Genomic DNA, 57,012 nt, shown 5'->3' on the forward strand with positions numbered 1-57,012 from the left:
CAGCTTCTACTCCTGGACCGGCTTTTATCTCGGCGCGCAAGGCGGCTATTCCTGGGGTTCGGACAAGATCAGGCAGCTCTCCGCCACCGGGCTGGGCTATGCCGGCGCCTTCCGTGATACGCCCGGAAGCGCGCTCGGCGGCGGGCAGGCCGGCTTGAATGTCCAGTTCGACTCGATCGTGCTCGGCCTCGAAGGCGATCTCGAAGCCTTGCAGGAGCGCGGCAGCTTCGGTCTCGGACGCAGCCAGCGCGAATGGCAGGCCTCGCTGCGCGGCCGCATCGGCTACGCCTTCGACACCGTGATGATCTACGGCACGGGCGGCGCGGCCTTCACCGAATTCAATCTCCGGTCCTACGATCCCATCTCCGGCCTCGGCGGCAGCACGCAGGTTTCCAGGGCTGGCTGGACGCTCGGCGGCGGCGTCAACTACGCCTTGACCAGCAACCTCATCCTGGGCGCGGAATACCGCTACACCGATTACGGCAAGTTCGACCCCGCTGCCCGGAACACCGCGCTGGGCCTCGCCGGCGAGCAGGAGGCGAAGACGCACACCGTGCGGGCGAGCCTCGCCTACAAATTCTGAGCGGATGCTGGCGGCGGTTCTGCGCGCCAGTCCCCGTCATTGCGAGCGAAGCGAAGCAATCCAGCTTCAGGCGCACTCCTGGATTGCTTCGCTTCGCTCGCAATGACGATGGGAACGGGCCAGAAGCGCTCTAGAAACCCGTACGCTGCCTAATCGCGGCGGCGAGCGTGCCGTCGTCGAGATAGTCGAGCTCGCCGCCGACCGGCACGCCATGGGCGAGCTTGGTCACCTTGACCGGCAGATGGGCCAGAAGGTCGGTGACGAAATGCGCCGTGGTCTGGCCGTCGACCGTGGCGTTGAGCGCCAGGATGATTTCCTTGACCGCCGGATCGGAGGCGCGCGCCACCAGCGCCTCGAGCGTCAGATGCTCGGGCCTGACGCCGTCCAGCGCCGACAGGATCCCGCCGAGCACATGGTAACGCCCCTGGACCGCGCCCGAGCGCTCCAGCGCCCAGAGATCGGCGATATCGGCGACCACCACGATCTGCCCGTCGTCGCGGCGCGGGTCGCGGCAGAGCGAGCATGGGTCGGAGGTGTCGATATTGCCGCAGCTCGAGCAGACGACGATGCGCTCGCGGGCGACCGCCATGGCTTCCGAGAGCGGGCCGAGCAATTGCTCGCGCTTCTTGACGAGATGCAGCGCCGCGCGCCGGGCCGAACGCGGCCCCAGCCCCGGCAATTTGGCCAGGAGCTGGATCAGGCGCTCGATTTCGGGGCCGGCGATGGCGCGGGACATGGGGGGCCTTGAGGCTCGCGTCATGGTCGGCCTTGAGCCGACCAACTCTTCATCCAGAGGCATTCCTGCACGAGATGCTCGGGTCAAGCCCGAGCATGACGGCGGAAACTCAGAACAGCTTCATGCCGGGCGGGATCGGCAGGCCCTTGGTGATCTCGGCCATGCGCTCCTGCATCACCCGCTCGGAGCGGTTGCGCGCATCGCTGCAGGCGGCGACGATCAGGTCTTCCAGGATCTCGCGCTCATCGGCGAGCATCAAGGCGGGGTCGATCTTCACCGCCTTGACCGCGCCCTTGGCCGTCATGGTGACGCTCACCATGCCGCCGCCGGCCGCGCCCTCGACTTCGATCGTGTCGAGCTCGGCCTGAACATCGGCCATCTTCTGCTGCATCTGCTGTGCCTGCTTCATCAGGCCCATCATGTCGCGCATGGTCGCTTCTCCCGTAGTCCCTGACTGCCTCTGGAAACCGGATACTGGAAAATCAGAAATCGATGCCGTCGAAATCCGGCTCGCTATCGTCGAAGAGCGGCTCGGCCTCAGGCAGATAATCATCCTCGGAGGACGTCGCGGCAGCTGTTTCGGAGGCGGCGGCGCGCGGATCGCGGACATCGACGATGCGCGCGCCCGGAAAGCGCTCGAGCACCGCCCTGACCGCCGGATGCGAGGCCGCGTCGCTCTCGCGCCGGTCCTTCTCGGCCTCGGCCTGCTCGCGCAGGGTCGCGCCGCCCTCGGCGGTGACGACTGCCACCATCCAGGTCTGGCCGGTCCATTCCTTGAGCTTGCGCGAAAGATCGGTGGCAAGCGTGCGCGATGCGCCCGAGGTCACCGAGAACTCGATCCGGCCCGGCTCGAAGCGCACCGGGCGGACATCGCGCTCCAGCGCGATCTTGAGCGTGATGTCGCGATGCTGCGAGGCGAGCGCCACGACATCCTCCAGCGAAGCCACCTGCACGAGCGGCTGGGCCATGGCGCGCGGGGCGGCCACGGCAGCCGGCATCGGGTTGGCGCTGGCGAGCACCGGCCGCGCGGCCAGCGCCGTGTTGCCGCCGCCCGAGGGCGGGCGCGGCGTGGAGGAGGGCGCGCCATTGCCGCCCGACATGGCTCCGGAGCCGTCGCGCAGCATCCGCAGGGCTTCATCCGGCGTCGGCAGGTCGGCGGCATGGGCGAGGCGCACCAGCACCATCTCGGCCGCCATCACCGGCCTGTCGGCCTGCTTCACCTCGCTGATGCCCTTGAGCAGCAATTGCCAGGTTCGGGCCAGCACGCGGATCGACAGGCGCTGGGCGAAATCGCCGCCGCGCAGGCGCTCGGCCTGGTTCAGCGTGTTGTCCTTCAGCGCTTCGGGCACGAGCTTGAGGCGCGTCACCAGATGGGTGAATTCGGCGAGATCGGTCAGCACCACGACCGGATCGGCGCCGGCGTCATACTGCGCCCGAAGTTCGCCGAGCGCGGCGGCGATGTCGCCCTTCATCACCACCTCGAACAGGTCGATGATGCGAGCCCGGTCGGCGAGGCCGAGCATGGAGCGGACATCGTCGAGCATGATCGCGCCCGCCGCATGGGCGATGGCCTGATCGAGGATCGAGAGCGAATCGCGCACCGAGCCCTCGGCCGCGCGCGCAATCGCCGCCAGCGCCTCGTCATCGGCCTCGACACCTTCGGCCTTGCAGATGCCCGAGAGGTGCGACACCAGCAGGCTCGCATCGACGCGGCGCAGGTCGAAGCGCTGGCAGCGCGACAGCACGGTCACTGGAACCTTACGGATCTCGGTCGTCGCGAAGATGAAGCGCGCATGCGGCGGCGGCTCCTCCAGCGTCTTCAGGAAGGCGTTGAAGGCACCGGCCGAGAGCATGTGCACCTCGTCGATGATGTAGACCTTGTAACGGGCCGAGACCGGCGCGTAGCGCACCGCGTCGTTGATCTGGCGAACATTGTCGACGCCGTTATTGGAGGCGGCGTCGATCTCCATCACATCGATATGCCGGCCCTCGATGATGTCCTTGCAGTGGATGCCGAAACGGGTGAGGTCGGTCGTGGGCGCGCCGCCGCCATCCTCGGTCTGGTAGTTCAGCGCGCGCGCCAGAATGCGGGCGGTCGTGGTCTTGCCGACGCCGCGCACGCCGGTCAGCATCCAGGCCTGGGGAATGCGGCCGGCGCTGAAGGCGTTGGTGAGCGTGCGCACCATTGCGTCCTGGCCGATCAGGTCGCCGAAATGGGCGGGGCGGTATTTGCGGGCCAGCACGCGGTAAGGCGTCGGCGCGGCCGGAGCAGGCGCCGGCTCGAAGCCGGCAAAGCCAGGTTCGTCTGAGAAGGCGGCGTCGGTCTCGTCGGTCATCAGACTGCTTTCGCCAATCGCGAGGCGACGGTCAACGCTTAGTGACGGTCAAGGCCTGGTCTTGTCGCGGATGGCCTGAAGGGCGTCGCACATGTCGCAATCGCGCCGCCAGGCCGCATGCCGATCGCGCGCATGAGGTGGGAGGCTGGACGAAGACCCGTTCGGTCTCGTTAGGGCTGCTTCCTTCCGGACCTGACCCGGTTGGCGAGTGAGACGTCCCTCGCCAACCTCCCGGGCGCTATATCGGGGATGTCGCGCCCGAGCGCAAGCCTGCCCGTCGCTGTTCTCGGCTCAAGCCGGCCTGGGGCTATTGACCGCGTGCCCTTCGCCAAGGACGAAGGGTCGCAGGCCGGCGCGTTCGAACCGGGCATGCGGCCGGGCATTCGGCATTGACTTGGACGGAGCCATCCGCCATAAGCCCGCCACTTGCGCAGCCTTGTAGGCGGCGCAGAACCTTTTGCATGACAGGCTCGCATGGTCACGCTTCCCGAGGGAAGCCGCGACTGCCGGGCTGACAAGGCCCCGGAGACGGATCGTGAAGAGAACTTATCAACCCAGCAAGCTGGTTCGCAAGCGCCGCCACGGCTACCGCGCCCGCATGGCGACTGCCGGCGGCCGCAAGGTCATCGCAGCCCGCCGCGCCCACGGCCGCAAGAAGCTTTCGGCCTGAGCTGCCGGCGCGTGAGCCTCGCGCGCCTTCTTGTCTGGAAGACTGGCCAATCGCCATGCGCCTCGCCCGTCTGACCCAACGCAAGCAATTCCTGGCGGCGGCCGAGCACGGCCGCCGTTTTCGTTCGTCGGTGCTCACGGTGCAGGTGCGCGACGCTGCCGAGGAGGCGGGCCGCGATGGCTTGCGCCTCGGGCTGACCGCCTCACGCAAGGTCGGCAACGCCGTCAAGCGCAACCGTATCCGCCGCCGCCTGCGTGCCGCCGCCGCGCTCGCGCTCGGCGCCCAGGCCGGGCGGCCCTGCGATGTCGTGATCATCGCGCGCACTGAAACGCTGAGCGCCGGCTTCGAGGCCCTGGTCGCCGATCTCTCGATCGCGCTCGACCGTGCCCGGCCGGCCAGGCCCCGTCCGGCCAAATCCCCTGCGGCCAAGCCCATTGCGGCCACCGGCCGCAAGCCCCCGCAAGACACGCAGCGCGCGCCCGATAGCGGCAGCGCGCCGGCCAAACCTTAAGCCCCGTCGGGCGTCAGCGAGATTTGTTTCCGATCATGATGAAAGAAGACAACCGCAACCTGCTTCTGGCGATCGCGCTCTCCGTGGTCGTGCTGCTCGGCTGGCAGTTCTTCTACGGCGTGCCGCAGATGGAGAAGCAGAAGCAGGTCGCCCAGCAGAACCAGCAGGCGCAATCCACGCCGGCCGGCTCGCCCGCCACGACGCCTGCCCCCTCGACCGTGCCCGGCCAGCCTGCCGGTACGGCCGCTCCGGGCGCTGTCCCCGCGACACTGGCCTCCGAGACCCGTGAGCAGGCGCTCGCCCGCAGCCCGCGCGTCCGCATCGAGACGGCCAAGATCGCCGGTTCGATCGCGCTCACCGGCGCGCGCATCGACGACGTCTCGCTCAAGGCCTATCGCGAGACGGTCGATCCCAACAGCGCCATCATCGTGCTGCTCTCGCCGCTCGGCGGGCCCAACGCCTATTATTCCGATTTCGGCTGGGTGGCCGCTCCCGGCACCGCCGTGTCGCTGCCCAACGCCACGACCCTGTGGACCGCCGATGGGCAGGTGCTGCGGTCCGGCACGCCGCTGACGCTGTCCTGGGACAATGGCCAGGGGCTGCTGTTCAAGCGTGTCATCACCATCGACGACAACGCCATGTTCACGATCAACGATCAGGTCGAGAACAAGGGCGGCGCGCCCGTCTCGCTTTTCCCCTATGGCCAGGTCGTGCGCCAGGGCAAGCCGGTGACGCTGGGCTACTACGTCCTGCATGAGGGCCTGATCGGCAATCTCGGCGAGCAGGGCCTGCAGGAATACACCTACGACAAGATCGACAAGGAGCCGCTGCTCTCGCCCGGCGCCAACGGCAAGGTCTGGAAGGACGCCGTCGGCGGCTTCGTCGGCATCACCGACAAATATTGGGCCGCAGCGGTCGCCCCCGATCAGACGCGCAAATATGAGGGCCGCTATTCCTCGGTCCAGACCGGGTCGCAGCGCACTTATCAGGCCGATTTTCTCGGCGAGGCCGTCACCGTCGCGCCGGGCGCGAGCGCGGCGAGCCAGGCGCATCTCTTCGCCGGAGCCAAGGAAGTCGCGGCGATCGATGGCTATGAGAAGAACCTCGGCATCAAGCGTTTCGAATTGCTGATCGACTGGGGCTGGTTCTACTTCATCACCAAGCCGATGTTTTTCGTGATGGACTGGATCTACAAGCATGTCGGCAATTTCGGCATCGCGATCCTGGGCGTCACGCTGCTGCTGAAGGGCCTGTTCTTCCCGCTCGCCAGCAAATCCTACGCCTCGATGGCGAAGATGAAGGCCGTGCAGCCGGAAATGGTCGCGATCCGCGAGCGCTATGCGGACGACAAGATGAAGCAGCAGCAGGCGCTGATGGAGCTGTACAAGACGCAGAAGATCAACCCGATCGCCGGCTGCTGGCCGGTGCTGCTGCAGATCCCGGTGTTCTTCGCGCTCTACAAGATCCTGTTCATTACCATCGAGATGCGGCATGCGCCGTTCTTCGGCTGGATCAAGGATCTGGCCGCGCCGGATCCGACCTCGATCGTCAACCTGTTCGGACTCCTGCCCTTCGCCTCGCCGGCCTTCCTGCATATCGGCGCCTGGCCGATCTTCATGGGCATCACGATGTTCATCCAGATGAAGATGAACCCGGAGCCGCCGGACCCGGTGCAGAAGATGATGTTCACCTGGATGCCGGTGTTCTTCACCTTCCTGCTCGGCTCGTTCCCGGCCGGCCTGGTGATCTATTGGAGCTGGAACAACCTGCTCTCGGTGACCCAGCAGGGCTACATCATGAAAAAGAACGGCGCCAAGATCGAGCTGTTCGACAACATCAAGGGCCTGTTCGGCAAGAAGCCACCGGCGGCGGCCACCACTGCGGTCGCGGCTCCCGCCAAGCCGGCCAACAGCAACAAGAAGTAAGGCGGCGACCACTCCGCCACCGCTCCAGATACCGTCATCCCGGTCGACCTACGGCCTCCGGGATGACGAGGAGGTCGCGATGCCCCTCCCCGATCCCCTGACCCGCCATCCCATTCCCGGCTGGAAAGGCACGGCCTTTCTCAAGGCGATCGTCGACAATCCGCTGATCGAGGTCGGCGACTACAGCTATTACGACGACTCGCGCGGGCCCGAGCATTTCGTCGCGCGCTGCGTGCGCTATCACTTCGACTTCATCGGCGACCGCTTGATCATCGGCAAATTCGTCGCCATCGCCCAGGCCGCGCAATTCATCATGAACGGCGCCAACCATCCGATGGGCGGCTTCTCGACCTTTCCCTTCGGCATGTTCGGCTTCGAGAACGCGCCCGACTATAGCCGTGAAAACACCGGCTTTCGCGGCGACACGCGTATCGGCAACGATGTCTGGATCGGCCGCGAGGCCGTGATCATGCCCGGCGTCACCATCGGTGACGGCGCCATCATCGGCACGCGGGCGCAGGTCGCGCGCGACGTGCCGCCCTATGCCGTCGTCGTCGGCAATCCCGGACGCGTCGTGAAGATGCGCTTTGAGCCCGAGATCGCGGCGCAGCTGCTCGCAATCCGCTGGTGGGACTGGGAAGCAGATAAGATCGCGCGCAACATCGGCGTGATCGCGTCGGCGGACATCGACGCGCTGCGCGCCGCCGTGTAGGCAGAGACGATGACGACAAGCCTGACCACGCCTTATGGCGACGACGAGATCGAAAACGCGCGCAAGCTGTTCGAGGGCCCCTGGGACTTCGTCTGGGCCTCGACCCATGTCGACGACCTGCCGCCCATGGTCGGCCAGGAGATCGCCTTCGCCGGGCGCTCCAATGTCGGCAAGTCGAGCCTAATCAACGCGGTCACCCGCCGCAACGCGCTGGCGCGGACCTCGCATACGCCCGGGCGCACCCAGCAGCTCAATTTCTTCCGCCAGGTCGGCGCCGATGAGCGCCTGACCATCGTCGACATGCCAGGCTATGGCTATGCCGCCGTCGGCCGGGCCAAGGTCGCGGCCTGGACCAATCTGATCCATGAATATCTGCGCGGGCGCTCCAACCTGATGCGCGTCTATGTCCTGATCGACGCCCGGCACGGCATCAAGGATGTCGACGGCGCGGTGCTGGAAACGCTCGACAAGGCCGCCGTCTCCTACCAGGTCGTGCTGACCAAGGGCGACGCGCTCAAGAAAGCCGATCAGCAGTTCATGATCGAGGCGACCTATGACGAGATCAAGCGCCGCCCGGCCGCCTTCCCCGAGGTGCTGCTGACCTCCAGCGAGAGCGGTCTCGGCATCCCGGAATTGCGGGCGGCCGTGGGGCGCGTGCTGGCGGAGCGCGAGTGAGCGGCGCTCACGACCGGCAACCGGATCTATAGATACGGCAGTCGAAAGCCTGGTTCGATGCGCGGTGAGCGGAAAGGCCTGGACGATGAGAGGATCGCGACCGACCCGCCTGCCTGCCCCTTTCCTCAAAAGGGTCTGGCTGGACGAGGAGAAGGTCGCCGATCCCTCGCTTTATCCGTTCTGCCTGCCTTTTCTGGCGCGGGGTTTCGAGCTCGGCTTCGACCGCGCGATCACGATCATCGTTGGTGAGAACGGGACCGGGAAGTCCACTCTTCTGGAGGGGATCGCGGCACTGGCGGGTTATGATGAGGCAGGTGGCGGCAAGGGCTATCGTCCGGTCGATCATTCCATTGCGATCGAGGCGATGGGCGGCGCGCTCGGCCCGGCCTTGCGAGCGAGCTGGCTGCCGAAGATCACGAATGGCTGGTTTTTCCGGGCCGAGAGCTTCTTTTCGGTGGCCCGCTATCTGGACGAGGCCGCGATCGGCTCTGGGCCGCCGCCGGACTTTCTGTCTCATTCCCATGGCGAGGGCTTTCTGCGCTTCTTCGAGGAGCGCTGCGTGCGGCAGGGCTTCTTCATCTTCGACGAGCCGGAATCCGCGCTGTCGCCGGCACGCCAGATGACATTCCTCAAGCTGCTACAGCGGATCGAGCGGGCGGGGCATACGCAGGTGATCATGGCCACCCATTCCCCCATGTTGATGGCGTTTCCCGGCGCGCGCCTGCTCGGCTTGTCGAAATACGGGCTGGAACCCATCGCACTTGAGGACACCGCCCATTTCCGGATCATGCGCGAGTTCTGTGCCGACCCGGCCGGCTTCGTCGAACTCGCGATCGAGGACTGAGATGACCGCCACAAAGATCCATCTCATCCTCGCCGCCCTGATGGGCCTTGCCGGCGTCGCCTTGCTGGCGGCGGCAGCTCATGTCACCGGCACGCAGAATGTTGGGACCGCTGGGCAGATCCTGCTCTTCCACGCCCCTGCCGTGATCGGCGCGACCGCGGCCCGCAAGGCTGGTTTCCTGACCGATTTCGTGGCGCGGCTGGCGGTCTCGGCGCTGATCCTGGGTGCGGCCCTGTTCGCGGCCGACCTGACGCGGCGAGGCTTTTTCAACGAGGGTCTGTTCCCGCGCGCCGCGCCCATCGGCGGCTGGTTCATGCTCGGTGGCTGGCTCGGGCTGGCCGTGGCCGCAGCACTTGCGCCACGCAACTGAGACCGTCGAAAACCGGTTTCCACTTTTCGGCATGATGCTCTAGAAGGCGCACCGGCGCGGCTGTCTTGCGCGCGCTCGCGGAGCCTGTTCGATGATCAACCCCGCCCTTCTGACACCGTCGCAATCGGCCGACCTGCTGGTCGTCGCACTGCCGCATATGCAGCGCTACGACCAAGAGGTCGTGGTGATCAAATATGGCGGAAACGCCATGGGCGACGCTGCCACGGCGGAGGATTTCGCCGAGGACATCGTGCTGCTCGAGCAGTCGGGCGTGAAGCCCGTGGTCTGCCATGGCGGCGGGCCGCAGATCGCGCGCATGCTGACCAAGCTCGGCATCAAGTCGGAATTCAAGCAGGGCCTGCGCGTCACCGACCAGGCGACGGTCGAGATCGTCGAGATGGTCCTGGCCGGCTCGGTCAACAAGGAGATCGTCGGCTACATCTCGCGCGAGGGCGGCAAGGCGATCGGGTTGTGCGGCAAGGACGGCAACATGGTCACCGCCCGCAAGGTGACGCGCACCATCGTCGATCCGGATTCGAAGATCGAGGAGGTCCTTGATCTCGGCTTCGTCGGCGAGCCCGACAAGGTCGACACCACGGTGCTCGACGCCGTGCTGAAGGCCGAGCTCATCCCGGTGCTCGCGCCGGTCTGCTCGGCAGCCGACGGCCAGACCTACAATGTCAACGCCGACACCTTCGCGGGCGCGATCGCGGGCGCGCTCAACGCCAAGCGCCTGCTGCTCCTGACCGACGTGCCCGGCGTCCTGAACAAGGACAAGCAGCTCATCCCGGAGCTGACGGTCGAGGAATGCCGCAGGCTGATCGCCGACGGCACGATCTCGGGCGGCATGATCCCGAAGATCGAGACCTGCATCTACGCGCTGGAAAAGGGCGTCGAGGCGGTCGTCATCCTCGACGGCAAGGTGCCGCATGCGGCGCTGATCGAGCTCTTCACCGATACCGGCTCGGGCACGATCATCCGGCGGTAATCCGCACCTCTCCATCCGTCATTGCGAGGAGCATGGCGACGAAGCAATCCAGGGCCGCAGCGCGCAGCCAGCTGGATTGCTCCGCTGCGCTCGCAATGACGGCGTGGAGCCTGCCCCGTGCTTAAACCTTAGCAGAGGACTTGCATGTCAGGCTGGGCGCTCCACATTCCTGAGTCCCCATGAACACGCACGCCTCACCTCCCGCCTCCGTGCCGCCGCTGCCCGCGGAGGCCTTCGCGCATGTCGACCACTGGGTCTTCGACCTCGACAACACGCTGTATTCGCATGAAGCGAAGGTCTGGCCGCAGGTCAACGAGCGCATCACGCTGTTCCTGCTCGAACTCTTCGGCCTCGATGGCCTCTCGTCGCATGCGCTGCGCCGCTACTATTACGAGCGCTACGGCACGACCCTGAAGGGGCTGATGGAGGAGCATGACGTCGATCCCGACGACTTCCTCGATTTCGCCCACCAGATCGATTTGACGCTGCTCGATCCCGATCCGGCGCTGGGGGATGCGATCGCGGCCCTGCCCGGGCGCAAGCTGATCCTGACCAACGGCTCGCGCGGCCATGCCGAGAACGTCGCCGGTAAGCTCGGCATCCTGCATCATTTCGAGGACATCTTCGATATCGTCCAGGCCGGCTTCCTGCCCAAGCCCGAGCGGGCGACCTATGAGAACTTCCTCGCCAAGCATGCGGTCGATCCCGGGCGGGCCGCGATGTTCGAGGATATCGAGAAGAACCTCGTCGTTCCCAGCGCGCTGGGCATGAAGACCGTGCTGATCATTCCGCGCACGCCCGACCCCTTCCGCGAGGTCTGGGAGCAGGCCGCAATCGAGGCCGGACATGTGCACTATGTCACGGACGACCTGACCCGCTTCCTTGCGCCGCTCGGGCGAGCGGGCGGCGCGGCAGGCCAAGGCGCCTGAGCCTGGACCGAAACGGCTTCTAGAGCGTTTTCGAGCGAAGTGGATACCGGTTCGCGTGAAGAAAACGCGTTAAAGCAATGCTCTACCGGAAGCGCAGGTTCTCGCGCGACAGCTGGTCGATGCTGCTGCAGCCCATCAGCTTCATCCCGCGCTCGATTTCGGTGCGCATCGCGCCAAGCGCGCGCTCGACGCCCGGCTGGCCTGCCGCGGCCAGCGGATAGAGATAATAGCGCCCGAGGCCGACGGCCTTGGCACCGAGCGACAGCGCCTTCAGCACATGCGTGCCGCGCTGCACGCCGCCATCCATGATCACGTCGATCCGATCCCCGACCGCATCGACGATCTCGGCGAGCTGGTCGAAGGCCGCCCGCGAGCCGTCGAGCTGGCGCCCGCCATGGTTCGAGAGGACGATGCCGGTGCAGCCGATATCGACGGCCCTCCTGGCGTCGGCGACCGACATCACGCCCTTCAGGCAGAACTGCCCCGACCAGAGCTTGACCATCTCCGCGACATCGTCCCAGCTCATCGTCGGGTCGAGCATCTCGGTGAAATAGCGGCTGATCGACATGGCGCCCCCGCCCATGTCGACATGGGCGTCGAGCTGCGGCAGCCTGAAGCGCTCATGCGTCAGATAGTTCAGGGCCCAGCTCGGCTTCAGCGCAAACTGCAGCATGCCGGCAAGCGTCAGCTTGAACGGAATCGAGAAGCCGGTGCGCAGATCGCGCTCGCGGTTGCCGCCCGTAATGCTGTCGACGGTCAGCATCATCACCTCGACCCCGGCGTCCCTGGCGCGCTGCATCATGGCGCGGTTCAGGCCGCGATCCCTGTGGAAGTAGAACTGGTAGACCTGCGGCGTGTCGTGACGCTTGCGCAGCTCCTCGAGGCTGGTCGTCCCCAGGGAGGACACGCCGAACATGGTGCCGTATTTCGCGGCCGCCGCCGCGACGGCGCGCTCGCCCTCATGGTGGAACAGGCGTTGCAGCGCCGTCGGCGAGCAATAGACCGGCATCGCCAGCTTCTGGCCCATGACGGTGACCGACATATCGACTTGCCCGACGCCGCGCAGGACGTTGGGAACCAGATCGCAACGTTCGAAGCTCTCACTGTTTCGGCGGTGGGTTACCTCATCATCGGCTGCGCCGTCGATATAGTCGAAGATCGGCCCCGGCAGTCGCCGCTTCGCCATCGCCCGGAAATCGTGGAAATTGTGGCAGTCGCCCAGGCGCATCGCTTTTGTCTCGAAGTCGGATTGTCTGCTGAGGAGAGGTCGCGACCTTGGCCGAGATTTCCAGGCTTGGCCAGCCGGCAGCCTGCGGCGGCCGGGCGAATGCCTTTGGAGAAAAATCGTTGCGACAACGCCTCTGTGGAGGCAGATCGTTCGTCTTTACGGACCAGTTTTGATCTGTTATCGCTTTCGTCCGTTATAACGAACGAGGCAGTGATCATGACCGGACAAGACAAGGGGGCAACCCTGCACCCCGAAACGCGGCTGGTCCATGCCGGCACCTTGCGCTCGCAATTCGGCGAGACCTCCGAGGCGCTGTTCCTGACGCAAGGCCATGTCTATGACAGCGCCGAGCAGTGCGAGGCGCGGTTCCTGAACAAGGATCCGGGCTTCCAATATGCCCGCTTCTCCAACCCGACCGTGACCATGCTGGAGCAGCGCATGGCCGCGTTCGAGGGCGCCGAGGCCTGCCGCGCGACCGCGACCGGCATGGCCGCCGTCACCGCGGCGGTGATGGGGCTGGTGCGCGCCGGCGACCATGTCGTGGCGGCACAGGCGCTGTTCGGCTCCTGTCGCTATGTCGTCGAGGAGCATCTGCCGCGTTACGGCGTCGCCTCGACGCTGGTGAACGGGCCCGACATCGAGGCCTGGCGCAAGGCGGTCAGGCCCAACACCAAGGTGTTCTTCCTCGAGAGCCCCTCCAATCCGACGCTGGAAGTGATCGACATCGCGGCGGTGGCCGCGATCGCTAGGGAAGTCGGCGCCAGGCTCATCGTCGACAACGTCTTCGCGACGCCGCTCTTCCAGCGGCCGCTGGAGCTGGGCGCGGACATCGTGGTCTATTCCGCCACCAAGCACATCGACGGCCAGGGACGCTGTCTCGGCGGGCTGCTGCTCGCTTCCGAAGAGCTCATCCAGACCGAGATCCAGACCTATCTGCGCCAGACCGGCCCGGCGATGTCGCCCTTCAATGCCTGGGTGATGCTGAAGGCGCTGGAGACCTTGCCGCTGCGCGTGCAGCGGCAGGCGCAGAGCGCATCGATCATCGCCGACTGGCTGGCAGGCCAGGAGAAGCTGTCCAAGGTCATCTTCCCCGGCCACAAGAACCATCCCCAGGCTGCGACCATCGCCAAGCAGATGAGCGGCCCCTCGACGCTGATCGCCTTCGAGGTCGCCAGCGGCAAGGATGCGGCCTTCCGCCTGCTCAACGCGATGAAGCTGATCCGCATCTCCAACAATCTCGGCGACGCCAAGAGCCTGATCGTCCATCCGGCCACCACGACGCATCAGCGCTTCACGCCCGAGGTGCGGGCGTCGATGGGCGTGACCGATGGGATGATCCGGCTCTCGATCGGGCTCGAACATCCCGACGACCTGATCGCGGATATCAAGCAGGCGCTGGCGACGGTCTGAAAACCGCAGTCATCCCGTGTCTGCGCCGCGGCATGAAATGCCGCGGCGCAGACACGGGACCGTCATCAGGAATAGGCGTCCTACGATCCCGCATCTGCGCAGCAGCACTGCGTGCTGCGGCGCGTGCGGGATGACACGCCTCACGCCGCGCGCTTCAACCCGACCTGGCCCCAGATCGCGGTGAGCGCGCCGACGAGATGGTCGATATCGGCGTCGGAATGCATCGGCGAGGGCGTGATGCGCAGGCGCTCCGTGCCGCGCGGCACGGTCGGATAATTGATCGGCTGGACATAGATGTCGAAGCGCTCGAGCAATTCGTCGCTGATCCGCTTGCACAGCACGGCATCGCCGACCATCACCGGCACGATATGGCTGGGATTGGGCAGATGCGGGATGCCCGCAATGTCGAGCCGGGCGCGGACGGCGGCGACGCGCTCCTGCTGGCCCTGACGCTCGGCCTGGCTGCGCTTGAGGTGGCGGATCGAGGCCAGCGCACCGGCAGCCAAGGCCGGCGGCAATGAGGTCGAGAAGATGAAGCCCGAGGCGAAGCTGCGGATGAAGTCGCAGGTCGCGGTGGAAGCGGCGATATAGCCGCCCATGATGCCGAAGCCCTTGGCAAGCGTGCCCTCGATCACGGTCAGGCGATGGCTCAAGCCCTCGCGCTCGCTGACGCCGCCGCCGCGCGGGCCGTAGAGCCCGACCGCGTGGACCTCGTCGATATAGGTCATGGCGCCGAACTCGTCGGCAATGTCGCAGAACGCCGCGATCGGCGCGATGTCGCCATCCATCGAATAGACCGACTCGAAGGCGATCAGCTTGGGCCGGCCAGGGTCGATCGTCTTCAGCTTGCGGCGCAGATCCTCGGGATCGTTATGGGCGAAGACGTGCTTCTCGGCGCGCGAATGGCGGATGCCCTCGATCATCGAGGCGTGGTTCAGCGCGTCCGTCAGCACGACGCAGCCGGGCAGGCGGGATGCGAGCGTCGAGAGCGAAGCCCAGTTCGACATATAGCCGGAGTTGAACAGCAGGGCTGATTCCTTGCCGTGCAGGTCGGCAAGCTCGCGCTCCAGCAGCACATGATGGTGATTGGTGCCGGCGATGTTGCGCGTACCGCCGGCGCCGGCGCCGCAGCCATCGAGCGCGCCATGCATCGCGGCGAGCACATCGGGATGCTGGCCCATGCCGAGATAGTCGTTCGAGCACCAGACGGTGACGTCGCGCGGGCCCTTCGCGCCGTGATAGGTCGCGCGCGGAAAATGCCCGGCATGGCGTTCGAGATCGGCGAAGACCCGGTAGCGGCCTTCCCTGTGGAGCCCATCGAGCTCCGCGCGGAAGAAGTTCTCGTAGTCCATCGCAAGCCTCCTGACGGCCTACCTCCTACGCAAACCGGCGCAAGCGGGAAATGGCACGCGGTGTCGCGGGGGAAATGCCCCCAGCGCGCCTCAAGCCTCCCGGCGCGCGAGATCCAGCAACGTCTCCAATAGCACGCGGATCGCGATACCGGCATCGGCCTCGGTCATGTTCTCCAGCGGCGAGTGGCTGATGCCCTTCTCGTTGCGAACGAACAGCATCGCAGCCGGGCAGAGTTTCGCCATCGTCATGGCGTCATGGCCGGCCCCCGATGGCAACCGCCGTGCGCTCAGATTGGCGCCCGTGCGGGCAATGCCTGCCGCGAAAGCCTCCTGCAGGGCCTCATCCATCGGCACGGCCTCGGCCTTGGCGTAGGGCGTCAACGCCATCGTCACGCCCCGGCGCGCCGCGATCTCGGCGAAGCGGGCGCGGATATCGGCTTCCACCAGCGCGAGCGTCTCGTTCGAGGGGCTGCGGAAATCGATCGTGAAATCGACGGCTCCGGGCACGACATTGGTGGCGCCCGGGTCGGGCCGCAGCGCGCCGACCGTGCCGACCGCCTGGTCATGGGCCGCCGCGATCGCCTCCAGCGCCAGCACCATCTCGGCGCTGGCGGCGAGCGCGTCCTTGCGCAGGCTCATCGGCACCGTGCCGGCATGGCCGGCCTCGCCGGTGACGCGGATGCGTGCGCGGCTCTGCGCGTTGATCGCGGTGACGATGCCGACCGCCTCGTTCTCGGCTTCCAGCACCGGGCCCTGCTCGATATGGACCTCGAGATAGGCCTTCACTGCGCCGGGCTTGCGCGCGAGCTTGGCGATGGCGGAGGGATCGCCGCCGAAGGCGACGAGCGCGTCGGCAAGCCGCGTCCCATCGGAATCGCGCGCCTCGAGCGAGGCCGGATCATGATCGCCGGCGAGCGCCGAGGAGGTCGAGAGATGGGTGGGGAAGCGGACATTCTCCTCGTCGCCGAAGGCCACGACCTCGAGCGCGAAGGGCAGGACGATGCCTGCATCCCGCAAGGCCTGCGCCGCCAGGATGCCGGCGACGACGCCGAGATTGCCGTCGAAGCGCCCGCCATCCTTCACCGTGTCGATATGCGAGCCGATCATCACCGCCGGCAGGCCGGGCGTCGCGCCCTCGCGGCGGCCCTGCACGGAGCCGGCAGCATCGATGAAGGCGGTCAGGCCGGCCACCTCCATGGCGCCCTTGGTCCACTCCGCCGCCTGCCTGTGGGCCGGCGAGAGATAAAGCCGCGTCAGCTTGCCCGGCTCGTCGGTGAAACGGTTGAGGCCGGCAAGCGCAGCAAAGGCGCGGGCGCCGAGTACCGCGGCGGAGGGAAGCATCTGAGTCATGGCACCGAGCTTAGTAAGTCGCCCGCCCGCCCGAAAGGTCGAAAACGCCGCCGGTGGTGAAGCTGTTCTCGGCCGAGGCGAGGAAGGCGACCATGGCGGCGACTTCATCGGGCAGCAGGAAGCGCCCGCGCGGGATCTTGGCGAGCATGTAGCCGATATGCTCCTCGCTCATCTGGTCGAAGATGCGGGTGCGGGCGGCGGCCGGGGTGATGCAGTTCACCGCGATGTCCTGCGTCGCCAGTTCCTTGCCGAGCGACTTCGTCAGCGCGATCACCGCCGCCTTCGAAGCGGAGTAGGCCGAGGCGTTGGGATTGCCTTCCTTGCCGGCGATCGAGGCGACCAGGACGAGGCGGCCGTAATTGCGCTTGATCATCCCTGGGATCACCGCCTGGCAGCAATGCAGCGTGCCGTCGACATTGAGGCGCATGACGCGGGCCCATTCCTCCAGCGGGTATTCCCAGGTCTTGAGATTGGGGCCGGCGATGCCGGCACTGGTGACGAGGATGTCGACGCTGCCATGCCTGGCCTCCAGCGCGTCGCTCGCCGCCTTCACGGCGGCCGCATCCGTCACGTCGATGGCGAGGCCCGTCGCCTCGCCGCCGATCTCGGCCGCGGCCTTGCGCGCGAGATCGCCGTCGAGATCCCAGATCGCGACCTTGGCGCCGCTGGCGGCGAAACGCTCGGCGACGGCGCGGCCGATGCCCTGGGCTCCGCCGGTGACGATGGCGACGCGGTTGCTTAAATCGATTTGATTCATCTTCGGCCCCTGGCTCGGTGGTGCCGCAACCTAGAGCAGGATGCGAAAAACTGGGAACCGGTTTTTCACATCCTGCTCGTGCATGATCGCCGAGGCTGTGAACCCGTCCCAGCGCAAGGCGCCGCCTGCCGGAGGCGCGGGTTTGGCTGGAGCAGAGGCAAGCCAGGAACGCGCCGTTACCCGGGGCACATTAAAACGCGATGCCAAACGATAGATTTCAGTAACCATATCGGTAATCGTCGAGCTGGCAGGCGGCCGTGCCAAAATGAAGCGTGCGCTCCGGAAAGGGCAGGTTACTCAACGCCAAGTTGTAATTGCGCGAGCGACGTCTCGACAACGTGCCGGATCGAAACAGACCTTCGATTTAGGGAGCTTTTCGATTAACCCGGTAGCTACAATTGCAGGAAGAAGCCGTTCACCCTCCCGTTTGGTTCAACTTGACCCCTCGCCCCTATCGGCGCTGACGTAAGCTCCAGTTCAATCGAGCAAGACGTAAACCCGTGGTCGCCACTCTATCCCTCGATCTTGCGACCCAAGCGGACGCTCCGGCCAAGCCGGGCTTCGCCACGCGCGATATTGGCGGCGTCGGGATCGCGGTGCTGACGCGCACTGAGGCGCTTGCTGAAGTCAGCGACGCGATGGCCAATCGGCGGCATCTCAAGCTCGCCTTCTGCAACGCCCATCTCGTCAACCTGGCGGCGCATGACCAGGCGCTGCGCCGGGAGCTTGCGGGCTTCCTGGTCCTTGCAGATGGGATCGGCGTCGATCTCGGCGGCTGGCTGCTGCATGGCGCCTCGTTCCCGGCCAATCTCAACGGCACGGACTTCATCCCCGGCCTGCTCGCGACGGAAAAGCGGCGGCTGCGCGTCGCCCTGCTCGGCGGACGCCCCGGCGTCGCCGCCCGCGCCTCCGTGCGCCTGTCCCTGCAATATCCCGAGCATCGCTTCAGCGTGCTCAGCCACGGCTATTTTGCTCCCGGCGAGGAGGCCGCGCTGCTGGCGAAACTGGAGGCCACGCCGCCCGATCTGCTTCTGGTCGCCTTCGGCAATCCACGGCAGGAACGCTGGATCTCGCAGAAGCTCGGGCCGCAGCATTGTTCGGCCGCGGCTGGCGTCGGTGCCCTGTTCGATTTCCTGGCCGGCGAGGTTTCGCGCGCACCCGAGGTGTTCCGCCAATTGAGGCTGGAATGGCTCTTCCGACTCTGGCTGGAACCCAGCCGGCTCTGGCGCCGTTACGTGCTCGGCAATCCGGTCTTTGTCCTGCGCATGCTGCGCGCCCGGTTGTTCGGTCGTCGATCCACGCGATGAAACCGAGCTACGCCATCGCCACGCCGAGCTATGCCGGCGACATCGAGCGCTGCCGGCTGCTCTGCGCCAGCATCGACCGCTTCGTCACCGGTCACGCGATGCATTACCTGCTGGTCGAGGACAAGGACGTCGCGCTGTTCAAGCCGCTGGCGGGCCCGCGCCGGCAGGTGATTGCCGAATCCGCGCTGTTACCATCCTGGCTCAAATCCCGGCCCGATCCGCTCGCGCTCGGCCGGCGGCGGATCTGGACCGGTTTTCGCGCGCTGCGGCGCGGTGTCCCGCCCTTGCGCGGCTGGCACGCTCAGCAATTGCGGAAATTCGCCCTGCCGCTGGTCAGCGGTGAAGACGTGATCCTCTTCGCCGATTCCGACATGCTGTTCCTGCGGCCGTTCGATGTGGCCCATCTCGGCAAGGACCAGGCAGTCCGGCTCTATGTGAAGCCCGCCGGCATCACCGCGGAGATGAGCGAGCATGTCGCCTGGTGCGAGATGGCGGCGCGGCTGCTCGGATTGCCCCAGCCGACGATGCCCAGCCCCGACTACATCAACAATCTGGTGAGCTGGCGCAGCGACAATGTCCGGGCGCTGCTGGCGCGTATCGAGCAGATCAACGGTCGCGACTGGGTCAGCGCGATCGCCTCCCAGCGGCAATTCTCCGAATACATGATCTATGGCTACTTCGTGGAGCGCGTGCTCGGCCTCGAGGCCGCGGGCCACACCCCGGACGGCTTTGAACTCTGCAAGGTCTATTGGGGTGGCGATGCCGGCGGGCTTGCGAGCCTGCGCTCCTTCGAGGATGTCCTCGACGAGGGTCAGGTTGCGGTCGGCGTGCAATCCTTCATCGGCCAGCCGGTCGAGCGATTGAAGGCGCTGTTCGAGGCGCAGTAGCCAGCAGCCGGTAGGTCACGGCCGCCGACAGGATGTAGACCAGCCCGAAGACGGCGTTGAGCCAGAGCGCCCAGGCATCGCCGGCGGAAAAGCGCGTCATCACCCAGGAGACCAGCGCGGCTTTCAGCGCCGTAACCGCGCAGAGCAGCGCGATGCGCGAGCCGGTGAGCTCCCGAGCATAGAGCAATTCGGCATGGTATTCGACGAGATTGCGGAAGGCGGGCACCAGCAGCATCGGCAGGAAGAGATAGGCCGCCTCCGAGACGTTGCGGCCGAGCGCTCCGGGAAACGGCTTCAACAGCAGGATGATGGCGGCAAGACCCGCGACCGAGATCAGCGCGATGCCGAACTCGATCAGCGCCCGCCGCCCGAGCCCGCCGCCAAGGCCGCGCTCCTGCATGATCTTCTGCACCAGCATCTGGTTGAAGCTGCGCACCGGCATCGCGGTCAGATCGACGACGCGCATCGCGATGGCGTAGAGCCCGGCCGTGCGCTCTCCGGCGAGCGCCAGCACCAGGAGCTTGTCCAGCTCGGCCTGGACATAGAAGACGATCTCGGCGGCGCTGGCGTAGAGCGCGTCGGCCATGCGGCGCGGATAAAGCCGATGCGCAAGGCGCCAGCGCAGTTTCGGCAGGAAGAATGCGAGCGCGAGCAGCGCCGTCGCCAGCGTCGCGGCGAGATAGGCCCAGGCCCAGATGGCGAGGCTGGCATGGCCGTAAAGATAGAACAGGATGGCGGCCAGCGTCCGCAGCGACGAGCCGACAATGACGAGCAGCGCCGCCTCGCGGAAGCGCCGCAGCCCGTTATTGACGATGGCGACGACCTCGACCAGCCGCCAGCCGACGATTTCGGCGCCGATGATCAGGGCGAAGGGCAGGAGCGCGAGCCGGTCGGCGAACAGGGCCGCGTAGACGCCTGCCGCAGCCAGCAGGATGACCGGGACGGAGAGGCAGGCAAGCCCGGCGAAGCCGGCGAGATAGGCCCCGAGCAATCGCGGCTTGACGGTGGCGACGCGATAGACCGGCGAGACGAATCCGAAGGCCAGCAAGCGCGACAGGATCAGGCCGCTGGCGGAGGCGGTCGCGAACAAACCGAATTCGCCGAGAGTCAACGTATTCGCAACGATGAGGAAGTAGACAAGGGAGATGACGAGCCGACCTGCCGAGCCGCTCAGGATCGTGAGGTAGGTCAAGATGGTGGAGCGGTCAGGCGACATGGAACCCGTTGAAGCAGCGATGGCTGGCTCGGCTCGTGCCTGCGCTTTGCCGAATCTCCCGTCTTCCTTAGCCGAGAGGCGTTGAGCGACCCTAAACGAAACGGAACTGTGCCGCGCGATGAACGAGCCCGCCCCGCCCCGATATGACGCGCCCTTGACGCGGCGCGACGCGCTGCTCGCCGGCGCCGGGTTGGTCGCGGCCGGGCTCACGGCTTCGCGCGCCGCGGCGCAGCGCGCGCCAATTCCGTTCGGTTCGGCGGCGCAGATCGAGACCTTTCGCGAGGACCCGCTCTATCGCGACGCCTTGAAGCGCTATTGCGACGTGATCGTGCCGATGAACGACCTGAAATGGGAGGCGCTGCGGCACGACCGGTCGAGGTTCGACTTCTCGGGCGCCGACGAGCTCGTCGCCTTCGCGCAGGGCAACGGCCAGGCCCTGCGCGGCCATGCCCTGCTCTGGGGCGAGGCCTTGCCGCCCTGGGCCAAGGCGATGACCAGCCGCGCCGAGGCGGAGCGCGAATTGATCCGTCATATCGAGGTGGTGGTCGACCGCTATAAGGGCCGGATCGCGACCTGGGATGTGGTCAACGAGGTGATCAAGTTCGAACCGACGCCGGGCGAACCCATGCGCGACACGATCTGGCAGCGCCTGCTCGGCCCCGAGCATGTCGAGATCGCCTTCCGCACCGCCGCGCGCGTCGACCCCAAGGCGCGCCTCGTGCTCAACGACTTCAATTTCGAGGAACCCAACGCCGGCGTCGTCGCGCGCCGGCAGATCGCGCTCGATCTCGTCCGCCGGCTCAAGGACAAGGGCATTCCCATCCACGGCATCGGCATGCAGGCGCATCTCTATGCCGAGAATCCGATCGACACCCACGGCCTGCAGCTCTTCGTCGAGGCGCTCGGCAAGCTCGAGGTCGATGTCGAGGTCACCGAGCTTGATGTGATCGACTGGAAGCTGCCGGCCGACGCCGCGACGCGCGACCGCGCCGCCGCCAGCCTGGTCTCGACCTATCTCAACGCCGTCACCACGGCTCGCCCGCCCAGGGCGATCGTGACCTGGGGGCTGAGCGACCGCTATTCCTGGATTCACGAGACCTTTCCGCGGCGGGACACGGCGAAGGCGCGGCCCTTGCCGCTGGACGCCGACTACAAGCCGAAACTGATGATGAACGTGCTCAACCGCTATCGACGGAGCGCGGGTTGATGCCTGGCCGGATGCATGCCTGCGGAGCGGCGATCAGCGCCGTCGACGCTCAGGCAGGAATGACAGAGTGAAGCGTGGTATAATGTTCACCACCACCGAAACGGCAGCGGAAGAGCCGGTCGAAAAGCGGCCGGAGCGCCGCAAGCAGACGCAGGCCCCGGCTGCGGGCACGCCCGACGCGCTCGCGCGCCTGACCGATCCGGCCTGGCTCGCCGCCACGCTCTGGAACCGCAAGGGGCTGATCATCCTCTCGGCGCTGCTGGGCCTCGTTCTCGCCGGGCTGGCGAGCCTGATGCTGCCGCCGAAATACATCTCGACGGCGCAGCTCTTCATCGACCCGCGCGACCTGCGCGTGCTCCAGAACGAGGTCTCGCCGAACGCCGTCAGCGGGGATCCGACCTCGATCACCGGCTATCTCGAAAGCCAGGCGCGCGTCATCGCCTCGGACAGCATCAAATCGCGCGTCGTCGAGAGCGAAGGGCTCGACAAGGATCCCGAATTCGGCGGCGAGGCCAGCAAGTCCGGGCTGATGCGCATCCTGTCCGAGTTTCTGCCGAGCAGCGGCGCACCGGCGCATGAAGGCATGCTCTACGCGCTGGCGGCGCTCGACAAGAGCGTCGCCGTCCGGCGCGGCGAGCGCACCTTCGTCATCGACATCTCCGTGACGTCCAAGGAGGCCGCGAAGGCCGCGCGCATCGCCAATGCCTTGGCCAACGCCTATCTCGACGACCAGGCCTCGGTCAGGGCCGATGCCGCGCAGCGCGCCACCGGTGCCCTCACCGGCCGCCTGGAGGAATTGCGCAACCGCCTGCGTACCGCCGAGGACAAGGCGGAGAAATACAAGGAAGCCAACAACATCGTCGGCTTCGGCGGCAAATCGATGACCGAGGAGCAGCTCGCGCTGAACAACGCCCAGCTTGTGGCGCTGCGCACGCGGGCAACCGAGGCCAAGGCGAAATATGATCAGACGCTGGCAACACGCGCCGCCAGCATCGAGGCCGGCGCGGTGCCCGAGGCGGTGGCCTCCAACACCATGACGGCGCTGCGCTCGCAGCTCGGCGCGGCACTGAACAAGGAGGCCGATCTGCTCGCCTCCCTGGGCGCACGCCACCCGGCGCTCGCCTCGGCGCAGGCGCAGGTGCGCGATGCGCGCCGGCAGATCGCAGAGGAGCTCGCCCGCATCGGCCGCGCCGCCAAGGTCGAGTACGACCGCGCCGTCGAAGCCGAGCGCCAGATCTCCCAGCGGGTCGACCAGCTGACCAAGACGCAATATGCCGCGAGCCGCGCCTCGGTCGAGCTGCGCGAGCTCGAGCGCGAGGTCGAATCCTCCCGCGTCGTCTACGACGCCTTCCTGCGGCGCGCGCGCGAAACCGGCGAGCTCGCCGGCATCGACACCACCAATGCCCGTATCATCAGCCAGGCCATGCCGCCGCTGGAGAAGAGCGGCATCACGCGGCGGACCATCGCGATGCTCGGCGGCATCGGCGGCGGCGGCGTGGGCGCCATGCTCGCGATCGGACTGGCTCTGATGGCCGGCGGCCCGCTTCCGGCTCCCGCCGCGCAGCCCGCGGCCGGGTTCAGCCTCTGGCGGCGCCGGACGCGCCTGCCGGCGCAGGCAGAGCCGGATGCGCCTGCCGTCGAAGCAAGCCCGCCCGAAGATCTCGCTCCCGCTCCTGTTCCGGACACGATTCCGGCCGCGCCAGCCCCCCAGCCCGCCGGCGCGAAGACGGGCTGGCGGCGCTTCACCACCATCCAGGGCGGGCAGGCCGAGCGCCTTCCCGAGATCGTCCAGGCAACTGCGGCTCCCTTGCTCGCCACGCTGCCGGCCGTCAGGCACCGGCGCTGGCGACGCAATGAGGACGAGCCGCGCTCGGTCTTCCAGTCCAAGGCGCATCTCGTGGATGTGCTCGACAAGCCCAACGCCGCCTTCGCCAAGGCGATCAGGACAGCCGGGATGGCGCTGGCCAAGGAGGGCGCCCCCAGTGCCAGGCGCCGCGTCCTGGTGCTCGGGCTGCGCTCCAATGCCGGCGCCTCGACGCTGGCGCTCAATCTCGCGCTCGATGCGGCGCAGGAGGGCCTGCCTGCACTGCTGGTCGATGCCGGCCTCGGCGAGAACAGCCTGACCAAGGTGTTCGCGGGGGAGGCGCAAACCGGCCTTCATGAGATCGCGACGGGGGCGGCCGGTCTCGTGCGCGCCGCCTTGCAGGACGAAGGCACGGGGCTGTTCTTCCTGCCGCGCGTCGGGCGCGTCGATCTCGTCACCGCTGAGCAGATCAGCGACGGCTTCTTCGCCGCGGCGCGGCGTTTCGGACCCATCGTGATCGACGGCGCGGCGCTGGGCAGCGACGCCCTGTCGCAACGCTTCGCGGACGCCGTCGACGACATCATCCTCGTCATCCGCAAGGGCGAGGTCGCCGCCGGCGATCTGGCGCAGGCCAATGACGCGCTTGGCCCCAACGCCGCCAAGATCCGCGGCTTCGTCGTCAACGAAGCCTGATGAGCGCGACCGGCATCGAGGCGCGTGCGGCGCCGGCCGCGGCCGGGAGCGAGGCCGGTCACAATCTGCGCGGCTTCATCTTCGTCGCGGCCTTCCTGCTCGTCTGGGTCTCGACCGGCCCGTTCAAGGGCAGCTACGAGGTTCCCAACGAGGACACCGCGAACGTCGTCAATCAGCTCAGCTTCTCGCTGATCGCCGTGCTCGGCATCGTCAGCGCCGCCCTCTCGGGCGGCCGGGCGGCACAGGCCTATCTCAGGCCGAGCTGGATCCTGCTGATCACCTGGATGACGATCGGCGTGATCCAGTCGGCTAATCCCGACGTCTCGATGCGCGCCTTCCGCTTTACGCTGGTGGTGCTGGTGATCGCCGGTTCGATCATGCTGCTGCCCCAGGGCCGGCGCCATTTCGCCAGCCTCATCGGCACGGCGTCATTGATCGTGGTGCTGATCTGCTATGCCGGCCTCGTGATCTACCCCGATATCGCCGTCCATTCGGCCGGGGATGCGCTCGAACCCGAGCATGCCGGGGCCTGGCGCGGCCTGTTCGACCACAAGAACATCGCCGGCGCGATGATGGTGGTTTTCGTGCTGATCGGCATCTTCGTGATGACGACATCGCCGCGCCTGGGCTGGGCGCTCGCCGGGCTCGCGACGGTCTTCCTGTTCTTCACCGGCTCCAAGACTTCGATGGGGCTCGGGCCCTTCGTCGTGCTGGTCGGGCTCGCCTGTGCGCGGATCAGGAGCCTGTGGCTGCGCGCGCTGCTGGCGCTCGGCCCGCTCGCTCTGCTGCTCACGGCAACCATCGGCTCCGTGCTGTTCAAGCCGATCGACACCGCCCTGCAGGCGCTCAGCCCCGGCCAGACCTTCACCGGCCGCACCGAGATCTGGAAATTCGCGCTCGACCGGCTCTGGAACCGGCCGATCCTCGGCTATGGCTTCGAGGGCTTCTGGCGCAGCGACTATGTCATGTTCGCCGATATCGGCGAAGGCGAGACCGGCATCGCCCAGGGCATGGTCCATGGCCATAGCGGCTATGTCGACCTCGCCATCGGGCTCGGCATTCCCGGAATGATGCTCGCCCTGATCGTCCTGATCCTGCTGCCGCTGCGCGACCATCACCGCGTCCTGCCCAAGCCGGAGAACAAGGCGCTGGCCGAACTCTTCTTCCGGATCTGGCTGTTCTGCGTCTATTCGGCCTGCCTGGAGAGCTTCTTCTTCCGCCGCGCCGACCCGGTCTGGTTCGCGCTCCTGGTCTCGGTGATCGGGCTGAGGTTGACCTCGAAATACCGGGTCACGGCCTAATTCTTCTCCGGCTTGCGGTACTGCTCGTTGGCGACGCCGAATTCGGACATCAGACGACCCAGCGCCACTTGCGCGTGATAGAGCCCGATCAGGACCGAATGCGTGCGCAGGGCCAAGGCGAGCCCGCGAAAGGGTGATGCCGCCAGCAACGCCAGCGATTTCATCAGCACCGTGAGCCGTCCCGCCAGGCCCGGCTGCTGGCGCCGCGCGATCTGCGCCGAGAGCGCGCCATTGCGGAAAGCGCGCGCCGCGATCCAGTCGGATTCGCTGCGCCTCGCCGGCATGGTCTCGGTTTGAGCCGCCTCCTGCACCCACCAGAAGTGGAAGCCCGCCGCCTTGGCGCGCGAGAAGAAATCGCTGTCGCCGCCGCCGGTGAAATCGAAGCTCTCGTCAAGGAAGGGGAAACCCAGCCGCTCCAGCACCCGCCGCCGGATCAGGTAGTTGGCGCTGGAATAGAGGATCGGGATCGGGCCGGTGACGCTGTAATGCGAGCGGAACACCGGATGCGCCTTCAGCCAGGCGCGCGAGGTATCCTCGAAAGCCGGCGTGACCGAGCCGCCGAAGAGCTCGGCTGGAGCCGTCTCCGCCGCGCGCAGGAAGGCGTCGAGCCAGCCGGGCTCGGCCTGCTCGTCGTCATCGATGCCGAGCAGCTGTTCCAGCGCCGGAAACCGCGTCAGGGCGCAGCGCCAGGCGGCGTTATAGGCCTTGCAGTTGCCCTGGCGCGGCTCGACGATGACAAGGCCCTTGAACAGGCCGGCTTCCAGCAGCGCCTTGGCGCGGGTGGCGCCGGCGCGTTCGATGCCTTCGTTCTCGACGACGATGACGGCGAAGTCGCGCCCGCCCTGCTGCGCGGCCAGCGAGCGCAAGGTCGCCTCCAGCATGTCGGGCCGCTTGAAGGTCGGCACGCAGACGACGCTTTCGACGCCGCGCAAGGCCTCCTCCGGCGAGCGTGCGACGATCGTGAAGGTCTCAGTCGCGTCGAAGCCCGTCGCCGCGAGCGGCACTGCGGCGATGGCATCGAAGATCGGGTCATTCTCGGTCGGGGCCATGGCGCACAAGTGGTTTGATTCCGACATTTGCTCCCCGTTCTATATCGAGTTCGGAGCAAATGTCGGAATCACCAAAACCGCTAGCAAATCTTTGGTTTTCTAGTGGAACTTATGAATTTGACATTTGCCGCGCGGCCGATATCGGGCGGGTCGCAAATGTCAAATTCGTTCCACTAGACTGCATGAGGGCGCTTAAGGTTCCGTGTGCGCGATCGGCGCGGAACCGGGGCCAAGTGCCAGAAAGCCAAGCACCAGAAAACATTGACGATGGCGCTCGGTTGGACTTGACCCTGCGATAGGATCTGCGTCTCTCTCGCGGCCTCCACTGCCAAAGGGCCGCCCGTCTTGCGCCTCGCCTTCCTGACCTCGTTGATTCCGGTCGCCCGGCCCGACACCGGTTTCGAGATCGCCAATGCCGCGATCCTCGACGCGCTGCGCGCCGCCGGTCATGAGGTCACGGCGATCGGCTTCCTGCGGCCGGGCGAGGTTCCAGCCGTTCCCGAAGGCGCGGTCGTGATCGACGCCATCGACATCGAGAACGCCGCCGTGCCGGCGCGGCGCAAGCTGCAATGGATAGCGGCCGCCCTGGCGAAGGGCCTGCCGGTCGCTTGCGCGAAGCTCCGGCTGGCCGGTGAGGGCCGCCTGATCGAAGCGGTGCGGGCGCATGGACCGTTCGACGCGCTCATCCTGAATTCGGTGATGCTGCCCGGCGCCTTCCCGGAATTGCTCAGCCTGGGTCCTTGCGTGCTGGTCGAGCACAATATCGAGCATGTCTCGGCGCGGCAGAGTGCATCGCACAGCGCCAACCCGCTGCTGCGCTGGCTCTTCGCTCGCGAGGCAAGGCAGCTGGAGCGCATCGAACGCCGGCTCTGGGACGAGGCGCGCTTCGTCTGGACCCTGGCCGAGGCGGATCGCGCCGCGCTCGGCCCGGCATATCAGGCGAAGTCGGCGGCGCTACCGCTGGTCTCGGGCTCCGCCCGCAAACCTGCCGTCGAGGCGACGGAGCCCGCGCCCGCCTACGATATCGGCCTGATCGGAACCTGGACCTGGGCGCCGAATTTCATCGGCCTCGACTGGTTCCTGCGCGAGATCTGCCCGCTGCTGCCATCCGATATCACGGTTGCTGTCGCCGGCCGGCTGTCGGGCGAGATGCCGGTCCTGCCGCCGCAGGTCACGCTTGTCGGCAGGGTGCCCGATGCCGACGATTTCCTGCGGTCCTGCCGGATTGTGGCGCTGTCGAGCCGCGCCGGCACGGGCGTGCAATTGAAGACGATCGAGGCGATGCAACTCGGCCTGCCCGCCGTGGCGACGACATTGTCCTGCCGGGGCTTTTCGCAGATGCCGGCGAATTTCAGCGTCGCCGATACGCCGCAGGCCTTCGCGCAGGCGCTGATTGCGCGCCTTGGCGCCATCCGCGCCGGCGACCGGCAGCGCCTGGACGGAGCCGCTTTCATGGCTGGCCAATGCGCAGCACTGGCGGCGGGGCTGGCGCAAGGGCTTGCCGCTGCGAATGGCCTATAGCGAGTGGCGAGTAGAGCGAAAGGAGCAGCGACAGCCAATCTCCATTCGCTACTCGCCATTCGCCACTCGCCCATCAGCCGTTTTGGGCTTGCCGATGATGACGCCGAAAAGCGGGCCGGCGCAGACCATCACCAGGAAGACGCGGATGATGTGGTGAGCCGCCACGAAGGCGACCTCGGTGTGCAGCGCCAGCGCGATCAGGCTCATCTCGGCGAGGCCGCCCGGCGAATAGGCCAGGATCAACGGCACATGGCCATGAACCGAGACCAGCGCGACCAGCCAGGCGAAGGACAAGGTCAGCGCCAGCAGGAGCACGGTCGAGCCGACCGAGAGCACGAGCACGCGCAGGATGATGCGTGGCGGCGTGCCGACGAAACGGCAGCCGATGGTGACGCCGAGCACGAGCTGCGCCGCGTTGACGATCTCGAAAGGCGGAACCGCGTTGCTCAGCCCCGCCAGATGCACCGCGGCGCTGACCAGCATCGGCCCGAGCAGGAATTTTGCCGGCAATCTCAGCCAGTGCCCGACGACGATGCCGGCCAGCCCGCAGGCCAGCAAGGTGAGCTCGGCGAAAAGCGGCGTCTGCTGGAATGACGGCCCCGCGACCCGCGTGCCGCCGAGAGGAACGCCGCCGATCCACTGCACGATGAAGGGCAGTGTCATCACCACCAGCAGGATGCGGGCGGAGTGGATCAGTGCGATGATGCGGGCGTCGCCGCCCTTTTCCTCGCCGACCGTGACCATCTCGACCAGCCCGCCCGGCATGCCGGCGAAGAAGGCGGTGACCGGGTCGAACCCCGCGAATTTGCGGAAATAGCCGACGCAGGCGAAGCCGCAGGCGCACATGAACAGCACGAGGCCGGCAATGGTCGGCAGCCAGTTGGGGATCTGGCCGATCACCTCCGGCTTGAAGCCGGCGCCGAGCATGACACCGATCACCATGGTCATCGGCGGGCGGATCACCGGCGGCGCGGCGACGGGCAGGCGCAGCAGGGCCGCGATCGTGCAGAACACCATCGAGCCCAGCATCCAGGGCAGCGGCAGCCGCCCCTGCACGAAGAGCCAGGCGCCGACACCGCCAAGGACCAGCGCCAATGCGAAACGCCGATAGGGGAAGCGCCCCGGCGCGAGCGCACGAAGCCCCCCCGACAGACTCGACAGCAGATCCCTCATGCGTCCGACTTTAAATCCCGGAAAATGTGACGCGGGCGCCCGCCCGCGGAAGATCGAGGCCTCCTACACGCCTTTGCACTGATGTGACAGACCGAGGCCGGAATGCCGCCCTTGCCGCCACCACGCATCGACCGGCTCGCCCTACACAACCCAGGCATGTGTCCGGGCCTCTGGCGGAAGATGCCCGTTTCATCAATGGTTTCGCATCGGGGATGGAAACGAGCCGCGCGCTAAAAAGTGCGGCCGATGGCTGGGGCGATGAGCGAAGAGCGACTGACCGGGCGGCAGGACCGTTCGGGTTTCGATGACGACGCCTCAGACGCCTCGTTCCGTCCGTTGCATGCCGACGAGCCGCCTGCGGAGGCGGCTCCACCCATCGTTCTCAGTTCGATATCCAAAATCGCCGCGCCCGCGCGGCGCGGCTGGGTCGCCCGGCTGCGACATGGCCTCGCCCGCCGCTGGCTCTCCGCCAGCCCCAATCTGCGCGGCTCGGTCTATATGCTGTCGTCGCTCCTGGTCTACGCCGTCATGGTCGGCGCGATGAAGCATGTCGGGGCCGCGATCCCGCTGATCGAGATCCTGATGATCCGCCAGATCATCATGAGCCTGGTCATCGTCGCGATCGCGGGCTCGGCGCTGCCGCTGCTGATGCGAACGACCCGCCCGGGGCTTCAGATCACGCGCGGCCTCATTACGCTCGCCTCGATGCTGTGCGGCTTCTCGGCGGTCATCCATATTCCGCTGGCGCAAGCGACCGCGATCGGCTTCAGCCAGGTCTTCTTCGTCACCATCGCCGCCGTGCTCGTGCTGAAGGAAAAGGTGGATTCGCGGCGCTGGATCGCCACCATCATCGGCTTCGCCGGTGTGATGATCATGCTCGATCCTTCCGCAGGCGGGCTCAACATCTATGCCTTGGCCTCGATCGCCGGTGCGCTCTTCGGCGCCGGCGTCACCGTCAGCGTGCGCATGCTGGCGGCGACCGAGCGCACCGAGACCATCCTGCTCTATCAAGGCGTCGTGCTGATGGCGGTGCTGGCCGTGCCGTGCTGGTGGTTCTGGACGCAGCCGAGCCCGGAGCAGTGGTTCTGGCTCGTCCTGCTCAGCCTGTTCGGCACCGCGGGACAATGGCTGCTCACGCGGGCCTATCAGGTTGGCGAGGCGGCCGCGCTCGCGCCGCTCGACTTCACCCGGCTGATCCTGTCCTGCTTCACCGGCTTCGTGTTCTTCGCCGAAATCCCGGCATTGACCACCGGGATCGGCGCCGCCATCGTCATCGGCGCGACGCTCTACACCATCCGCAAGAATGCCAGGCCAGCGCTCACCACCGGCGCGGGCCCTTGAGCTGAAACCTCCCCTTGGAAAGGCCGCCCGTGACCCATCATCTGCTCGAGGCCGGCCTTTCGACCTGCCATTGGGGCTTCTTCGACGCCGCGCTCAAGCCTGTGCTGACGATCGCGAGCGGCGACAGCGTCACGATCCGCACCGTCACCGGCCCGGCCGAGGCGCAGCCGAAATCCGGCTTCCATGTCCTGCCCGAAATCCACGAGATCCATGCCAAGGCCGACCGCTCGGTGCCCGGCCATATCCTGACCGGCCCGGTCGCGGTGAAGGGCGCCAAGCCCGGCCAGGTGCTGGAGGTGCGCATCCGCGAGGTGAAGCTGCGCACCGACTGGGGCTACACCATGATCAAGCCGCTCTCGGGCACGCTGCCCGACGAGTTCGACGCGCATAAATTGATCCATATCGGGCTCGATGCGAAAACCAATCTGGCGCATCTGCCTTGGGGCATGGAATTGCCGCTGGCGCCCTTCTTCGGCGTGATGGGCACGGCGCCGCCCGCGCATTGGGGCCGATTGACCTCGCTCATACCGCGCGCCTTCGGCGGCAATCTCGACAATAAGGAGCTGGTTGCGGGTTCGACGCTCTATCTGCCTGTTTTCGTCGAGGGCGGGCTGTTTTCCTGCGGCGACGGCCATGGCGCGCAGGGCGATGGCGAGGTCTGTGTCACCGCGATCGAGACCGCGCTCGAAGGCACCTTCGAGTTCATCCTGCGCGAGGACCTGTCCTTCACGACGCCTCGGGCGGAGACGCCGACCCACCACATCACCATGGGCATCGATCCCGATCTGGACATCTGCGCCCAGAAGGCGCTGCGCGAGATGATCGCGCTGATCGTCGCGCGCACGAAGCTCGCGCGCGAGGAGGCCTATATGCTGTGCAGCCTCGCTGCCGATCTGCGCGTGACCCAGACGGTCAACGGCTCCAAGGGCGTGCATTGCATGCTGGCGAAGAGCCTGGTGGCGTAAGCCGAAGCAATCCAGGGAACGTCGGGCGCTACGGTCTGGATTGCCTCTCGCGGGCCCGAGCGGCTATGAATCGACGCACGCGACCCTCTGCGTGCGCCGAGCTGCCGTCGGAGGCCCCATGCGCATCGAGAACGATCCAAAACTCGACTTCCGCGATGTGCTGATCAGGCCCAAGCGCTCGACGCTGGGCAGTCGCGCCCATGTCGACGTCAACCGCAGCTTCCGTTTCGCCCATACCGGTACGGAATGGAGCGGCTTTCCGCTGATCGCGGCGAATATGGACGTGGTCGGGACCATGGCGATGGCGCGCGCGCTGCTGAAGCATGGCGCCATGGTCGCGCTGCACAAGCATTACGGTGCCGACGAGCTCATCGCCTTCTTCAAGGAGCCGCAATCCGCCAACGCCTTCTATTCGCTGGGCACCACCGAGAGCGACCATGACAAGCTCAAGGCCGTCCATGCGAAGGCGCCGATCAGCAAGATCTGCCTCGATGTCGCCAATGGCTACACCGAGAAATTCGTCGATACGGTCAAGGCGACGCGCGCCGCCTTTCCCGATGCTGCGATCATGGCCGGCAATGTCGTCACCGGCGACATGACGGAAGCGCTGATCCTGGCCGGCGCCGACATCGTCAAGGTCGGCATCGGGCCGGGCTCGGTCTGCACCACGCGCAAGATGACCGGCGTCGGCTATCCGCAGCTCTCGGCCATCATCGAATGCGCCGATGCGGCCCATGGGCTGAAGGGCCTGGTCTGCGGCGATGGCGGCTGCACCGTGCCGGGCGACCTCGCAAAAGCCTATGGCGCCGGCGCCGATTTCGTCATGCTGGGCGGCATGCTCGCCGGCCATGACGAATGCGAAGGCGAGATCCGCTATGAGGAGCGCGATGGCGAGAAAGTCGCCGTCGGCATGACCTTCTACGGCATGTCCTCGGACACGGCGATGAAGCGCTATGCCGGCGGCGTCGCCACATACCGCGCCTCCGAGGGCAAGACCGTCGAGGTGCCCTATCGCGGCCCGGTCGAAGGCACGCTGTCGGAATTGATGGGCGGGGTGCGCTCGGCGATGACCTATATCGGCGCGGTCAGGCTGAAGGAAATGCCCAAGCGCACCACCTTCATCATGGTCGGCAGCCAGTTGAACACGGTGTTCGGAGGGTGATGGGCGGCCTGGTTAGCGCTTGCAAGCCGGCCTGAACCCCGCTTTATCGTCGCCCATGACGAGGACGCCGAGCGGTGGGGCGATATTGTGACGCAAGGCGACACTGCCTCCGCACCATTGTCGCTTGCGGCGCTGGGCTGGACGGATTTCTTTGCAGATCAATGCGAACCGGATGACGCCGGCCTCCGGCCTGCGCGCATCGACACTGTGCACCGCGCCCGCATGAGCGCAATCACGGCGGATGGGCCGATCAGGCTCGAACTGCCGGTCCATACCAATACAGGTGACTTCACGGTGGGAGACTGGGTTCTGGTGGAGCCCGGCACGCATCTGCTCCGGCGCAGGCTGGAGCGCGCGACGGTGTTGGCGCGGCGCACCGAGGGCAGCAAGACACCACAGCTTGCCGGGGCCAATATCGACACGCTGTTCATCGTCACCTCCTGCAATGCTGATTTCAACGTCGCGCGCCTGGAGCGCTATCTTGCGCTGGCCAATGAGAGCGGCGCTGATCCCGTCCTCCTGCTGACCAAGGCCGATCTCGTGCCGGACGTGCAGCCCTATCTCGACCAGGCCGCCGCCCTGCAACGCGGGCTGGCTGTTGCAATCGTCAATCCGCGCAGCCCTGACGCGGCGGCTGCGCTCGCGCCCTGGTGTGGGCAGGGCCGCACGCTCGCGCTGGTTGGTTCGTCCGGCGTCGGCAAATCGACGCTTGTCAACGCGCTCGCCGGCATCATCGAGGGCGAGCCGCAGCAGACCGGCGACATCCGCGCCCACGACGCCAAGGGGCGCCACACCACGACGTCGCGCTCGCTGCATGCGATTGCCGGCGGCGGCTGGGTGATCGACACGCCGGGCATGCGCACGCTCCATGTCAGCGATGCGGCGTCTGGTCTCGAAACGCTGTTCGCCGAGATCACGGAACTGAGCCCGCTCTGCCGTTTCCGCGACTGCACCCACGAGCACGAACCCGGCTGCGCGGTTCAGGAAGCCGTCGCCAAGGGCGTGATCGACCCTGAGCGTCTGGCACGCTGGCGCAAGCTCGGCCTGGAGAACAGGGCAAAGACGCCGGAGGTGAAGGGGCCGAGGGGGAAAAGGCGGTAGGCGGCGTCGCCAAACACCGCGCCTTCGAGGACAAGACCGTCGCGGTGCCCTGTCGCGGCCCGGTCGCAGGCACGACCTCGGAGTTGATGGGCGCGGTGCGCTCGGCCTAGTCAGAGGAGCCGCTCTCGAGCCGTAGCAGACTTCTAGGAACTTGTGGAACGCGGTGCTCTACGGCGGACAACCGCCATCATGGAATGAAAGGTAACGTCGGATTCAGCGTAAGTTGGCAGTATCCTGTTCGGGGTTAGAAAATGAATTGGTTTGGTCTTACAGTAACAGTTTTGATATATGGGATTTTAGCGGTACCGGTAATAGTTTTTGCCGTATATTTTATTGCGACCAAACGATTTTTAAGAGCGATGGGTTACGGTCTTTTTTTTGGTATTTTGGATTTTATCGCGCTCCTAGGGGTCATGTTCGGGCTAGGAAATAAGCTTTGAGGAGCAGGCTTCCTGTAGGTCGTGCACCTAATAGGTTTGCAGGCGGTGCAGCGGGCAGCTCTGGCAGATCCTCATCTGGTAAGGTGCGTTATGGAACGCCCAGGGCGGGCTGTTCAATGGCAACTCCACCCGAAGCCATCGTCGCCCCCGCTACCACTCTCGCCGCGTCTGTTGCATAGTCGCGTCTTCAACGCAGAAAGCCGCTCACGGCTTCGGGGAGAGCGACAATCATGAAGACGACAATTCTAGCCGCGGCAGTGCTGGCCGCAGGGGCTTCGTTTGCCAATGCCCAGCAACTGGCGCCGAGCCCGACGCTCGATGCGATCAAGGCGCGCGGCAACATCGAATGCGGCGTGCATCTCGGCCTGCCCGGCTTCTCCTTCGCCAATGACAAGGGCGAATGGACCGGGCTGGATGTCGATTACTGCAAGGCGCTGGCGGCGGCCGTGCTCGGCGATGCGACCAAGGTCAAGTTCACCCCGACCTCGGTGCAGCAGCGCTGGCCGATCCTGCAATCGGGCCAGGTCGACGTGCTCGCGCGCAATTCGACCATCACCTTCTCGCGCAATGCGACGCTCGGCCTCAACTTCCAGGGCATCAATTTCTACGAGGGCCAGACCTTCATCGTTCGCAAGAAGGCCAACGCCAAGACGGCGGCCGATCTCGACGGCGCCTCGGTCTGCGTCGCCGCCGGCTCGACCGAGGAGAAGAACGCCGCCGACTGGTTCCGCGAGCGCAACCTCAAGGTCACCATCACCAATTTCCAGAAGAATGACGACGCCATCACGGCTTATGATTCCGGCCGCTGCGACGCCTACACCGCCGGCGTCGGCGCGCTCGCCGGCCAGCGCGTCAAGCTCAAGGTGCCCGATGATCACGTCATCCTGACCCAGCCGATCTCGAACGACCCGCAGGGGCCGGTGACGCGCTGGGGCGATGAGCGCTGGCAGTTGATCGTGCGCTGGGTGCTGAACGGCACCATCGCCGCCGAGGCGCTCGGCGTCACCTCCGCCAATGTCGACGAGATGAAGGCCAATTCCAAGAACACCGAAGTCCGCCGCCTGCTCGGCGCGGAAGGCGGCTTCGGCGCGATGATGGGGCTGCCCGACGACTGGATGTACAAGGTCATCAAGCAGGTCGGGAATTATGGCGAGAGCTTCGAGCGCACCGTCGGCCAGGGCTCGACGCTGAAGCTGGAGCGCGGCCAGAACCAGCTCTGGACCAAGGGCGGCCTGCTGTTCACCCCGCCGTTCCAGTGAGAGCGGAGCGGTTCTGCCGCTCCTAGCTGGATTCATGAACATGCGCCGTCGTCCCGGACAAGCCGCGTAGCGGCGCCGATCCGGGACCCATGCCTGAACTGTTCCGGCATGGGTCCCGGGTCTACGCTTCACTGCGCCCGGGACGACTCGGCGCTTCACGAAGAGAGCATGCGAGCCGAGACACAGTGACCAGAGCCCTCGCCCTCATCAACGACAAGCGCGTGCGCGACTGGATCTACCAGCTCGCGCTCATCGTCGGGCTTGTCGCCCTGACCATCTATTTCGTGCGCAATGCCTCGCAGAACATGGTCAAGGCCGGCATCGCCTCGGGCTTCGATTTCCTCTGGCGCAGCTCCGGCATCGACGTTCCCTTCGTGCTGACGAGCTATACCCAGGCCGACAACATCCTTGGCCTGTTCTGGGCCGGCGTCGCCAACACCATGCTGGTGACGGTGATCGCGATCGTGCTGGCGACGCTGCTCGGCTTCGTGCTCGGCATCGCAAGGCTGTCGTCGCATTGGCTGCTCTCGACGCTGGCTGGGGCCTATATCGAGTTCGTCCGCAACATCCCGCTGCTGTTCTTCGTGCTGTTCTGGTATTTCGGCGTGATCGCCGCGCTGCCGGCGCCGCGCGACAGCCTGAGCGTCTTCGGCATCGCCTTCCTCAACAATCGCGGGCTGACGATCCCTCTGCCGGATGCGCCCGCCAATTTCCGCTGGGCCTTGGCTGCGATCCTGCTGGCCTGGCTGGCGCAGTGGCTGGTCGCGTTCTGGGCGCGCAGGCGCAAGGAGCGCACCGGCCGCGATGCGCCTGTCGTCGCCATCGGTCTCGTGCTGGTCATCCTGCTTCCCGTCCTCGCCATCACCTGGGCGAGCCTGGCGACGCGCTGGGACATCCCCATCCTGCGCGGCTTCAACTATCGCGGCGGCTTCGTGGTGATCCCGGAATTCGTCGCGCTGCTGGCGGCGCTGGTGACCTACACGGCGGGCTTCATCGCCGAGATCGTGCGCGGCGGCATCCAGGCCGTGCCGCATGGCCAGACCGAAGCCGCCTCGGCGCTTGGCCTGCGACGCGGGCAGATCCTGCGCTTCGTCACCATCCCCCAGGCGCTGCGGGTGATGATGCCGCCGATGACGAACCAGTATCTCAACGTGCTGAAGAACTCCTCCTTCGGCGCGGCCATCGCCTATCCCGACGTGGTCAGCCTGTTCATGGGTTCGGCGCTGAACAACACCGGCCAGGCGATCGAGATCATCGCCATGACGCTGGCGGTCTATCTCGTCATCGGGCTCGCCGTCTCGGCCCTGATGAACTGGTACAATGCCAGGATCGCGCTGGTGACGCGATGAGTGAAACCACCCTTCCGCTCTGGCGCAAGCGCCTGTTCGGCACGCCCGCGACGGCTCTCGGCACGCTCGTCATCGCGTTCTGCATCGCCTGGATTGCGGTGCCGTTCCTGCGCTGGGCCTTGATCGATGCGAATTGGGCGGGCACGTCGCGCAGCGACTGCACGGCCGGCGGCGCCTGCTGGGTCTTCATCCGCGCCCGTTTCGGCCAGTTCATGTACGGGCTCTACCCGACCGACCAGCGCTGGCGCGTCGATCTGACCGGCATCCTGTTCCTGCTCTCGGTCGTGGCCATCGTCTTCGCGCCCAAGCGCCTGCAATTGCGGCTCGGCCTGTTCTCTCTCGTCATCCTGCCGCCGCTCGGCATCTGGCTCCTGGCCGGAGGCTTGGGCCTCAGGCCGGTCGAGACGCGCGAATGGGGCGGGCTGATGCTGACCCTGTTCATCTCGGTCTATTCCAGCCTGATCGCGATCCCGCTCGGCATCCTGTTCGCGCTCGGGCGGCAATCCGAGCTCAAGGTCATCCGCCTCGTCAGCATCCTGTTCATCGAATTCTGGCGCGGCGTGCCGATCATCGCGGTGATCTTCCTGGCCTCGCTCCTGCTGCCATTGATCCTGCCGAGCGGCGTCGGCATCGACAGGCTGGCGCGCGCGGTGATCGGGCTTGGCCTCGTCATCGCCGCCTATATGGCGGAAGCGGTGCGCGGCGGCCTGCAGGCGCTGCCTTCGGGCCAGCGCGAGGCGGCGACAGCGCTCGGTCTGACCTATTGGAAGGCGACCGGGCTGATCATCCTGCCGCAGGCGCTGCGCATCTCGCTGCCGGCGATGACGAACGAGTTCATCGCGCTGGTGAAGAACACCACCTTGGTGCTGGTGGTCTCGATCCTCGATCTGCTCGGCATCGCGCAAGCCTCGCTCGCCGACCCGGCCTGGGTCGGCATGAACATGGAGGCTTATGTCTTCTCCGGCAGTATCTACTGGCTGATCTGCTACGGCCTGTCGCGCTGGAGCCGGGCGCTGGAGCGTCGCGGCAGGCAGATGCAACGCTGAAGCCTGCACGGCCCGTCTTCATCGGGCCGCCAGGTTCGGAGCGCAAGAATTCGGAGCGCAAGAATTCGGCGCGTATGAAGCCTGGCTCGTATGCGCTTCAGCGGCCGTCGGAGGGGCGGCCGCTGAAGGTCTTTCTCGCCTGGATCAGGCCAGGTCGAAGCGGTCGAGGTTCATCACCTTGGTCCAGGCCGCGACGAAGTCCTTGACGAACTTCTCCTTGGCGTCGGCGCTGGCATAGACCTCGGCCAAGGCGCGCAGCACCGAGTTCGAACCGAAGACGAGGTCGGCGCGGGTGCCGGTCCATTTCGGAGCGCCGGTCTTGCGGTCGGTGCCCTCGAACACGTCCTTGGCCTCGGAGGCGGCCTTCCACTGCGTCCCCATATCGAGCAGGTTGACGAAGAAGTCGTTGGTCAGCGCGCCGGGCCGGTCGGTCAGGACGCCATGGGTGGCCCCGCCGACATTGATGTTGATCGCACGCAGGCCGCCGATCAGCACGGTCAATTCGGGCGCGGTCAGCGTCAGCAACTGCGCCTTGTCGATCAGCACCGCCTCGGCAGGGACCTTGAGCGCCGCATTCTGGTAGTTGCGGAAGCCGTCCGCGGCCGGCTCCATGACCTCGAAGGAATGGATGTCGGTCTGCGCCTGCGAGGCGTCGGTGCGGCCGGGCGCAAACGGCACGGTCACATCGTGGCCCGCAGCCTTCGCCGCCTGCTCGACGCCGGTATTGCCGGCGAGCACGATCAGGTCGGCCAGCGAGATCGTCTTGCCGCCGCTTGCTTCCCGGTTGAAGGCGATCTGGATGTCCTCGAGCGCCCTGAGCACCCTAGCGAGCTGCGAGGGCTGGTTGACCTCCCAGTCCTTCTGCGGAGCCAGGCGCAGGCGCGCGCCATTGGCGCCGCCGCGCTTGTCGCCGCCACGGAAGGTCGAGGCCGAGGCCCAGGCCGTGCCGACGAGTTCCGATACCGTCAGGCCCGAGGCCGCGACCTTGGCCTTGAGCGCGGCGACATCGGCGTCATTGACCAGGGGATGATCGACGGCGGGAACCGGATCCTGCCAGGTCAGCTCTTCCCGCGGCACTTCCGGCCCGAGATAGCGCGAACGCGGGCCGAGATCGCGATGGGTCAGCTTGAACCAGGCGCGGGCGAAGGCCTCGGCGAAGGCCTGCGGGTTGTTCAGGAAGCGGCGCGAGATCTTCTCATAGGCCGGGTCGAAGCGCAGCGACAAGTCCGTCGTCAGCATGGTCGGCTTGTGCTTCTTCGACGGATCATGGGCGTCGGGGATGACCGCCTCGGCGTCCTTGGCTTCCCACTGGATCGCGCCGGCGGGGCTGCGCGTCTGCACCCATTCGAACTTGAACAGGTTCTCGAAAAAGAAATTGCTCCACTGCGCCGGCGTCTGCGTCCAGGTGACCTCGATGCCGCTGGTGATGGTGTCGCCGCCTCGGCCGGAGCCAAAGCGGTTGTGCCAGCCCAAGCCCTGCGCTTCCAGATCCGTGGCTTCAGGATCGGGGCCGACATTATCGGCCGGGGCGGCGCCGTGGGTCTTGCCGAAGGTGTGGCCGCCCGCGATCAGGGCCACGGTCTCCTCGTCGTCCATCGCCATGCGGGCGAAGGTGTCGCGAATGTCCCTGGCGGCCAGCAATGGGTCGGGATTGCCGTCCGGGCCTTCCGGATTCACGTAGATCAGGCCCATCTGCGCTGCGGCGAGCGGGTTTTCGAGGTTGCGCGAATGCACCTTGCCGTCGGCGTCATCGTCCGACACCAGCACGGCTTCGTCGGCAGGCTTCGCCACGCCTTCCGAACCGTGAGCATAACGCACATCGCCACCGAGCCAGGTGGTCTCACGGCCCCAGTAGACATCCTGGTCGGGTTCCCAGGTGTCGGCACGGCCAGCGGCGAAGCCGAAAGTACGGAAGCCCATGGTCTCGAGCGCGACGTTGCCGGCGAGGATCATCAGGTCCGCCCAGGAAATCCGCTGGCCGTATTTCTGCTTGATCGGCCAGAGCAGGCGGCGCGCCTTGTCGAGGCTGACATTGTCCGGCCAGCTGTTGAGCGGGGCGAAGCGCTGCTGGCCGCGGCCGCCGCCGCCCCGGCCGTCGGCGAGGCGATAGGTGCCGGCGCTATGCCAGGCCATGCGAATGAACAACGGGCCGTAATGGCCGAAATCGGCGGGCCACCAGTCCTGCGAGTCGGTCATCAGCTTGCGCAGGTCGTTCTTCAGCTCCTCATAGGCGAGCTTGCCGAATTCCTGGCGGTAGTCGAAGGCCTGGTCCAGCGGGTCGGATTTCGACGAGTGCTGGTTCAGCAGATCGACGCGCAGCTGATTGGGCCACCAGTCGCGGCTCTGGGTGCCGCTGGCGCCGTGAGCGACCGGGCATTTTCCCGCGCCCGCTTCAGTCTTCGCATTCATGCTTCTCTCCAGTTCACGTTACGCCGGTTGCGCGGTTCTCTCGACAAGCAGATCGGTGCTCAGGCATGCGATCCGGTGGCCTGATGGACGAGTGAGGGTCGGACGCGCGGAACGCCGCTGAGAGCCTCTTAGCAAAGGAGTTTCATTATATTAATTCCGATTTTCTGATTGTAGCGATAAGCTGAGATTATGACGAACCTGACACTGAAGCAGCTGCGCTATTTCGAGGCGCTGACACGCCACGGTCACTTCGGACGCGCGGCGGAGAGCTGCGCCATCTCCCAGCCGGCCCTCTCGATGCAGATCAAGGCCTTCGAGGAAGAGCTCGGCGCCGAGCTCTTCGAGAGAGACAGGCGTCAGCTTCGCTTGACGAGCTTCGGTGAAGAGATCGCCCTGCGCAGCAAAAACATCCTGCGTTCGCTCGAGGAGCTGGAAGACTATGCGCGCAGCTCCCGCGGCGGGCTGGTCGCGCGGCTGCGCATCGGCGTGATACCGACGATCGCGCCCTATCTGCTGCCGAGCCTCATCGGCGAGCTGAACCGTCTCTATGACGGCCTTGACCTGCATGTGAGGGAGACGCTGACGCCGAAGCTCGTTCAGGAACTGAATGAAGGTCGGCTCGACATGGCGATCGTCGCCTTGCCGGTATCGGAGCCTTCATTGACCGAAACCACCCTCTTCACGGAAAGCTTCGTCCTGGTCCGGCCGCGCGAGGACGAGGGCAAGCCCGCTCCCAACCCCGAAGCGCTGCGCGAAATGCGTTTGCTGCTGCTGGAAGAAGGGCACTGCTTTCGCGAGCAAGCCCTGTCGTTCTGCAACAAGAACCCGCGTGCGGTGCAGTCGCGCGATCTGCTGGATGCAAGCTCGCTGTCGACACTGGTGCAGATGGTCGATGCGGGTCTGGGGGTCACCTTGATCCCGGAAATGGCCGTGGCGGTCGAGACACGCTCGGCCTCGGTATCCGTCACACGCTTCAAGCCACCCCAGCCATCGCGCACGATCGGCATGGTCTGGCGCAAGACGAGCCCGCTCTCCAAGCAGTTTTCGCAGATTTCCGAAGCTGTGCGCCTGTCGGCCGGGGCCGCTCGGTCATAGGGCCTGCAAACGCGGAAACGCGCCGTCATCCCGGGCAAGCCGCGTTAGCGGGCAGATCCGGGATGACGGCGCGTTTCCGAGCAGAAGCAGCATGGTCTAGAGGCGCTCAGCCGAAGAAGCCGAGCGCCTGATTGCGATCGAGCCCTCAGCCCCGTCCGGCCATTTTGCTGCGGTCGCGCCTGCGATCCGCCGCCGGCTGGTAGGCGATGCGCGAGTGGTAGGTGCAATAGGGCATGCCGGTCTGCGAACGGCCGCCGCAGAAGCGGAATTCCGGCGTCGTCGGATCGCCCATTGGCCAGCGGCACATATATTCGCGCAGGTCCATGATGGTGACGCGTTCGGAGAACGGCACCACCACATCCTCGGAGAGGACCGTCTCCTGCTCGGCTTCAGCGTCCGCCTCGGCGGCATATTGCGGAGCCAGAGCGTTGTTGCCGCGCGTCATGCCGGCATGAGCGCCAGCCATCGGATGGCTCGGCGAGCGGGTCGGCGCCTTGCGCGGCGTGCTGGCGCGCGGCGTGCTCGCCGCGGCCGGGTTCTTGGCCCGTCCGGACAGGCCGAGACGGTGGACTTTTCCGATCACGGCATTGCGCGTGACGCTGCCGAGCTCACCCGCGATCTGGCTGGCGCTCAGGCCGTCGCTCCAGAGCTTCTTGAGAAGCTCGACGCGTTCTTCCGTCCATGCTCCGGCTTCGTTCATCGGCTTCACCTATCGTCTCCGCCCAGCCCCTTTCGGGTCCAGGCTAGGGTGGCTCATGACGGAATCCATGACCGGCAGCGTCCGTTGCTCAACGGAAGCTGTTAAACCCGGAACTGACGGTACAGGGGACGCCGCACGAGATGTCGTATCTGACTGACGAGACCATACAAGATGGCGGGACTCGGCGACAAGAGTCCGCGAATCGGAAAACGGCTTTTCCCCAGGCCATTCGTGAATGTCTCGTCAAGTGAATCCATTCGGCAACGCTGACGTTGCGGCATGAATCCATTTGCGGCGCAATTGACAGCGCCCAACCGCTTTTGCATAGTCAGCCCTGTCGAGCCGCCCCTTTGGGCGGCGCTTATGTTTTTGACGGATCAGGGTCCTCCTGCGATGCGGATGACGGCGCGACGAGAGATCGGGAACTGGCTGCGACGATAACGTCGCCGTCGGGTCGCATGAGGCTGGCAAGATGCCGGCTCGCGCCCAGATTGTCGTTCAAGCTCAGCGCCCTTCCGTTCTCAACCGCCCCGTCGCGAGGACCGTCTCCATGTCATCCGCCGTTCCTGTTTCCACTGCCCCGTCCGTATTGTTGCCGACCTATGCCCGCGCCCCCGTCGCCTTCGAGCGCGGCGAAGGCGCCTGGGCGATCACCAGTGACGGCACGCGCTATCTCGATTTCGGCGCCGGCATCGCCGTCAATTCGCTCGGCCACGCCCATCCGCATCTGGTCAAGGCCCTGACCGAGCAAGCGGGCAAGATCTGGCACACCTCCAACCTCTACACGATGCCCGATGGGGAGAAGCTGGCGCGCCGGCTCTGCGAGGCGACCTTCGCGGAGCGCGTCTTCTTCACCAATTCAGGCGCCGAGGCGAATGAGTGCGCCATCAAGATGGCGCGGAAGTACCATGCGGCGAAGGGCCATCCCGAGCGCTATCGCATCATCACCTTCGAGGGCGCCTTCCACGGCCGGACGCTGGCGACCATCGCCGCCGGCGGCCAGCAGAAATACATCGACGGTTTCGGCCCCAAGGTCGACGGCTTCGACCAGGTGCCGTTCGACGATGAGGCCGCGCTGAAGGCCGCGATTACGCCCGAGACCGCAGCCCTGATGATCGAGCCGATCCAGGGCGAGGGCGGCCTGCGCTCGGTGCCGCCGCGCATGCTGCGGCAGCTGCGCGAGCTCTGCGACGAGCACGGGCTGATGCTGATCTTCGACGAGATCCAGACCGGCGTCGGCCGCACCGGCAAGTTCTTCTCTTATGAGCATGCCGGTGTGGCGCCCGACATCATGTCGATCGCCAAGGGCATCGGCGGCGGCTTCCCGATGGGCGCGTGCCTGGCGACTGAAGAGGCGGCCTCGGGCATGACGCTCGGCACGCATGGCACGACTTTTGGCGGCAACCCGCTCGCCATGGCGGTCGGAAACGCCGTGCTCGATGTCATTCTCGGCGATGGCTTCATCGAAAAGGTCGCACAGACCAGCCTGCGGTTGCGCCAGTCGCTGGCCCAGCTCAAGGACCAGCATCCCGACGTGATCGAGGAGATTCGCGGGGAGGGGCTGATGCTCGGGCTGAAGCTCGTTACGCCGAACACCGATTTCGTCGCGGAGGCCCGGGCGGCCGGCCTGCTCGTCGTCGCCGCCGGCGACAATGTCGTGCGCCTGCTGCCGCCCTTGATCATCAGCGATGCCGAGGTCTCCGAGGCCGTCTCGCGGCTCGATCAGGCGGCGCGCGGCGTCGAGGCGACGCTGAAGCGCCCCGCCGCCGAATAAGTACCTCTCTTTCGATGACCCACGACCTGCCATGACCCACGACCTGAAGGAAGCGCCCGTGACGCGCCATTTCCTCGACATCTCCGATTTCTCGACCAAGGAATTGCGCGCCATCCTGCGCGCCGGCGAAGAGATCAAGGCGCGCCGGCGCACCCCTGATGCAGCCGGAGATCGCCTGCTCGAAGGCAAGGTCATCGCGATGATCTTCGAGCAGCCCTCCCTGCGCACCCGCGTCTCCTTCGATGTCGGCATCCGCGAACTCGGCGGCTCGCCGATGATGGTGACCGGCCAGGAGATCGAACTCGGCGAGCGCGAGACCATCGCCGACACCGCCCGCGTGCTCTCGCGCTATGTCGACGCGATCATGATCCGCATGCTCGACCATGACGCCGTGGTCGAAATGTCGAAATACGCTACCGTGCCGGTGATCAACGGGCTGACCAAGCGCCAGCATCCCTGCCAGGTCATGGCCGACGTCATGACCTTCGAGGAGCGCAAGGGCCCGATCAAGGGCAAGCGCATCGCCTGGACCGGCGACACCAACAATGTCCTGACCTCCTGGGTCCATGCCGCCGGCCGGCTCGACTTCGAGCTGGCCATCGCCACGCCCGAGGAATTGGCGCCGCCACCGGCACTGCTCGACTGGGCTCGCGACCAGGGCGCCAGGGTGAAGCTGACGACGCGGCCGGAAGCGGCGGTCGAGGGCGCCGATTGCGTCATCACCGATTGCTGGGTCTCGATGGGCGACGAGGAAGGCACGCGCCACAATCTGCTGCGGCCCTACCAGGTCGATGACCGCCTGCTCGACCGCGCCGAGAAGGATGCGATCTTCATGCATTGCCTGCCGGCGAGCCGCGGCGAGGAGGTCACCGATTCCGTGATGGACGGGCCGCAATCGGCTGTGTTCGACGAGGCTGAGAACCGCCTGCACGCGCAGAAGGGCATCCTGGCCTGGTGCTTCGGCGGAGTCTCCGCCTGATGGCGGCTGAGGATCTGGGGGCAGGCGTCGCCGTGCTCGACGACCGGGTGGTGCCGTTCACCGTGCCCGACCTCGACGTGCGCGGCCGCGTCGTGCGGCTCGGCCCCTCGATCGACACCATTCTCGGCCGGCACGATTATCCCGAGCCGGTTTCGCGCGTGCTCGGCGAGGCCGCGGCGCTGACCGTGCTGCTCGGGACGGCGTTGAAATTCGAGGGCCGCTTCCAGCTCCAGACCAAGAGCGACGGGCCGATCTCGATGATGGTCGTCGATTTCAACGCGCCCGACACCTATCGCGCCGTCGCGCATATCGACGAGGCCAAGCTGGAGCAGGCCGTGGCCTCGGGCAGTCTGAGCACCGGCGACCTGCTCGGCGAAGGCCATCTCGCCATGACGGTCGACCAGGGCTCGCAGACCACGCGCTATCAGGGCGTCGTCACGCTGAACCGGCAGAGCCTGGAAGAGGCGGCGCATCAGTATTTCCGCCAGTCGGAGCAGATTCCCAGCCGCATCCGGCTCGGCGTCGGCAGCGTCGTCACCGGCGCGGGCCGGGAATGGCGCGCCGGCGGATTGCTCGTGCAGTTCATGCCGCATTCGCCCGATCGGCTGCGCGCGGCCGACCTGCATCCCGGCGATGCGCCTGAAGGCCATGAGATCCTGACCAACACCGACCCGGATGGCATCAGCGACGATTCCTGGGCCGAGGCGCGCTCGCTGGTCGAGACGGTCGAGGACCATGAATTGCTCGACCCGATGCTGGAGAGCGAGCGCCTGCTCTACCGGCTGTTCCATGAGCGCGGTGCGCGCGTCTTCGAGCCGGTCGCGGTGCAGGAGGCCTGCCGCTGCTCACGCGAGCGCGTGCTCGGCATGCTGCGCGGCTTTTCAGCCGAGGACCGCAAAGCGATGGTGGCCGATGACGGCACGCTCGGCGTGACCTGCGAATTCTGCTCGCGGCGCTATACCTTTGAGGCGTCGGAAGTCGAGGCAGGGCCGCCGGCGGCGGAGTAAGCGCTGGAACCGCGACGGAGAACCCCTCTCCTGCATCGAAGTCGGGTCTACCCGACTTCGACACTCTGAGTGCTGAACTCGGGCAGGCCCGAGTTCAGTGAGAGGGGCAGGGGTGAGGTGTCGGCCCCTGGACCAGTTACGTGGAAACCTCACAGCGAAGCAGCGGTGAGGGCACTGCTACAGCGTCAAACGGCCTACCCCTCACCCTGCCCTCTCCCACCAATCTCGGGCTTGCCCGAGATTGGCAGCTAGAGTGGCCCAAGTCGGAAACATCCGACTTGGGGTGGAGAGGGTTCCCCGCGCCTCTGCTTCAGACGGACGACCCCGTCAGATCCGGCATTCCGCCAGCAGCCTGCGCATGAAAGCCTCGCCGGCGGCGAACTGCTCCAGCGTGATGAACTCGTCGGGCTGATGGGCCTGGTCGATCGAACCAGGGCCGCAGACGATGGTGGGCAGGCCGGCGCGCTGGAAATGGCCGGCCTCGGTGGCATAGGCGACCGCGATGGTGCTGTTGCGGCCGGCGAGCCGCATCACCAGCGTCTCGGCTTCCGATCCCGGATCGGGCGCGAGGCCGGGCACGTCCGAGCTCATCACCGTCTCGATCGTCGCCGAGGGCGCGGTCTTGCGCATCCGGACGAGAACCTCGTCCGAGAGGGTCTTGAAGCGCGCCGGAGCCTCCTCCGGATCCGAGCCCGGCAAGGTGCGCACCTCCCAGGACAGGTCGCAGCGATCGGCCAGGATGTTGCGGGCGATGCCGCCATGGAATTTTCCGACATGGACGGTGTCGTAGGGCGGGTCGAAGCGTCCGCTCGGGTCGAGCCTGCCTTCCCGCTCATCGGCCATCGCCACCAGCCCGGCCGCCAGACGCGTGCCGGCATGGACGGCGCTGGCGCCCAGATGCGGTTTCGACGAATGCGCCGCAACACCGGTGACCGTGGTGAAGAAGGTGCGGATGCCCTTATGCGCGTCGGCGAGGTCGAGCGAGGTCGGCTCGCCGACGATGACGGCGCGCGGCCGCGGCAGGTCCTTACCCATCCGCGCGATGCCGTCGACGACGCCAAGGCACGTGACCTCCTCGTCATAGGAGAAGAACAGATGGATCGGCGTCTTGAGATCGGCGGCGAGGAAATCCGGCACCAGCGCCAGCGCCAGCGCAATGAAGCCCTTCATGTCGACGGCGCCGCGGCCATAGGCCCGGCCGCCCTCGACATGCAGCGTGAACGGATCGCGGCTCCAAGCCTGGCCCTCGACCGGTACGACGTCGGTATGGCCCGAGAGCAGGACGCCGCCGCGATCCTGCGGGCCGATGGTGGCGAAGAGCGCCGCCTTGTCCCCGGTCGCATTGGGGATGCGTATGGAGGCAACGCCCCAGCCGGCGAGGTAGTCCTCGACGAAGGCGATCAGATCGAGATTGGATTTATGGCTGACCGTATCGAAGGCGACGAGGCGGGCGAGCATGTCGAGCGGCGCGTAGCGTTGCCCGGTCGGCTGGGGGGAAGCAGTCAATGCAGAACCTTCTTCACATAGGGCGAATCGAGCGGAAAGAGCGGCACGACCACATCGAAGATCGCGCCGTCCTCGCCGAGCATGGCATAAAAGCCGCTCATCGAGCCGTCCGGCGTCATCAAGGGGCAGCCGGAGGTATAGCTGAAGCTCTCGCCCGGCCGCAGCACCGGCTGCTGGCCGATGACGCCGTCGCCGCGCACCTCATGAACCTCGCCACGGCCATCGGTGATGAACCAGTGCCGGGTCATCAATTGCACGGTCTGAAGCGACAGATTCACGATCTCGATGGAATAGGCCCAGAAATAGCGGCGCTGCTCATGCGAGGATTCCCCCTCCATGAATTTCGGCGCGGCGGTCACGCGCACGCCATGCGTCTCCGCTTGATACATCGTGACGGCTCCCTCGATGGCGCGGGCGCCGCGCGGCCCGATCGTGGCCGGCGGGCGAGGCCGAGGCTTCTGTTATGAACCGGGCAACGGCGGCGTCAATCCTGACGTGGCCGAACAGGCAAGCGCAAGCCCGGATGCTCGCCCAAGGAGCGGTTCACAGCACCGGCAGCCAGGCCGGGCGATACCGATCCAAGACCCGGCTGGCGCGTTCAAGCGCCGATTTGCCGCGTCGAGACGCCCAAACAGCCAAGACACCCAAACAGCACTGTGGATGGCCGCGCCGAAAACGCGGAATACGCCGCGTTTTCACTGTAAGCTTCAGCCAAGCCCTTCATCGGACATCTGAGTATGAATTACGGAATTTGGCCTTCGCAGACAATTCGCTCGGCGATCGCGGACGGGACCATACGCGCGAGTTCGCCGATCCATGAGGATCTGATCCAGCCTGCGAGCCTCGATCTGCGCCTCGGCGCCACCGCGTTCAGGGTCCCGACCAGCTTCCTGCCGGGCAAGGGCAAAGCGGTTTCGGAGAGGCTCAAGGATCTCGCGACGCATGAGGTCGACCTGTCCAAGCCGCAGGTGCTCGAGCGCAATTGCGTCCACATCATCCCGCTGCAGGAGCGCGTCTCGCTGGGGGCGGATACGAGCGCCCGTGCCAATCCCAAGAGCTCGTCAGGCCGCCTCGACATCTTCGTCCGGTTGATCGCCGATGGCGGCACGTCCTTCGACGAGATCCCGGCGGGCTATGACGGGCCGCTCTATGCGGAGGTCGTGCCGCGCTCGTTTCCGATCATCGCGCGCGCCGGCGACACGCTGAGCCAGTTGCGCTTCCGCCACCACGCCGCCGACGCAGCGCAGCCTGCGAACCGGTCGATCTCCGTCTCCATCGACCTGGAGGGCGCCGCGGCCGACGGGGTCATCGCCTACCGGGCCCGCAAGACCACCGGCCTGATCGACCTGCAAAAGGTCGGAGAATACGATCGGAACGATTTCTGGGAGCCGATCAAATGCCGCCCGGGCCGGCGCGAGCTCGTCCTGGTCCCGGACGAATTCTACATCATGGCCTCGCTCGAAGACATCGTCATCAATGAAAACGAGGCGGCCGAGATGGTCGCCTACGACACGGCGGTCGGAGAGGTACGGGTGCATTATGCCGGCTTCCTGGACCCGTTCTTCGGCCGGGTCACCGATTCCTCCGGCAAGAGCAAGATCGTCCTCGAGATCCGGAGCCACGACGTTCCGTTCATGCTCGACCATGGCCAGAGGGTCGGCACGATCGTCTTCGAGAACATGATCGAGCGCCCCGACAAGCTCTATGGGCAGTCGATCAAGTCGAACTATCAGGGCCAGGGGCTGAAGCTCGCGAAGCAGTTCTTCTAAAGCCGGATGATTTCCGATGGGATCACGCAGCGATCCCATCGGAAATCTGAATGCGTCTCTTATCTAAGCGTGAGAGCAGTTCCTCCACGCGCACCAGCTTCCGCTTCGCTCGAAGCCGCTTCCATCGGACGCCCGCTGATATTTCCCGTGGGCAGAGCTGCCCACGAAGGAACGGGCAATCGCCTCACAGAAACCCGATCGAGATCCACGGGATGAAGGTGATCAGCAGCAGGCCCAGGAAGAGCCAGGCCAGGTAGATCCAGATGCGGCGCATGCCGGCGTCGGGTGGCACGTCGCCGATGATGCAGGCGGCGTAGTAGCAAAGCCCGAAGGGCGGCGCGAACAGCCCCAGCCCCATCGCGAGGATGACGACCATGCTGTAATGCACCTCGTGGATGCCGAACTGCTTGGCGATGGGGAACAGCAGCGGCCCGAACAGGACGATCGCCGGAATGCCTTCCAGCACGCTGCCGAGCACGATGAAGGCGATCACCGAGATCAGCAGGAAGCCATTGGCGCCGCCCGGCACGCCGGCCATGCGGGCCGCGAGCTCATGCGAGAAGCCCGACTGGGCAAGCGCCCAGGCCATGGCGCTGGCGGCGCCGACGATGAACAGGATCGCGCCCGAAAGCGAGGCCGTCTGCACCAGCATCGGCAAGGCGTTCCGCCAGACCAAGCCGCCGCGATAGATCAGGAGGCCGAGCACGAGGCTGTAGGCGATGCCGATGGTCGAGACCTCCGTGGCGGTCGCGACGCCCTCGACCACGGCGCTGCGGATCAGGAAGGGCAGGATCAGCGCCGGGATCGCGATCCAGAGCGTCTTGGCCACGAGCGACATCGGCGCCCGCTCGATCTTGACGCTGGCATCCTCCTCTTTTCCGGCGCGATAGCGCGCCACCAGCGCCAGCACGAAGGCGAGCACCAGGGCCGGCAGGATGCCCGCCGTGAACAGCGCCGCGATCGAGACGCCGGTGACCGAGGCGATCGCGATCAGCACGATCGAGGGCGGGATGGTCTCGCTCATCGCGCCGGAGGCGGCAAGCAGCGAGACGAGCTCGCCATCCTTCATGCCGCGCTTGCGCATCTCCGGAAACAGCACCGGGGCGATCGCCGCCATGTCTGCGGTCTTCGAGCCCGAAATGCCCGAGACCAGCAGCATCGCTCCCAGCATGACATAGGACATGCCGCCCCGGACATGGCCGAGCACCGAGGCGAGAAACGCGACCATGACGCGCGCCATGCCGGTCGCCTCGACCAGTTGCCCGAGCAAGACGAACAGCGGCACCGCGAGCAGGATCAGCGAGCTCATGCCCTCGTCGATGCGCCCGACCACGACCAGCAGCGGCGTCCGCGTCGTGATCAGCAGGAAGGCCGCCGTCGCCAGGCAGAAGGAAAAGGCGATCGGCACGCCCGCCATGACGGCAAGCCCGAGCAGCCCGACGAAGAAGATCAGCAGGTTCCAGTTGCCGAGCCCCTTCAGCGAGGGGCCGATGAGATAAAGCGCTCCGGCGATCAGCGCATACAGCGCCGCGACCGAGAGCACATCGCGCCATGAATGCCGCGCCAGGCTCAGGAGCACGCTGACCAGCGCGATCAGGCAGCCCACTGGAATGGCGGCGGCGCGGATGGTGCCGGGCCAGCCGAGCGCAGGCGTCTCAACGAAGGACTGATCCTCCATATACTCCCAGGTCGGATGCAGGATCAGGGCAAGGAAGATCGCCACGCCCCCGGCGGCGAGCGTCGCCGCCCAGGCCTCGGCGCGCGGCGAGAGGAACGAGACAAAGAAGGTCAATCGCATATGCGAGGCGCGTTGGACGGCGATGGCGCTGCCCAGCATGGCGAGCCAGAGGAACAGGATCGAGGCCAATTCGTCCGACCAGATCAGCGGCTGGTGGAAGGTGCGGGCGAGAATGCCGAGGAACAGGATCACCACCTCGGCGACGACGACCGCCGCGGCAGGGATTTCGACGAGCAGCCGCAAGCCGCGCTCGATCCTCCCGATCAACCCGGAGCCGCGCCCCGGGTTGAGTGCGACCATGCCGGGATCGCCGATTGCCGCGCTCATGCCAGCGCCCCGACCACGGCCTCGAGCGCCTTCCAGTTGTCCTCGCCGAACTTGCCGCGCCACTCCTTGTAGAAGCCAGCCGCGCTGAGGCCCTTGCGGAACGCCTCCTTGTCGGCCGTCTCGAAGGTCAGGCCCTTGGCAATGAGCTGGTCCTTCAGCGTGGTGTTGAGCTTGGTCGTGTCGTCGCGTTGCTCCAGCGCGGCGCGGTCGAGTTCGCGCTTGACGATCGCCTTCAGATCATCGGGCAGGGCGTTCACCGAGCGCCGATTGCCGAGGATGAAGAACGGATCCCAGATGTGGTTGGTCTCGGAAACGTATTTCTGGACCTCGTAGATCTTGCCGGCCTCGATGGTGACGAGCCCGTTTTCCTGACCATCGACGAGGCGGGTCTGCAGCGCCGTGTAGAGTTCGTTGAAGTTGATCGAGGTCGGGCTGGCGCCGAGGGATTTGAACAGCGACGTGAAGATCGGCGAGACCGGCACGCGGATGCGATAGCCGGCGAGGTCTGCCGGCGTCCTGATCGGCTTGGCCGAGGAGGTGATCTGCCGGAAGGTGTTGTCGGCCGGTTTGGCGACGACGAGCGCGCCGGTCTTCTCGATCTGCGTGGCGATCAGTTTGCCGAGATCGCCATCCATCGCCTTCCAGACCTGGCCGTAATCGGCGAAGGCGAAGCCGACATTGGCGATGCCCGCCAGCGGCGCGACGGTGGAGAGCACCGAGCCTGCGATGTTGAGGAAATCGACGCCGCCGCTCCTGATCTGCGTCAGCAGATCGGTGTCGGAACCGAGCTGCGAGGCGGGGAAGAAGCGGATCTCCATCCGGCCGCCGCTCGCCTCCTTGATGCGCAGCGCCGCCTCGCCGAGCCGGGTGTTGATCGGCTGCGTCAGGGATTGTCCGGTCGCGAGCTTGTATTCGAATTCGGCGGCGCGCGCCGGCCGGGTGCGGATGGCGACCAGCGGGATGGCGACCGCACCAGCAAGGAGGCTGCGCCGGGACAGCGTCGCGGATGGCGACGATGCGGGCGTGGATGAAGGCTTCTGATGATCTGGCATGGACGGTCCTCCTGAATTTTGTCTCCAACGTCGCTGATGCGCGTCGGTATTCTGTTCGAGTCTGGCTGCGCCTGGCCTGAAAGCCGCGTCCCGACTGAGCGCCGGTCGCGCCAGGCGGCGCGCATGGCGGCGCCGGCATCATCCCGCGGCGGGATATGCGCGGGTTTGGCTATGGCGGGGGCTGTTGGAGCGGTCCTCTTCCTTGGGCGGTCCGACCTTTGGCCGGTATCCAGCGTTCCTGACGCCTCTCTGAATGGAGGCTTTCCCTTCTGGCGCCGACCTTGCGGCCGTCTCCAGCAGCGTCAGCCTAGATTGCTGGCCACCGCGCACAATTGAGTTATATTTCGCGTCCTTTTAGCTGGCCTTAAAGGTTCGCGATGCAGATCCCGTTCCGCTCGATCATCGTCTTCCATGCGGTGGCGCGCGCCGGCAGCGTCTCGCGCGCCGCTGAGGAACTGCGCGTCACGCCGTCTGCCGTCAGCCAGCAGATCCAGGCGCTGGAGCTGCATCTGGGAACGGCGCTGACCCTGAAGGTCGGCCGTAACATCACGCTGACCGAAGCCGGCGAGCGCTATTTCCAGATGGTCGGGCGCGAGATCGAGCATATCGCCGATGTGACGCAGCATGTGCGCGGCATCCGCTCGGCCACGACCCTGACGGTGCGGGCCGCGCCCAGCGTCTCCAGCAAATGGCTCCTGCCGCGCCTCCACAGCTTCGTCGACGCCAATCCGGATATCGAATTGCGGCTCGACGGCACCAATGAGCCGACCGATTTCAGCAAGGAGAACGTCGATATCGAGATCAGGCACGGCGAAGGCGTCTGGCCCGGCCTGTTCATCGAGGGGCTCGGCAAGGAGCGCTTCTTTCCGCTCTGCTCGCCCTCGCTGCTGGCGCCAGCCAGCCTCAACGCCGCGGATCTGCCCGAGCAGCGCCTGATCCACTCCGTCAAATCGCAGATGCAATGGCCGCGCTGGTTTGCCGAGGCCGGCGTCGAGCCGGAGCGGCGCTGGCATCGCGTCCTCTTCGACCGCAGCCATATGGCGATCGATGCAGCCGCCAGCGGCATGGGCATCGCGCTCGAAAGCGAATTGCTCGCCTGGCGCGAGCTTGCCGACGGCTCCCTGATCCGCCCGGTCCGCGATGCCCCCGAGGTCATGGTCGCGACGCAATGGATCGTCTGCCCGCACAACCATCTCCGGCACCGCAAGACCCGCACCTTCCTCGACTGGCTCCGGGCCGAGCGGGATCGTTCGCAGCTGCAGCACACGGAGGCCGCGACAGTTTAGCCGTTCTACATCGTTGGCGCAGATAATCTGAATTGCCCCGATGCCGGCCGCTCCCTAACCTTCTGATCGAAGCAAGGCGGGGCAGATTGGCCTCCAGTCGCGACAACCCGCCGCTCGACAGGGAAACGCAATGACCAAAGAGGATGTCGCCCCAAGCCTGGCGACGGCCCTGGCGGCTGTCTGCGCCTCTCCCGGCCGAGCCTTCGCGACGCTTTTCCCGAAGACCGCTCTCCATCCGCCTTTGAGCCCGGCGCGGTTGAATCCGCTTTCCTAGAGGACACGTCATGAATCTGCATCGCATGCTGCTGGAGCGCCAGGCCGCGGGTAAGCCGGTCACCGTCGGACTGATCGGAGCGGGCAAGTTCGGCCTGATGTTCCTGTCGCAGGCCCGCTCGACCGACGGCATGCATCTCGTTGGCGTTGCCGATCTGAACACCGCCCGCGCCCGCTCGCAGCTCAAGCTCGGCTGCTGGCCCGAGCAGCAATATGCCGCGACCTCTGTCGACGACGCGCTCAAGAACGGCAGCACGATCGTGACCGACAATGCCGAGGCACTGATCACGCATCCCGGCGTCGAGGTGATCATCGAGGCGACGGGCGATCCCGGCGCGGGCATCCGCTTCGCGCTCAAGGCGATCGAGCACGGCAAGCACATCATCATGGTCAATGTCGAGGCCGACGCTGTCGCCGGGCCGCTCCTGGCGCGCAAGGCGAAGCAGGCCGGCGTGGTCTATTCGCTCGCCTGGGGTGACCAGCCGGCCCTGATCGCCGATCATGTCGACTGGGCCCGCGCCGCCGGGTTCAAGGTGGTCTCCGCCGGCAAGGGCACCCGCTACCACCCGACCTATCACCAGTCGACGCCTGAGACGGTCTGGGACATCCTCGACAAATACATGAAGATCAAGGATCGCAACTCGATCAATCCGAAGATGTTCAACTCCTTCGTCGACGGCACCAAGTCGGGCATCGAGATGACGGCGGTCTGCAACGCCACGGGGCTGCATTCACAGGCCGACGGCCTGTCCTTCCCGCCGGCGACGCGCTTCGAGCATGCCGAGATCTGCAAGCCCAAGGCGGATGGCGGCGTATTGGAGCGCAAAGGCGTCACCGAGGTCACCTCCTCGGTCTATCGCGACGGCAGCGACGTACCGCACTCGCTGGTCATGGGCACCTATGTCGTCTTCGAGAGCGACAGCGCCTATAGCGAGGAGTGCTTCCGCGAATACAGCATGCTGCCCGACAAGACCGGCAAATACGCCTCGCTCTATCGCCCGATCCATATGATCGGCCTGGAGCTCGGCATTTCGGTCGCCTCAGCCGCGCTGCGCAAGGAATCGACGGGCGCTCCGATCTGCTTCAACTCCGACGTCGTCGCCACCGCCAAGCGCAAGCTCGCGCCCGGCGAGATGCTCGATGGCGAAGGCGGCTTCTGCGTCTGGGGCAAGCAGACCCCGGCCGACGCCTCGCTGAAGGAGGGCTATCTGCCGCTGGGCCTGGCTCACAACGTCAAGCTGAAGACCGAGATCGCCGAGGGCCAGCGGATCAAATGGGACGATGTCGTCTACGATCCCGATAGCCAGGCGGTCCGCGTCCGCCGCGAGATGGAGGCGGCTTTCCGCCAGCCCAACGCCGTGTGACGGCCAGAGCACGATACGAAAGTAGGAACCGGCTTTTCGCATCGTGCTCTAGTGCGGTTTTCGACCTGACTGAACCGTCATTGCGAGCGCAGCGAAGCAATCCAGGAGCGGCAGAGCTCTACGTCCTCCTGGATTGCTTCGTCGCTTCGCTTCTCGCAATGACGGGTCCGTGTTTCGCTCAAGCCGAAAACGGCCCTACCGGAGAGTGCAGCGGGCGCTAACCCTGCACAACGCCGGGCCCTGTCGAGAGACAGGGCCCGGTCTGCATGTGATCAGCGGCCGTGGTCGAACGCCTCGTCGATGATCTCGCAGCCCATGCGCACCAGGGCCTCGTCCGCATAGGCCGAGCGGTCCCATGTGCCCTCCGCGATGCTTTCGCGCGTCTTGAGCTCCTTGGCGAGCTTGCCCTTGGCGCGTTCGAGGATGGCCTGCGCCTCACGCGGCGGAACGATCAGGACGCCGTCACCGTCGCCGAGCACGATATCGCCGGGATTGACGACGACACCGCCACAGGAGATCGGCACGTTGATCTCGCCCGGCCCGTTGCGATGCGGGCCGCGAGGGGTGGCGCCGCGCGCATAGACGGGAAAATCCAGCTCGCGGATGGCGTCGACATCGCGCATCGCGCCATCGATCACGAGGCCGGCGAGGCCGCGCTTGCGCGCCCAGAGCACCATGTTCTCGCCGGCGAGCGCCGTCGTCAGATCGCCGCCATCCTCGACGATCACGACATCCCCCGGCGCGGCCATGTCGAGCGCCTTGTGGACCAGGAGGTTGCAGCCCGGCCGGGCCCGCACCGTGAAGGCACAGCCCGCCATCAGCGCCCGGTTCCACGGCCGGATCGCGGCATCCAGACAGAACAGCCGGTTCATCTCGTCGGCGATATTGGCGACCGGGATCACGGCCAGTGCTCGGACCAGGCCCGGATCGGGGCGATTGATCCTTCGGAAAATCCGGAAGCCGACATTGCTCATGGCGTGTACGTGTCCAGTTTCGACGGGGTATGAAGCGAAACGGCTGAGATCTCAGCCGAAACCATAAAGTTCTGCGGGATTGTCGACGAGGATGCGCGTCCGCACCACCTCCGCGCCGGACCAGCCGTCGAGGAGATCGAGCAGGACGGCATCATCCGGTTTGTGCCCGGCAGGCTCGGTGACATGCGGCCAGTCGCTGCCCCAGACCAGTCGTTCGGGCGCGAGATCAATGAAGGCGCGCGCAATCGCGCTGGCGTCAGGGTAATCCGGCGCGCCGGCTTGCGTATTGAGATAGGCGCCGGCGAGCTTGACCCAGGCCCGGCCGGCCGCGAGCAGGTCGCCGATCACCGCGAAGGCTGCGTGCTCCGGTCCCAGTGACGGCGGCAGCCTGCCCATATGGTCGAAGACGATCGGGCATGGCAGGCGCTTGAGCAGGGCCGCATGCGCGACGATCTGGTCGCCCATCATGTGAAGCTGCGCGTGCCAGCCGAGATCGGCGATGCGCCGGGCCAAGGGCTCGATCATCTCGATGGTCGTGACGGTGTCGGCCGGGTTCCAGACG

At 66.3% G+C, this 57,012-nt stretch carries 49 protein-coding genes and 1 other RNA gene (2 of these 50 cut by a window edge); 31 read left to right on the plus strand and 19 right to left on the minus strand.

The genetic code is table 11. The features are described from left to right. A protein-coding gene (locus tag J2Y55_RS16885) for an outer membrane protein (protein WP_310155634.1) crosses the window boundary here: on the plus strand, window positions 1-583 show its 3' portion. Its footprint begins 113 nt before the window's first position; the window shows 583 of its 696 coding nt (coding positions 114-696); its start codon lies off the left edge, out of view; the stop codon is at window positions 581-583. Between the two features lie 130 nt (window positions 584-713). Here the strand turns inward: J2Y55_RS16885 and recR are convergent, their stop codons facing one another. From recR to ffs, 4 genes are all read right to left on the minus strand, one after another. After that, window positions 714-1,319 (minus strand): recombination mediator RecR, encoded by a 606-nt coding sequence (gene recR / locus J2Y55_RS16890; RefSeq protein ID WP_310155637.1) that lies wholly within the window; start codon window positions 1,317-1,319, stop codon window positions 714-716. Window positions 1,320-1,428: 109 nt separating this feature from the next. Beyond that, complete coding sequence (locus J2Y55_RS16895) at window positions 1,429-1,749, minus strand: YbaB/EbfC family nucleoid-associated protein (RefSeq protein WP_310155640.1); 321 nt, start codon at window positions 1,747-1,749, stop codon at window positions 1,429-1,431. A 52-nt stretch (window positions 1,750-1,801) separates the two neighbouring features. After that, entirely contained in the window at window positions 1,802-3,655 is a 1,854-nt protein-coding gene (locus J2Y55_RS16900) for a DNA polymerase III subunit gamma/tau (protein ID WP_310155642.1), read from the minus strand. Between the two features lie 136 nt (window positions 3,656-3,791). After that, window positions 3,792-3,888, minus strand: an RNA gene (ffs, locus tag J2Y55_RS16905) — signal recognition particle sRNA small type. Window positions 3,889-4,190: 302 nt separating this feature from the next. On the opposite strand from ffs, the gene rpmH reads away from it, so the two are divergent. From rpmH to J2Y55_RS16950, 9 genes are all read left to right on the plus strand, one after another. Further along, the gene (gene rpmH / locus J2Y55_RS16910; RefSeq protein ID WP_067253664.1) at window positions 4,191-4,325 is read left to right on the plus strand and encodes a 50S ribosomal protein L34; all 135 of its coding nucleotides are present in this window, start codon (window positions 4,191-4,193) and stop codon (window positions 4,323-4,325) included. A 55-nt stretch (window positions 4,326-4,380) separates the two neighbouring features. Continuing rightward, window positions 4,381-4,836: a ribonuclease P protein component gene (gene rnpA / locus J2Y55_RS16915; protein WP_310155651.1), complete on the plus strand. Its 456-nt coding sequence runs from the start codon at window positions 4,381-4,383 to the stop codon at window positions 4,834-4,836. Between the two features lie 38 nt (window positions 4,837-4,874). Beyond that, window positions 4,875-6,761, plus strand: coding sequence for a membrane protein insertase YidC (gene yidC / locus J2Y55_RS16920; RefSeq protein WP_310156290.1), 1,887 nt, complete (start codon window positions 4,875-4,877; stop codon window positions 6,759-6,761). 79 nt (window positions 6,762-6,840) lie between these two features. Then, window positions 6,841-7,473 carry a CatB-related O-acetyltransferase gene (locus J2Y55_RS16925; protein WP_310155653.1) on the plus strand — a complete coding sequence of 211 codons (633 nt, stop codon included), beginning with the start codon at window positions 6,841-6,843 and terminating at the stop codon, window positions 7,471-7,473. A 9-nt stretch (window positions 7,474-7,482) separates the two neighbouring features. Then, entirely contained in the window at window positions 7,483-8,148 is a 666-nt protein-coding gene (yihA, locus tag J2Y55_RS16930; protein WP_310155656.1) for a ribosome biogenesis GTP-binding protein YihA/YsxC, read from the plus strand. 85 nt (window positions 8,149-8,233) lie between these two features. Then, window positions 8,234-8,992 (plus strand): AAA family ATPase, encoded by a 759-nt coding sequence (locus J2Y55_RS16935; protein ID WP_310155659.1) that lies wholly within the window; start codon window positions 8,234-8,236, stop codon window positions 8,990-8,992. A 1-nt stretch (window position 8,993) separates the two neighbouring features. Further along, on the plus strand, window positions 8,994-9,362 hold the full coding sequence (locus J2Y55_RS16940; protein ID WP_310155662.1) for a DUF423 domain-containing protein: 369 nt from the start codon (window positions 8,994-8,996) through the stop codon (window positions 9,360-9,362). Between the two features lie 91 nt (window positions 9,363-9,453). Next, entirely contained in the window at window positions 9,454-10,350 is an 897-nt protein-coding gene (argB, locus tag J2Y55_RS16945; RefSeq protein WP_310155665.1) for an acetylglutamate kinase, read from the plus strand. Between the two features lie 179 nt (window positions 10,351-10,529). Continuing rightward, entirely contained in the window at window positions 10,530-11,279 is a 750-nt protein-coding gene (locus J2Y55_RS16950) for a pyrimidine 5'-nucleotidase (protein WP_310155670.1), read from the plus strand. Between the two features lie 82 nt (window positions 11,280-11,361). On the opposite strand, the gene J2Y55_RS16955 is transcribed toward J2Y55_RS16950, so the two are convergent. Next, on the minus strand, window positions 11,362-12,507 hold the full coding sequence (locus J2Y55_RS16955; RefSeq protein ID WP_310155672.1) for an alpha-hydroxy acid oxidase: 1,146 nt from the start codon (window positions 12,505-12,507) through the stop codon (window positions 11,362-11,364). Between the two features lie 216 nt (window positions 12,508-12,723). Between J2Y55_RS16955 and J2Y55_RS16960 the strand changes: the two genes are divergently transcribed. Then, the gene (locus tag J2Y55_RS16960) at window positions 12,724-13,917 is read left to right on the plus strand and encodes an O-succinylhomoserine sulfhydrylase (protein ID WP_310155675.1); all 1,194 of its coding nucleotides are present in this window, start codon (window positions 12,724-12,726) and stop codon (window positions 13,915-13,917) included. A 140-nt stretch (window positions 13,918-14,057) separates the two neighbouring features. On the opposite strand, the gene hemA is transcribed toward J2Y55_RS16960, so the two are convergent. The 3 genes from hemA to J2Y55_RS16975 all read right to left on the minus strand — a co-directional run bounded on the left by hemA (window position 14,058) and on the right by J2Y55_RS16975 (window position 17,376). Continuing rightward, the gene (gene hemA / locus J2Y55_RS16965; protein WP_310155677.1) at window positions 14,058-15,269 is read right to left on the minus strand and encodes a 5-aminolevulinate synthase; all 1,212 of its coding nucleotides are present in this window, start codon (window positions 15,267-15,269) and stop codon (window positions 14,058-14,060) included. 90 nt (window positions 15,270-15,359) lie between these two features. After that, complete coding sequence (locus tag J2Y55_RS16970) at window positions 15,360-16,619, minus strand: allantoate amidohydrolase (RefSeq protein WP_310155680.1); 1,260 nt, start codon at window positions 16,617-16,619, stop codon at window positions 15,360-15,362. A gap of 10 nt (window positions 16,620-16,629) precedes the next feature. Then, on the minus strand, window positions 16,630-17,376 hold the full coding sequence (locus J2Y55_RS16975) for an SDR family NAD(P)-dependent oxidoreductase (protein WP_310155683.1): 747 nt from the start codon (window positions 17,374-17,376) through the stop codon (window positions 16,630-16,632). 500 nt (window positions 17,377-17,876) lie between these two features. Between J2Y55_RS16975 and J2Y55_RS16980 the strand changes: the two genes are divergently transcribed. Then, entirely contained in the window at window positions 17,877-18,683 is an 807-nt protein-coding gene (locus J2Y55_RS16980) for a WecB/TagA/CpsF family glycosyltransferase (RefSeq protein ID WP_310155686.1), read from the plus strand. Continuing rightward, window positions 18,680-19,570, plus strand: coding sequence for a DUF6492 family protein (locus J2Y55_RS16985; protein ID WP_310155689.1), 891 nt, complete (start codon window positions 18,680-18,682; stop codon window positions 19,568-19,570). Before J2Y55_RS16980 ends, J2Y55_RS16985 begins: the two co-directional genes overlap by 4 nt. Here the strand turns inward: J2Y55_RS16985 and J2Y55_RS16990 are convergent. Then, window positions 19,521-20,762, minus strand: a complete 1,242-nt coding sequence (locus J2Y55_RS16990; RefSeq protein WP_310155694.1) for a lipopolysaccharide biosynthesis protein — start codon at window positions 20,760-20,762, stop codon at window positions 19,521-19,523. The two genes, J2Y55_RS16985 and J2Y55_RS16990, sit on opposite strands and share 50 nt — an antisense overlap. Before the next feature lie 142 nt (window positions 20,763-20,904). Here J2Y55_RS16990 and J2Y55_RS16995 point away from each other — a divergent pair, with 142 nt between their 5' ends. From J2Y55_RS16995 to J2Y55_RS17005, 3 genes are all read left to right on the plus strand, one after another. Continuing rightward, window positions 20,905-21,993 carry an endo-1,4-beta-xylanase gene (locus J2Y55_RS16995; protein ID WP_310155697.1) on the plus strand — a complete coding sequence of 363 codons (1,089 nt, stop codon included), beginning with the start codon at window positions 20,905-20,907 and terminating at the stop codon, window positions 21,991-21,993. A 67-nt stretch (window positions 21,994-22,060) separates the two neighbouring features. Further along, window positions 22,061-24,490 (plus strand): exopolysaccharide transport family protein, encoded by a 2,430-nt coding sequence (locus tag J2Y55_RS17000; RefSeq protein WP_310155700.1) that lies wholly within the window; start codon window positions 22,061-22,063, stop codon window positions 24,488-24,490. Continuing rightward, complete coding sequence (locus tag J2Y55_RS17005) at window positions 24,490-25,791, plus strand: O-antigen ligase family protein (protein WP_310155704.1); 1,302 nt, start codon at window positions 24,490-24,492, stop codon at window positions 25,789-25,791. The genes J2Y55_RS17000 and J2Y55_RS17005 overlap by 1 nt, the downstream gene beginning before the upstream one ends. On the opposite strand, the gene J2Y55_RS17010 is transcribed toward J2Y55_RS17005, so the two are convergent. After that, a complete protein-coding gene (locus J2Y55_RS17010) occupies window positions 25,788-26,840 on the minus strand; it encodes a glycosyltransferase family 2 protein (RefSeq protein WP_310155707.1) in 1,053 nt (350 codons plus the stop codon). The genes J2Y55_RS17005 and J2Y55_RS17010 overlap by 4 nt on opposite strands. 345 nt (window positions 26,841-27,185) lie before the next feature. Between J2Y55_RS17010 and J2Y55_RS17015 the strand changes: the two genes are divergently transcribed. Beyond that, the gene (locus tag J2Y55_RS17015; protein WP_310155710.1) at window positions 27,186-28,361 is read left to right on the plus strand and encodes a glycosyltransferase; all 1,176 of its coding nucleotides are present in this window, start codon (window positions 27,186-27,188) and stop codon (window positions 28,359-28,361) included. 48 nt (window positions 28,362-28,409) lie between these two features. Here the strand turns inward: J2Y55_RS17015 and J2Y55_RS17020 are convergent, their stop codons facing one another. Continuing rightward, window positions 28,410-29,534 (minus strand): AbrB family transcriptional regulator, encoded by a 1,125-nt coding sequence (locus tag J2Y55_RS17020; RefSeq protein ID WP_310155713.1) that lies wholly within the window; start codon window positions 29,532-29,534, stop codon window positions 28,410-28,412. Between the two features lie 258 nt (window positions 29,535-29,792). On the opposite strand from J2Y55_RS17020, the gene J2Y55_RS17025 reads away from it, so the two are divergent. From J2Y55_RS17025 to J2Y55_RS17055, 7 genes are all read left to right on the plus strand, one after another. Next, window positions 29,793-30,875 carry a DMT family transporter gene (locus J2Y55_RS17025; protein WP_310155716.1) on the plus strand — a complete coding sequence of 361 codons (1,083 nt, stop codon included), beginning with the start codon at window positions 29,793-29,795 and terminating at the stop codon, window positions 30,873-30,875. Between the two features lie 29 nt (window positions 30,876-30,904). Then, complete coding sequence (locus tag J2Y55_RS17030) at window positions 30,905-31,840, plus strand: acetamidase/formamidase family protein (protein ID WP_310155718.1); 936 nt, start codon at window positions 30,905-30,907, stop codon at window positions 31,838-31,840. Between the two features lie 118 nt (window positions 31,841-31,958). Next, a complete protein-coding gene (locus J2Y55_RS17035) occupies window positions 31,959-33,002 on the plus strand; it encodes a GMP reductase (protein ID WP_310155721.1) in 1,044 nt (347 codons plus the stop codon). An 84-nt stretch (window positions 33,003-33,086) separates the two neighbouring features. After that, on the plus strand, window positions 33,087-34,103 hold the full coding sequence (rsgA, locus tag J2Y55_RS17040; RefSeq protein WP_310156294.1) for a ribosome small subunit-dependent GTPase A: 1,017 nt from the start codon (window positions 33,087-33,089) through the stop codon (window positions 34,101-34,103). A gap of 670 nt (window positions 34,104-34,773) precedes the next feature. After that, entirely contained in the window at window positions 34,774-35,802 is a 1,029-nt protein-coding gene (locus J2Y55_RS17045; protein WP_310155724.1) for an amino acid ABC transporter substrate-binding protein, read from the plus strand. A 185-nt stretch (window positions 35,803-35,987) separates the two neighbouring features. Then, a complete protein-coding gene (locus tag J2Y55_RS17050; RefSeq protein WP_310155728.1) occupies window positions 35,988-37,151 on the plus strand; it encodes an amino acid ABC transporter permease in 1,164 nt (387 codons plus the stop codon). Beyond that, entirely contained in the window at window positions 37,148-38,197 is a 1,050-nt protein-coding gene (locus J2Y55_RS17055) for an amino acid ABC transporter permease (protein WP_310155730.1), read from the plus strand. Before J2Y55_RS17050 ends, J2Y55_RS17055 begins: the two co-directional genes overlap by 4 nt. A gap of 144 nt (window positions 38,198-38,341) precedes the next feature. On the opposite strand, the gene katG is transcribed toward J2Y55_RS17055, so the two are convergent. After that, on the minus strand, window positions 38,342-40,606 hold the full coding sequence (gene katG, locus J2Y55_RS17060) for a catalase/peroxidase HPI (protein WP_310155734.1): 2,265 nt from the start codon (window positions 40,604-40,606) through the stop codon (window positions 38,342-38,344). 189 nt (window positions 40,607-40,795) lie between these two features. On the opposite strand from katG, the gene J2Y55_RS17065 reads away from it, so the two are divergent. Further along, window positions 40,796-41,701, plus strand: a complete 906-nt coding sequence (locus J2Y55_RS17065) for a hydrogen peroxide-inducible genes activator (RefSeq protein ID WP_310155737.1) — start codon at window positions 40,796-40,798, stop codon at window positions 41,699-41,701. Between the two features lie 145 nt (window positions 41,702-41,846). On the opposite strand, the gene J2Y55_RS17070 is transcribed toward J2Y55_RS17065, so the two are convergent. Further along, window positions 41,847-42,401 (minus strand): GcrA family cell cycle regulator, encoded by a 555-nt coding sequence (locus tag J2Y55_RS17070; protein WP_103719162.1) that lies wholly within the window; start codon window positions 42,399-42,401, stop codon window positions 41,847-41,849. A gap of 550 nt (window positions 42,402-42,951) precedes the next feature. Here J2Y55_RS17070 and J2Y55_RS17075 point away from each other — a divergent pair. From J2Y55_RS17075 to J2Y55_RS17085, 3 genes are read left to right on the plus strand one after another with little or no spacing between them, the layout of a single operon-like run. Continuing rightward, the gene (locus J2Y55_RS17075) at window positions 42,952-44,175 is read left to right on the plus strand and encodes an aspartate aminotransferase family protein (protein ID WP_310155739.1); all 1,224 of its coding nucleotides are present in this window, start codon (window positions 42,952-42,954) and stop codon (window positions 44,173-44,175) included. A gap of 31 nt (window positions 44,176-44,206) precedes the next feature. Further along, the gene (argF, locus tag J2Y55_RS17080; RefSeq protein ID WP_310155742.1) at window positions 44,207-45,154 is read left to right on the plus strand and encodes an ornithine carbamoyltransferase; all 948 of its coding nucleotides are present in this window, start codon (window positions 44,207-44,209) and stop codon (window positions 45,152-45,154) included. Next, a complete protein-coding gene (locus J2Y55_RS17085; protein WP_310155744.1) occupies window positions 45,154-46,161 on the plus strand; it encodes an Hsp33 family molecular chaperone in 1,008 nt (335 codons plus the stop codon). The genes argF and J2Y55_RS17085 overlap by 1 nt, the downstream gene beginning before the upstream one ends. Window positions 46,162-46,488: 327 nt before the next feature. Here the strand turns inward: J2Y55_RS17085 and argE are convergent, their stop codons facing one another. Beyond that, a complete protein-coding gene (gene argE / locus J2Y55_RS17090; RefSeq protein WP_310156300.1) occupies window positions 46,489-47,619 on the minus strand; it encodes an acetylornithine deacetylase in 1,131 nt (376 codons plus the stop codon). A 44-nt stretch (window positions 47,620-47,663) separates the two neighbouring features. Then, the gene (gene apaG, locus J2Y55_RS17095) at window positions 47,664-48,056 is read right to left on the minus strand and encodes a Co2+/Mg2+ efflux protein ApaG (protein WP_310155749.1); all 393 of its coding nucleotides are present in this window, start codon (window positions 48,054-48,056) and stop codon (window positions 47,664-47,666) included. Between the two features lie 348 nt (window positions 48,057-48,404). Between apaG and J2Y55_RS17100 the strand changes: the two genes are divergently transcribed. Next, window positions 48,405-49,436, plus strand: coding sequence for a 2'-deoxycytidine 5'-triphosphate deaminase (locus tag J2Y55_RS17100; protein ID WP_310155751.1), 1,032 nt, complete (start codon window positions 48,405-48,407; stop codon window positions 49,434-49,436). Between the two features lie 184 nt (window positions 49,437-49,620). Here J2Y55_RS17100 and J2Y55_RS17105 read toward each other — a convergent pair whose 3' ends face one another. Together J2Y55_RS17105 and J2Y55_RS17110 are read right to left on the minus strand one after the other, a co-directional pair. Continuing rightward, window positions 49,621-51,501 carry a TRAP transporter large permease gene (locus J2Y55_RS17105; RefSeq protein ID WP_404978957.1) on the minus strand — a complete coding sequence of 627 codons (1,881 nt, stop codon included), beginning with the start codon at window positions 51,499-51,501 and terminating at the stop codon, window positions 49,621-49,623. Further along, window positions 51,498-52,553: a TRAP transporter substrate-binding protein gene (locus J2Y55_RS17110; protein WP_310155756.1), complete on the minus strand. Its 1,056-nt coding sequence runs from the start codon at window positions 52,551-52,553 to the stop codon at window positions 51,498-51,500. The genes J2Y55_RS17105 and J2Y55_RS17110 overlap by 4 nt, the downstream gene beginning before the upstream one ends. Before the next feature lie 377 nt (window positions 52,554-52,930). Between J2Y55_RS17110 and J2Y55_RS17115 the strand changes: the two genes are divergently transcribed. Both J2Y55_RS17115 and J2Y55_RS17120 read left to right on the plus strand, forming a co-directional pair. Further along, a complete protein-coding gene (locus tag J2Y55_RS17115) occupies window positions 52,931-53,839 on the plus strand; it encodes a LysR substrate-binding domain-containing protein (RefSeq protein ID WP_310155758.1) in 909 nt (302 codons plus the stop codon). Between the two features lie 284 nt (window positions 53,840-54,123). Continuing rightward, the gene (locus tag J2Y55_RS17120; RefSeq protein WP_310155761.1) at window positions 54,124-55,476 is read left to right on the plus strand and encodes an NAD(P)H-dependent oxidoreductase; all 1,353 of its coding nucleotides are present in this window, start codon (window positions 54,124-54,126) and stop codon (window positions 55,474-55,476) included. A gap of 272 nt (window positions 55,477-55,748) precedes the next feature. Here J2Y55_RS17120 and J2Y55_RS17125 read toward each other — a convergent pair whose 3' ends face one another. Both J2Y55_RS17125 and J2Y55_RS17130 read right to left on the minus strand, forming a co-directional pair. Next, entirely contained in the window at window positions 55,749-56,450 is a 702-nt protein-coding gene (locus J2Y55_RS17125; protein WP_310155764.1) for an RraA family protein, read from the minus strand. Between the two features lie 51 nt (window positions 56,451-56,501). Beyond that, window positions 56,502-57,012 carry the 3' portion of an amidohydrolase family protein gene (locus J2Y55_RS17130; RefSeq protein WP_310155767.1) on the minus strand. The gene runs 356 nt beyond the window's last position, so 511 of the gene's 867 nt are visible here — the last part of the coding sequence; the start codon falls outside the window, past its right edge — the gene reads right to left on this strand; its stop codon occupies window positions 56,502-56,504.

The organism is Allobosea sp. BE125 (assembly GCF_031456075.1).
Classification (GTDB): domain Bacteria; phylum Pseudomonadota; class Alphaproteobacteria; order Rhizobiales; family Beijerinckiaceae; genus Allobosea.

Excerpts from the sequence above, each read along its gene's own strand:
- J2Y55_RS17025 (WP_310155716.1), top strand. The coding sequence starts at position 29,793 with ATGAGCGAAGAGCGACTGACCGGGCGGCAGGACCGTTCGGGTTTCGAT.
- J2Y55_RS16950 (WP_310155670.1), top strand. The coding sequence starts at position 10,530 with ATGAACACGCACGCCTCACCTCCCGCCTCCGTGCCGCCGCTGCCCGCG.
- J2Y55_RS17125 (WP_310155764.1), bottom strand. The coding sequence starts at position 56,450 with ATGAGCAATGTCGGCTTCCGGATTTTCCGAAGGATCAATCGCCCCGAT.
- J2Y55_RS16900 (WP_310155642.1), bottom strand. The coding sequence starts at position 3,655 with ATGACCGACGAGACCGACGCCGCCTTCTCAGACGAACCTGGCTTTGCC.
- J2Y55_RS17055 (WP_310155730.1), top strand. The coding sequence starts at position 37,148 with ATGAGTGAAACCACCCTTCCGCTCTGGCGCAAGCGCCTGTTCGGCACG.
- J2Y55_RS17075 (WP_310155739.1), top strand. The coding sequence starts at position 42,952 with ATGTCATCCGCCGTTCCTGTTTCCACTGCCCCGTCCGTATTGTTGCCG.
- J2Y55_RS16970 (WP_310155680.1), bottom strand. The coding sequence starts at position 16,619 with ATGACTCAGATGCTTCCCTCCGCCGCGGTACTCGGCGCCCGCGCCTTT.
- J2Y55_RS16960 (WP_310155675.1), top strand. The coding sequence starts at position 12,724 with ATGACCGGACAAGACAAGGGGGCAACCCTGCACCCCGAAACGCGGCTG.
- J2Y55_RS17070 (WP_103719162.1), bottom strand. The coding sequence starts at position 42,401 with ATGAACGAAGCCGGAGCATGGACGGAAGAACGCGTCGAGCTTCTCAAG.
- J2Y55_RS17010 (WP_310155707.1), bottom strand. The coding sequence starts at position 26,840 with ATGGCCCCGACCGAGAATGACCCGATCTTCGATGCCATCGCCGCAGTG.
- J2Y55_RS16935 (WP_310155659.1), top strand. The coding sequence starts at position 8,234 with ATGAGAGGATCGCGACCGACCCGCCTGCCTGCCCCTTTCCTCAAAAGG.
- J2Y55_RS17065 (WP_310155737.1), top strand. The coding sequence starts at position 40,796 with ATGACGAACCTGACACTGAAGCAGCTGCGCTATTTCGAGGCGCTGACA.
- argF (WP_310155742.1), top strand. The coding sequence starts at position 44,207 with ATGACCCACGACCTGAAGGAAGCGCCCGTGACGCGCCATTTCCTCGAC.
- yihA (WP_310155656.1), top strand. The coding sequence starts at position 7,483 with ATGACGACAAGCCTGACCACGCCTTATGGCGACGACGAGATCGAAAAC.
- J2Y55_RS16895 (WP_310155640.1), bottom strand. The coding sequence starts at position 1,749 with ATGCGCGACATGATGGGCCTGATGAAGCAGGCACAGCAGATGCAGCAG.
- J2Y55_RS16995 (WP_310155697.1), top strand. The coding sequence starts at position 20,905 with ATGAACGAGCCCGCCCCGCCCCGATATGACGCGCCCTTGACGCGGCGC.
- J2Y55_RS16940 (WP_310155662.1), top strand. The coding sequence starts at position 8,994 with ATGACCGCCACAAAGATCCATCTCATCCTCGCCGCCCTGATGGGCCTT.
- J2Y55_RS17105 (WP_404978957.1), bottom strand. The coding sequence starts at position 51,501 with ATGAGCGCGGCAATCGGCGATCCCGGCATGGTCGCACTCAACCCGGGG.
- J2Y55_RS17005 (WP_310155704.1), top strand. The coding sequence starts at position 24,490 with ATGAGCGCGACCGGCATCGAGGCGCGTGCGGCGCCGGCCGCGGCCGGG.
- argB (WP_310155665.1), top strand. The coding sequence starts at position 9,454 with ATGATCAACCCCGCCCTTCTGACACCGTCGCAATCGGCCGACCTGCTG.
- J2Y55_RS16955 (WP_310155672.1), bottom strand. The coding sequence starts at position 12,507 with ATGCGCCTGGGCGACTGCCACAATTTCCACGATTTCCGGGCGATGGCG.
- hemA (WP_310155677.1), bottom strand. The coding sequence starts at position 15,269 with ATGGACTACGAGAACTTCTTCCGCGCGGAGCTCGATGGGCTCCACAGG.
- recR (WP_310155637.1), bottom strand. The coding sequence starts at position 1,319 with ATGTCCCGCGCCATCGCCGGCCCCGAAATCGAGCGCCTGATCCAGCTC.
- J2Y55_RS17115 (WP_310155758.1), top strand. The coding sequence starts at position 52,931 with ATGCAGATCCCGTTCCGCTCGATCATCGTCTTCCATGCGGTGGCGCGC.
- J2Y55_RS16985 (WP_310155689.1), top strand. The coding sequence starts at position 18,680 with ATGAAACCGAGCTACGCCATCGCCACGCCGAGCTATGCCGGCGACATC.
- J2Y55_RS17020 (WP_310155713.1), bottom strand. The coding sequence starts at position 29,534 with ATGAGGGATCTGCTGTCGAGTCTGTCGGGGGGGCTTCGTGCGCTCGCG.
- yidC (WP_310156290.1), top strand. The coding sequence starts at position 4,875 with ATGAAAGAAGACAACCGCAACCTGCTTCTGGCGATCGCGCTCTCCGTG.
- J2Y55_RS16925 (WP_310155653.1), top strand. The coding sequence starts at position 6,841 with ATGCCCCTCCCCGATCCCCTGACCCGCCATCCCATTCCCGGCTGGAAA.
- J2Y55_RS17045 (WP_310155724.1), top strand. The coding sequence starts at position 34,774 with ATGAAGACGACAATTCTAGCCGCGGCAGTGCTGGCCGCAGGGGCTTCG.
- J2Y55_RS17110 (WP_310155756.1), bottom strand. The coding sequence starts at position 52,553 with ATGCCAGATCATCAGAAGCCTTCATCCACGCCCGCATCGTCGCCATCC.
- J2Y55_RS17035 (WP_310155721.1), top strand. The coding sequence starts at position 31,959 with ATGCGCATCGAGAACGATCCAAAACTCGACTTCCGCGATGTGCTGATC.
- katG (WP_310155734.1), bottom strand. The coding sequence starts at position 40,606 with ATGAATGCGAAGACTGAAGCGGGCGCGGGAAAATGCCCGGTCGCTCAC.
- apaG (WP_310155749.1), bottom strand. The coding sequence starts at position 48,056 with ATGTATCAAGCGGAGACGCATGGCGTGCGCGTGACCGCCGCGCCGAAA.
- J2Y55_RS17120 (WP_310155761.1), top strand. The coding sequence starts at position 54,124 with ATGAATCTGCATCGCATGCTGCTGGAGCGCCAGGCCGCGGGTAAGCCG.
- J2Y55_RS16975 (WP_310155683.1), bottom strand. The coding sequence starts at position 17,376 with ATGAATCAAATCGATTTAAGCAACCGCGTCGCCATCGTCACCGGCGGA.
- J2Y55_RS17085 (WP_310155744.1), top strand. The coding sequence starts at position 45,154 with ATGGCGGCTGAGGATCTGGGGGCAGGCGTCGCCGTGCTCGACGACCGG.
- J2Y55_RS17100 (WP_310155751.1), top strand. The coding sequence starts at position 48,405 with ATGAATTACGGAATTTGGCCTTCGCAGACAATTCGCTCGGCGATCGCG.
- argE (WP_310156300.1), bottom strand. The coding sequence starts at position 47,619 with ATGCTCGCCCGCCTCGTCGCCTTCGATACGGTCAGCCATAAATCCAAT.
- rnpA (WP_310155651.1), top strand. The coding sequence starts at position 4,381 with ATGCGCCTCGCCCGTCTGACCCAACGCAAGCAATTCCTGGCGGCGGCC.